General features: G+C 33.3%; 46 protein-coding genes (1 of these 46 running past the window's edge). 24 read left to right on the top strand and 22 right to left on the bottom strand.

What is annotated here, in order from left to right; all coding sequences use genetic code 11:
* Positions 1-302: 302 nt before the first annotated feature.
* The 4 genes from GKZ88_RS10610 to GKZ88_RS10595 are packed head-to-tail and all read left to right on the top strand — an operon-like array spanning position 303 to position 9,004.
* Positions 303-3,101 (top strand): glycosyl hydrolase, encoded by a 2,799-nt coding sequence (locus GKZ88_RS10610; RefSeq protein ID WP_155102351.1) that lies wholly within the window; start codon positions 303-305, stop codon positions 3,099-3,101.
* Positions 3,102-3,124: 23 nt separating this feature from the next.
* Positions 3,125-4,249, top strand: coding sequence for a glycoside hydrolase family 88 protein (locus GKZ88_RS10605; RefSeq protein WP_155102350.1), 1,125 nt, complete (start codon positions 3,125-3,127; stop codon positions 4,247-4,249).
* Entirely contained in the window at positions 4,249-7,215 is a 2,967-nt protein-coding gene (locus GKZ88_RS10600) for a sugar-binding domain-containing protein (RefSeq protein ID WP_155102349.1), read from the top strand. Before GKZ88_RS10605 ends, GKZ88_RS10600 begins: the two co-directional genes overlap by 1 nt.
* Positions 7,199-9,004 (top strand): alpha/beta hydrolase fold domain-containing protein, encoded by a 1,806-nt coding sequence (locus tag GKZ88_RS10595; RefSeq protein ID WP_155102348.1) that lies wholly within the window; start codon positions 7,199-7,201, stop codon positions 9,002-9,004. Before GKZ88_RS10600 ends, GKZ88_RS10595 begins: the two co-directional genes overlap by 17 nt.
* Positions 9,005-9,100: 96 nt before the next feature.
* Here GKZ88_RS10595 and GKZ88_RS10590 read toward each other — a convergent pair whose 3' ends face one another.
* The 9 genes from GKZ88_RS10590 to GKZ88_RS10550 form a co-directional block, all read right to left on the bottom strand.
* Positions 9,101-9,448, bottom strand: a complete 348-nt coding sequence (locus GKZ88_RS10590) for a hypothetical protein (RefSeq protein ID WP_155102347.1) — start codon at positions 9,446-9,448, stop codon at positions 9,101-9,103.
* Positions 9,449-9,871: 423 nt separating this feature from the next.
* Positions 9,872-10,786 carry a type IX secretion system membrane protein PorP/SprF gene (locus tag GKZ88_RS10585; RefSeq protein WP_155102346.1) on the bottom strand — a complete coding sequence of 305 codons (915 nt, stop codon included), beginning with the start codon at positions 10,784-10,786 and terminating at the stop codon, positions 9,872-9,874.
* A 475-nt stretch (positions 10,787-11,261) separates the two neighbouring features.
* The gene (locus GKZ88_RS10580; protein ID WP_155102345.1) at positions 11,262-12,005 is read right to left on the bottom strand and encodes a rhamnogalacturonan acetylesterase; all 744 of its coding nucleotides are present in this window, start codon (positions 12,003-12,005) and stop codon (positions 11,262-11,264) included.
* Between the two features lie 97 nt (positions 12,006-12,102).
* Entirely contained in the window at positions 12,103-13,452 is a 1,350-nt protein-coding gene (locus GKZ88_RS10575; RefSeq protein ID WP_155102344.1) for a glycoside hydrolase family 28 protein, read from the bottom strand.
* Between the two features lie 25 nt (positions 13,453-13,477).
* The gene (gene pelA / locus GKZ88_RS10570; protein WP_155102343.1) at positions 13,478-15,478 is read right to left on the bottom strand and encodes a pectate lyase; all 2,001 of its coding nucleotides are present in this window, start codon (positions 15,476-15,478) and stop codon (positions 13,478-13,480) included.
* A 7-nt stretch (positions 15,479-15,485) separates the two neighbouring features.
* Positions 15,486-17,084, bottom strand: a complete 1,599-nt coding sequence (locus GKZ88_RS10565; RefSeq protein WP_155102342.1) for a glycoside hydrolase 43 family protein — start codon at positions 17,082-17,084, stop codon at positions 15,486-15,488.
* A gap of 172 nt (positions 17,085-17,256) precedes the next feature.
* Positions 17,257-18,477 (bottom strand): glycoside hydrolase family 88 protein, encoded by a 1,221-nt coding sequence (locus tag GKZ88_RS10560; protein ID WP_155102341.1) that lies wholly within the window; start codon positions 18,475-18,477, stop codon positions 17,257-17,259.
* 38 nt (positions 18,478-18,515) lie between these two features.
* Positions 18,516-19,454 (bottom strand): alpha/beta hydrolase, encoded by a 939-nt coding sequence (locus GKZ88_RS10555; RefSeq protein ID WP_155102340.1) that lies wholly within the window; start codon positions 19,452-19,454, stop codon positions 18,516-18,518.
* A 212-nt stretch (positions 19,455-19,666) separates the two neighbouring features.
* Positions 19,667-21,106: a glycoside hydrolase family 28 protein gene (locus tag GKZ88_RS10550; protein WP_155102339.1), complete on the bottom strand. Its 1,440-nt coding sequence runs from the start codon at positions 21,104-21,106 to the stop codon at positions 19,667-19,669.
* 287 nt (positions 21,107-21,393) lie between these two features.
* Here GKZ88_RS10550 and GKZ88_RS10545 point away from each other — a divergent pair, with 287 nt between their 5' ends.
* Positions 21,394-22,422 carry a LacI family DNA-binding transcriptional regulator gene (locus GKZ88_RS10545; RefSeq protein ID WP_155102338.1) on the top strand — a complete coding sequence of 343 codons (1,029 nt, stop codon included), beginning with the start codon at positions 21,394-21,396 and terminating at the stop codon, positions 22,420-22,422.
* 213 nt (positions 22,423-22,635) lie between these two features.
* On the opposite strand, the gene GKZ88_RS10540 is transcribed toward GKZ88_RS10545, so the two are convergent.
* The 9 genes from GKZ88_RS10540 to GKZ88_RS10500 all read right to left on the bottom strand — a co-directional run bounded on the left by GKZ88_RS10540 (position 22,636) and on the right by GKZ88_RS10500 (position 33,942).
* The gene (locus tag GKZ88_RS10540) at positions 22,636-24,255 is read right to left on the bottom strand and encodes an altronate dehydratase family protein (protein ID WP_155102337.1); all 1,620 of its coding nucleotides are present in this window, start codon (positions 24,253-24,255) and stop codon (positions 22,636-22,638) included.
* Positions 24,256-24,273: 18 nt separating this feature from the next.
* Positions 24,274-25,722 (bottom strand): tagaturonate reductase, encoded by a 1,449-nt coding sequence (locus tag GKZ88_RS10535; protein ID WP_155102336.1) that lies wholly within the window; start codon positions 25,720-25,722, stop codon positions 24,274-24,276.
* A gap of 215 nt (positions 25,723-25,937) precedes the next feature.
* Positions 25,938-26,609 (bottom strand): bifunctional 4-hydroxy-2-oxoglutarate aldolase/2-dehydro-3-deoxy-phosphogluconate aldolase, encoded by a 672-nt coding sequence (locus GKZ88_RS10530; RefSeq protein ID WP_155102335.1) that lies wholly within the window; start codon positions 26,607-26,609, stop codon positions 25,938-25,940.
* Between the two features lie 8 nt (positions 26,610-26,617).
* Entirely contained in the window at positions 26,618-27,640 is a 1,023-nt protein-coding gene (locus GKZ88_RS10525) for a sugar kinase (protein ID WP_155102334.1), read from the bottom strand.
* A 177-nt stretch (positions 27,641-27,817) separates the two neighbouring features.
* Complete coding sequence (gene uxaC / locus GKZ88_RS10520; RefSeq protein WP_155102333.1) at positions 27,818-29,221, bottom strand: glucuronate isomerase; 1,404 nt, start codon at positions 29,219-29,221, stop codon at positions 27,818-27,820.
* A gap of 25 nt (positions 29,222-29,246) precedes the next feature.
* Complete coding sequence (locus GKZ88_RS10515; protein ID WP_155102332.1) at positions 29,247-30,038, bottom strand: gluconate 5-dehydrogenase; 792 nt, start codon at positions 30,036-30,038, stop codon at positions 29,247-29,249.
* Positions 30,039-30,043: 5 nt separating this feature from the next.
* On the bottom strand, positions 30,044-30,883 hold the full coding sequence (gene kduI / locus GKZ88_RS10510; protein WP_155102331.1) for a 5-dehydro-4-deoxy-D-glucuronate isomerase: 840 nt from the start codon (positions 30,881-30,883) through the stop codon (positions 30,044-30,046).
* Between the two features lie 100 nt (positions 30,884-30,983).
* Positions 30,984-32,300 (bottom strand): MFS transporter, encoded by a 1,317-nt coding sequence (locus tag GKZ88_RS10505; RefSeq protein WP_155102330.1) that lies wholly within the window; start codon positions 32,298-32,300, stop codon positions 30,984-30,986.
* Positions 32,301-32,346: 46 nt separating this feature from the next.
* The gene (locus GKZ88_RS10500) at positions 32,347-33,942 is read right to left on the bottom strand and encodes an MFS transporter (RefSeq protein ID WP_155102329.1); all 1,596 of its coding nucleotides are present in this window, start codon (positions 33,940-33,942) and stop codon (positions 32,347-32,349) included.
* Positions 33,943-34,317: 375 nt separating this feature from the next.
* Here GKZ88_RS10500 and GKZ88_RS10495 point away from each other — a divergent pair, with 375 nt between their 5' ends.
* The 7 genes from GKZ88_RS10495 to GKZ88_RS10465 all read left to right on the top strand — a co-directional run bounded on the left by GKZ88_RS10495 (position 34,318) and on the right by GKZ88_RS10465 (position 40,367).
* Positions 34,318-35,250 carry an alpha/beta hydrolase gene (locus tag GKZ88_RS10495; RefSeq protein WP_155102328.1) on the top strand — a complete coding sequence of 311 codons (933 nt, stop codon included), beginning with the start codon at positions 34,318-34,320 and terminating at the stop codon, positions 35,248-35,250.
* A 474-nt stretch (positions 35,251-35,724) separates the two neighbouring features.
* Positions 35,725-36,039, top strand: coding sequence for a hypothetical protein (locus GKZ88_RS10490; RefSeq protein ID WP_155102327.1), 315 nt, complete (start codon positions 35,725-35,727; stop codon positions 36,037-36,039).
* Between the two features lie 25 nt (positions 36,040-36,064).
* Positions 36,065-36,628: a 2'-5' RNA ligase family protein gene (locus GKZ88_RS10485; protein ID WP_155102326.1), complete on the top strand. Its 564-nt coding sequence runs from the start codon at positions 36,065-36,067 to the stop codon at positions 36,626-36,628.
* A gap of 94 nt (positions 36,629-36,722) precedes the next feature.
* The gene (locus tag GKZ88_RS10480; RefSeq protein WP_155102325.1) at positions 36,723-37,646 is read left to right on the top strand and encodes an AraC family transcriptional regulator; all 924 of its coding nucleotides are present in this window, start codon (positions 36,723-36,725) and stop codon (positions 37,644-37,646) included.
* 256 nt (positions 37,647-37,902) lie between these two features.
* Positions 37,903-38,625 (top strand): SDR family NAD(P)-dependent oxidoreductase, encoded by a 723-nt coding sequence (locus GKZ88_RS10475; RefSeq protein ID WP_155102324.1) that lies wholly within the window; start codon positions 37,903-37,905, stop codon positions 38,623-38,625.
* Between the two features lie 116 nt (positions 38,626-38,741).
* Positions 38,742-39,506 (top strand): SDR family oxidoreductase, encoded by a 765-nt coding sequence (locus GKZ88_RS10470; RefSeq protein WP_155102323.1) that lies wholly within the window; start codon positions 38,742-38,744, stop codon positions 39,504-39,506.
* A gap of 144 nt (positions 39,507-39,650) precedes the next feature.
* The gene (locus GKZ88_RS10465; RefSeq protein WP_155102322.1) at positions 39,651-40,367 is read left to right on the top strand and encodes a DUF4386 domain-containing protein; all 717 of its coding nucleotides are present in this window, start codon (positions 39,651-39,653) and stop codon (positions 40,365-40,367) included.
* A gap of 95 nt (positions 40,368-40,462) precedes the next feature.
* On the opposite strand, the gene GKZ88_RS10460 is transcribed toward GKZ88_RS10465, so the two are convergent.
* The 3 genes from GKZ88_RS10460 to GKZ88_RS10450 all read right to left on the bottom strand — a co-directional run bounded on the left by GKZ88_RS10460 (position 40,463) and on the right by GKZ88_RS10450 (position 42,774).
* Complete coding sequence (locus GKZ88_RS10460; RefSeq protein ID WP_230392498.1) at positions 40,463-40,867, bottom strand: hypothetical protein; 405 nt, start codon at positions 40,865-40,867, stop codon at positions 40,463-40,465.
* 171 nt (positions 40,868-41,038) lie between these two features.
* On the bottom strand, positions 41,039-41,737 hold the full coding sequence (locus GKZ88_RS10455; protein ID WP_155102320.1) for a LytTR family DNA-binding domain-containing protein: 699 nt from the start codon (positions 41,735-41,737) through the stop codon (positions 41,039-41,041).
* Positions 41,737-42,774, bottom strand: a complete 1,038-nt coding sequence (locus GKZ88_RS10450; protein ID WP_155102319.1) for a histidine kinase — start codon at positions 42,772-42,774, stop codon at positions 41,737-41,739. The genes GKZ88_RS10455 and GKZ88_RS10450 overlap by 1 nt, the downstream gene beginning before the upstream one ends.
* Positions 42,775-42,938: 164 nt before the next feature.
* Between GKZ88_RS10450 and GKZ88_RS10445 the strand changes: the two genes are divergently transcribed.
* The 6 genes from GKZ88_RS10445 to GKZ88_RS10420 all read left to right on the top strand — a co-directional run bounded on the left by GKZ88_RS10445 (position 42,939) and on the right by GKZ88_RS10420 (position 51,845).
* Complete coding sequence (locus GKZ88_RS10445) at positions 42,939-44,324, top strand: TolC family protein (RefSeq protein WP_155102318.1); 1,386 nt, start codon at positions 42,939-42,941, stop codon at positions 44,322-44,324.
* A gap of 12 nt (positions 44,325-44,336) precedes the next feature.
* Positions 44,337-47,627 (top strand): efflux RND transporter permease subunit, encoded by a 3,291-nt coding sequence (locus GKZ88_RS10440; RefSeq protein WP_155102317.1) that lies wholly within the window; start codon positions 44,337-44,339, stop codon positions 47,625-47,627.
* A 217-nt stretch (positions 47,628-47,844) separates the two neighbouring features.
* Positions 47,845-48,930 carry an efflux RND transporter periplasmic adaptor subunit gene (locus GKZ88_RS10435; RefSeq protein ID WP_155102316.1) on the top strand — a complete coding sequence of 362 codons (1,086 nt, stop codon included), beginning with the start codon at positions 47,845-47,847 and terminating at the stop codon, positions 48,928-48,930.
* Positions 48,931-49,311: 381 nt separating this feature from the next.
* Positions 49,312-50,550: a DUF6161 domain-containing protein gene (locus tag GKZ88_RS10430; RefSeq protein ID WP_155102315.1), complete on the top strand. Its 1,239-nt coding sequence runs from the start codon at positions 49,312-49,314 to the stop codon at positions 50,548-50,550.
* 39 nt (positions 50,551-50,589) lie between these two features.
* Positions 50,590-51,300 carry a hypothetical protein gene (locus GKZ88_RS10425; protein ID WP_155102314.1) on the top strand — a complete coding sequence of 237 codons (711 nt, stop codon included), beginning with the start codon at positions 50,590-50,592 and terminating at the stop codon, positions 51,298-51,300.
* Between the two features lie 134 nt (positions 51,301-51,434).
* Positions 51,435-51,845 (top strand): hypothetical protein, encoded by a 411-nt coding sequence (locus tag GKZ88_RS10420; RefSeq protein WP_155102313.1) that lies wholly within the window; start codon positions 51,435-51,437, stop codon positions 51,843-51,845.
* 170 nt (positions 51,846-52,015) lie between these two features.
* Here GKZ88_RS10420 and GKZ88_RS10415 read toward each other — a convergent pair whose 3' ends face one another.
* Positions 52,016-52,225, bottom strand: a complete 210-nt coding sequence (locus tag GKZ88_RS10415; protein ID WP_155102312.1) for a hypothetical protein — start codon at positions 52,223-52,225, stop codon at positions 52,016-52,018.
* Positions 52,226-52,646: 421 nt separating this feature from the next.
* Between GKZ88_RS10415 and GKZ88_RS10410 the strand changes: the two genes are divergently transcribed.
* The 6 genes from GKZ88_RS10410 to GKZ88_RS10385 all read left to right on the top strand — a co-directional run.
* A complete protein-coding gene (locus GKZ88_RS10410) occupies positions 52,647-53,300 on the top strand; it encodes a DUF4253 domain-containing protein (RefSeq protein WP_155102311.1) in 654 nt (217 codons plus the stop codon).
* 166 nt (positions 53,301-53,466) lie between these two features.
* Entirely contained in the window at positions 53,467-53,997 is a 531-nt protein-coding gene (locus GKZ88_RS10405; protein WP_155102310.1) for a DUF1877 family protein, read from the top strand.
* Positions 53,998-54,226: 229 nt separating this feature from the next.
* Positions 54,227-54,580 carry a hypothetical protein gene (locus tag GKZ88_RS10400; protein WP_155102309.1) on the top strand — a complete coding sequence of 118 codons (354 nt, stop codon included), beginning with the start codon at positions 54,227-54,229 and terminating at the stop codon, positions 54,578-54,580.
* Between the two features lie 61 nt (positions 54,581-54,641).
* Positions 54,642-55,145 carry a hypothetical protein gene (locus tag GKZ88_RS10395; protein WP_155102308.1) on the top strand — a complete coding sequence of 168 codons (504 nt, stop codon included), beginning with the start codon at positions 54,642-54,644 and terminating at the stop codon, positions 55,143-55,145.
* 61 nt (positions 55,146-55,206) lie between these two features.
* A complete protein-coding gene (locus GKZ88_RS10390) occupies positions 55,207-55,725 on the top strand; it encodes a PQQ-binding-like beta-propeller repeat protein (RefSeq protein ID WP_155102307.1) in 519 nt (172 codons plus the stop codon).
* A gap of 225 nt (positions 55,726-55,950) precedes the next feature.
* Positions 55,951-57,671 carry the 5' portion of an ELWxxDGT repeat protein gene (locus tag GKZ88_RS10385; protein WP_155102306.1) on the top strand. 1,255 nt of this gene lie beyond the right edge of the window, so the window shows 1,721 of its 2,976 coding nt (coding positions 1-1,721); the start codon lies at positions 55,951-55,953; its stop codon lies off the right edge, out of view.

The following is a 57,671-nucleotide window of genomic DNA, read 5'->3' as shown; positions in this document are numbered from 1 at the left end:
TTACAATGCTAAATAAGTGTAAAATCCACAAATAAATTATCTGAAATTTTCTTTATTATTTTTTTTGCATTTGATAGTAATCTGATAGTAAAAATGCGAATTGAGAAAAAAATACCACAAATTATTACTCATTTGACTTTTGATAAAATGATATAAAACAGGACGCTACAGGATAGCAATTAGAGTTTCTACTTATACTTTTACCTTATTACAACTAGTAAAAAGTTACTATTATATGTTTCTATACTTATATGAAGTAAGTAAATTAGTAACCGCTTTATAAAACTATTGAACCTTAACCAATGAAAATAACCAAATCAAACTGTCTTATCATCTTGTCCCTTTGCTGGATTCTAAATTCATCAGCTCAGGAAAAAAATTCGCCTTGGCCAAAATCTACTAATATAAATCAGCCATGGGCGCGCTGGTGGTGGATGGGAAGTGCAGTAGATAAACCAAACTTAAAAAGAAGCCTAACCGATTTTCATAATGCAGGAATTGGCGGTGTAGAAATTACTCCTATATATGGTGTCAAAGGCGAAGAAAATAATTTCATCGATTATCTTTCTCCAAAATGGATGGAAATGCTTGACTATACTATTCATGTTGCAGACAGTCTTCATATGCAGGTTGACATGGTTTTAGGAACAGGATGGCCTTACGGAGGATCTCATGTTACCGTACAAAATGCTGCAACAAAGCTCATCATTGAAAAGTATGACCTGAAAAAAGACGAAACAATTGACCGAAATATTGCTGTTGAAAATAAAAAAGAAAAAAATCCAGCAGAACTATTGTATGTAGTTGCCTATGGAAAAGATGGTTCATACATCAATTTAACAGATCAGCTAAAAAAGAATCAAACGAAAGTTAAAGACAAAGGTATTGACGGAAAATCGGTTTCAATTACAGATCAGACAGAACCAAATAAATTAAAATGGAAAGCAAAAAAAACAGATTATACGCTTTATGCTGTTTTTAGCGGAAAAACGGGACAACAAGTAAAAAGAGCGGCGCCCGGCGGAAGCGGTTTTACTTTAGACCATTATTCACAGGAAGCATTGGATGCTTATGTAGTTCCGTTTAACAATGCTTTTAAAGGACGCGAAGGAAAAATAAGAGCCATTTTTAATGACAGTTATGAAGTTTATGGCACTGATTTTACGCCTAAATTTTTCGAAGAATTTCAAAAACTGCGCGGTTATGACTTAAAAAAAGAACTGCCTTTATTATTGAATGAAACCGACGGCGAAATTGGCAACCGCATTAGAAGTGATTATCGACAAACTATTGGCGATTTATTACTGAATAAATTTGACAGGCCATGGACACAATGGGCGCACTCAAAAAGCTTTAAAACAAAACTTCAGGCGCATGGATCACCAGGAAATCTGATTGATTTATACGCTGCTGCAGATATTCCAGAATGTGAAACATTTGGTTCAATGCCATTTGATATTCCAGGATTCAGAAGAGAAAAAGAAGATATCCGCGAAGGCGATGCTGATCCGGTAATGCTGAAATTTTCATCATCGGCAGCGCATATTTCTGGAAAAAATCTAGTTTCATCTGAGACTTTTACATGGCTTCGCGAACATTTCAAAGCGGCTCTATCGCAATGCAAACCAGAAGCCGAGGATTTAATGCTGAGTGGTATCAATCATATTTTTCTTCACGGTTCGACGTATTCGCCAGACAGAGCTGCTTGGCCAGGATGGCAATTTTATGCTTCGGTAAATTTTAACGCTAATAACAGTATTTGGGAAGATGCTCCTTCTCTATTTTCTTATATCTCAAACTGTCAATCCATGTTGCAGCAAGGAAAATCAGATAATGAAATTCTGCTTTACTGGCCAATTTTTGATACTTGGGACAAATACCAAAAAGGAACTTTGTTTTTTGAATTCAAAATACATTCATTACAGGAATGGCTTCATCCAACTTCTTTCTATAATTCAACTAAAAGTTTAATGAATAAAGGCTATGGCGTAGATTTTATCTCTGATAATTTTATTGCTGAAGCCAAAGTTATTGACGGAAAAATTAATCTTTCGGGGACAACTTTCAAAGCATTGGTAATTCCGCCAACAAAGAAAATGCCTCTTGCTACTTTACAAAAGCTGATTGAATTGAAAAAAGCGGGAGCAAATATCATTTTCGAAAATCTTCCAGAATCTGTTCCAGGATTTAATGATTATAAAAAACAAGAGCTGGAGCTTCAAAATCTTTTAACTGCAAATAGCGAAATTGTAAAACCAGCTTCTGACATTTTTTCAACTTTAGAAAATGCGCAGATATACCCTGAAACGCTTGTAAATACAGGTTTAAAATTTATTAGAAGAAATATTGACGGCGAAAAAATATATTATTTGGTTAACCACACAACTAAAACTATTGATGATTTTATCCCAATTCAAGCCGGAAATAAAGAAGTTATAATCTTAAATCCATTAACGCGAGAATTTGGAAATGCAATTGTAAAAAAATCAGCCAACACAACATTGGTTAAAATTAAAATTGCTCCAGGGGAATCTTATTTTTTAAAGACTGAAAATACAGCTTCACAAAAAAAATGGAACTATTATGAACCAATTTCTGATGCAATTCCGCTAAAAGGAAATTGGAAAATTGACTTCGATAAAGGCGGACCGCAATTGCCTCCAAGCGCTACTATCACAAATCTAGAATCTTGGACAAAATTAGGACCAGAAGCCGAAGCATTTTCTGGATCAGCAACTTATACTTTAGAATTTAACAATCCAAATGCTAAAACGGAAAATTGGAGCTTAAACTTGGGCGATGTCCGCGAAAGCGCAAAAGTTTGGGTAAATGGTGAATTCATTGGTACAGCTTGGTCAGTTCCTTATCAATTAAACATCGGGAAATTAAAATCTGGAAAGAATATTTTAAAAATTCAGGTTACGAATCTTTCTGCAAACCGAATTCGCAACAAAGAATTAAAAGGCGAAGAATGGAAGATTTTTTATGAAATCAATATGGTAGACAAAGATTATAAAAAATTTGATGCCACAAAATGGGCTCCAATGCCATCTGGACTTTTAGGCCCAATTACAATCACGCCATTAAAACAGCAAAACTAACTATTAACTAAGGAATACAAAAAATGAAAAAATTATCTCTATTATTCTCAATATGCTTTTTGTATACGTATACAATAAACGCGCAACAGCCATTTGACAAAAAATTAGTTCTAAAACAAATGATTTTGGCCAATGATTATTTTATGCAAAAATGGCCAGAAACAGGCAAAACAATCATCACGAATAAAGAACGTCCGAGCAATATTTGGACGCGTGGTGTGTATTATGAAGGATTAATGGCGCTTCATGAAATTTTTCCAAAAGAAGCTTATTATGATTATGCATACTCATGGTCAGAATTTCATAAATGGGGTTTCAACGGAGGTAACACAACCCGTAATGCAGATAATTACTGCGCAGCGCAGACATACATTGATTTGTATAATTTAGAGCCAGATGCTAAGAAACTAAAAAATACAAAAGCAAACATCAATATGCTTTTAAATACGCCTCAATTAGACGATTGGTCTTGGATTGATGCTATTCAAATGGGAATGCCGGTTTTTGCAAAAATGGGAGTTTTAGAAAAAGACAATCGTTATTTCGAAAAAATGTATCAAATGTACATGTACTCAAGAAACAAACATGGCGATCACGGATTATTTAACCCAAAAGACGGTTTATGGTGGCGTGATGCCGATTTTGATCCACCTTACAAAGAGCCAAATGGGCAAGATTGCTATTGGAGCCGTGGAAATGGCTGGGTAATTGGCGCATTAGCAAAAGTATTGACCATAATTCCGGAAAACGCACCACACAGAGAGCAATATGTAAAAGATTTAAAAGCGATGGCAGCAGCTTTATTACCAATTCAGAGAGCTGACGGATTTTGGAATGTAAGTTTACATGATCCAACAAATTTTGGAGAAAAAGAAACCTCTGGAACTGCTTTATTCGTTTACGGAATGGCATACGGAGTCAACAGCGGTATTTTGAAAAAAGAAACTTATTTGCCTGTAATTCAAAAAGCTTGGGATGCGATGATAAAAGAAAGTCTGCACACTAATGGTGCTTTAGGTTTTTTACAATCAACAGGAAAAGAGCCTAAGGATGGTCAACCGCTTTCGTACGATAAATTTCCTGATTTTGAGGATTATGGTTTAGGTTGTTTTTTACTGGCAGGATCCGAAATTTATAAAATGAAATAATGAAAAAAACGCTCTTATTTCTTGTTTTAATTCTTTTTAAAACCTCGATATTTTCTCAGGAATTTAAGAGAGAAAAATACAACTTCAATTCAGACTGGAAACTAAAAACCGGAGACTCTAAAAATGCAGAGTCTCTTGGTTTTAATGATAATTCGTGGAAAAAAATTACGCTTCCGCACGCTTACAATCAGGAAGAAGCTTTTGAAAAAGATATCGAACAGCTTACAACCGGAATTGTCTGGTACAGAAAAAATTTTAAACTTCCAAAAGGAATCAAAGACCAAAAAATTTTCCTAGAATTTGAAGGAATCCGACAAGCTGGAATTATTTACATCAATGGGCAAAAGGTTGGAATGCATGAAAATGGCGTAATGGCTTTTGGCCTTGATATTTCAAATTTAATTAAGCCTTTTCCACAAGAAAATATTATTGCGTTGCGAATTGATAATGATTGGAAATACAAAGAACAGGCAACTGGAGCTCCTTACCAATGGAACAATACTAACTTTAATGCAAATTACGGCGGTATTCCAAAAAATGTCTTTTTGCATATTACCAGCAAGTTGTATCAGACACTTCCTCTCTATTCTAATTTAAAAACTACAGGAGTTTATATTTATCCTTCTAAAATTGATATTAAGTCCGAAAGTGCTTTTATTAATGCTGAAACAGAAGTTCGCAACGAATTTGATTCCGCAAAAACAGTTGAATACAATGTTATTGTGGAAGATTTAGAAGGAAAAAAAGTGGCTTCATTTTCAGGCGAAAAAACAACAATTTATCCGAATGAAAATAAAACTTTAAAAGCAAATTCACTCGTAAATAATTTACATTTTTGGAGTTGGGGATACGGTTATTTATACACTGTAAAAACCATTTTAAAAATTGATGGAAAAATTGTTGATGAAGTTTCAACTAAAACCGGTTTTAGAAAAACAGCTTTCGCCGAAGGTCAGTTTTGGCTTAATGACAGAGTATTGCAAGTAAAGGGTTACGCACAAAGAACCAGCAATGAATGGCCGGCAATTGGAATGTCAGTTCCTGCTTGGATGAGTGATTTCAGCAATAAATTAATTGTTGAAGGAAATGGAAATTTAGTTCGATGGATGCATGTTACGCCTTGGAAACAAGACATTGAATCCTGCGACAGGGTTGGATTATTACAAGCAATGCCAGCTGGCGACGCTGAAAAAGATGCACAAGGAGACACGTGGAAACAACGTGTAAATCTGATGCGTGATGCTATTATTTACAATAGAAATAATCCGAGTATTATTTTTTATGAAAGTGGCAACGAATCCATCAGCGAAGCGCACATGCACGAAATGAAAAGTTTGAGAGATACTTACGATCCTTTTGGCGGACGTGCGATTGGTTCTCGTGAAATGCTGGACAGCCAAGAAGCAGAATATGGAGGAGAAATGCTCTATATTAATAAAAGTGCCAAAAAACCATTATGGGCGACTGAATATTCAAGAGATGAAGGTATGCGCAAATATTGGGATGAGTTTTCGCCTCCCTTTCATAAAGAAGGCGACGGACCTTTATATCGAGGAAATCCTGCTTCTGATTACAATCATAATCAAGACCGTCACGCGATAGAAAATATTGTACGCTGGTACGATTATTACCGAGAAAGACCCGGAACTGGAAAAAGAGTAAATTCTGGCGGTGTAAATATTATTTTTTCTGATTCCAATACCCATCATCGAGGCGAATCGAATTACAGAACGAGCGGTGAAGTTGACGCAATGCGTATTCCGAAAGACGGTTACTGGGCACATCAGGTTATCTGGGACGGCTGGGTTGACATTGAAAAACAGCGAACAAATATTCTGGGGCATTGGAACTATACTGACACTGTTGTTAAAAATATCTACGTCGTTTCTACAGCACCAAAAGTTGAACTTTTTGTAAACGGAATTTCTCAAGGTTTTGGAAAACGAAGCAATGAATTTTTATTTACTTTCGAAAATATTACATGGAAATCAGGAACAATAAAAGCCATTGGTTATGATGAAAATGGAACTATTTTAAGCCAAGATGAAAAAGCAACTACGGGAGAACCATTTCAAATCAAACTAAAATTAAACACGCAGCCACAAGGAATGCTTGCCGATGGTGCCGATACTGCCTTAATTGAAGTTGAAGTACTTGATAAAAACGGAAATCGCTGTCCAATTAGTAACAATATGATTTCGTTTTCTTTAAGCGGTCCGGCAACTTGGCTAGGCGGTATTGCTCAAGGTCCAAAAAATTATATTCTTTCTAAAGAAATTCCGGTTGAAAATGGCATTAATCGCGTTTTGATTCAATCATTGGCGAAAGCCGGAAAAATAACTGTTTCTGCTCAATCAAATGGCTTAAAGTCGGCCGAATTATCTTTTGAAACTAAAACTGTAAATTCAGTAAATGGCCTCTCAGAGGAATTGCCAGGGAAAAATCTGCCTTCAAATTTAGAACGCGGGCCAACTCCAAAAACTCCGTCGTATACGCAAAAAAGAATTCCGGTAAACATCTTAAATGCCGTTTCTCCATCAAACAATAATGATACTTACAAAAGTTATGACGACAACGAATTAACGGAATGGAGGAATGATGGAAACATTACGACAGGATCTATAACTTACACGCTTTCAAAACCTTCAATTGTTAATGAAGCTGTTATAAAATTTACAGGCTGGAGAACTAAAATTTATCCAATCCGAATTTTAGCTGACGGAAAAGAAGTTTTTAAAGGAAATACAACGCAAAGTTTAGGTTATATAACTATTCCGCTGGAACCAATTTTAGCTGAAAAAATCACAATTGAATTAATTGGTGCCAATACCGAAAAAGATGGATTCTCTAAAATTGTTGAAGTAGATCCAACAAAAGAATTAGATTTATATAAAGATAAAACATCGGTTGATGCAGCCGGTCAATTACGCATTGTTGAAATAGAATTTTATGAAAAAATCAAATAATTTAAGCCGCCTGAAAGCTTCATTGCTTTTCATTTTTTTATCACTGACAATTCCGGCGCTTTCGCAGAAGAAAGAAATTCCGTTATGGGATAAAATTCCAGACGAAATTGTATCAAAAGAATATGCTGAAGAAGTAGATCATAAAAACGAACTTTCAGAAGGAGTTCGAAAAGTGACTTTGCCTACTCTTACAGCTTATTTTGCTAATCCTGAAAAATCAAACGGAACATCAGTTATTATTTGCCCTGGAGGCGGTTACGGAATGCTTGCCATCAATAAAGAAGGTTTTAAAGTTGCCGAATGGTTTAATAGTTTAGGAATAAATGCTTTTGTCTTGAAATACAGACTGCCAAGCGATTTGATCATGAAAAATAAAACCGTTGCGCCGCTTCAAGATGCGCAGGAAGCTGTTAGAGTTGTTAGAAGAAATGCAATAAAATGGAAACTGAATCCAAATAAAATTGGCATCATGGGCTTTTCAGCTGGAGGACACTTGGCTTCTACTCTATCTACACATTTTAATGATAAAGTTTATACTCCTTCTGACACGACCAGCGCCAAACCAAATTTTTCAATTTTAATTTATCCTGTAATTTCAATGCAGGAAGGCGTTACGCATCAAGGTTCTAAAGATAACTTATTAGGAAAAAATCCCGAAAGTGAATTAGCAGATAAATATTCGAACGAAAAACAAGTAACTGCTTCCACTCCAAAAACATTTTTAGTTCATGCAACTGATGACAAGGCAGTTCCAGTTGAAAATAGCATTAACTATTATTTAGCACTGAAAAAAGAAAAAGTTCTTGCAGAAATGCATTTATATGAAAACGGCGGTCACGGTTTTGGATTGGGTGTAAAAGGAACTAATGCATCTTGGCCAAAAGCTTGTGAAAAATGGCTTATCGCGAACAATTTTACCTTAAAACCTGACGGTTATGTATTTACCTATTTTAAAGGAAATGGCGAAGACGGATTGCATATGGCATACAGTGAAGATGGCTTTAAATGGACAGCTTTAAAAAACGATACTTCATTTTTAACGCCAGAAGTGGGAAAAGACAAATTGATGCGAGATCCATGCGTTATCAAAGGCGGAGATGGTCTGTATCATATGGTCTGGACGGTAAGCTGGACCGATAAAGGGATTGGGTATGCTTCTTCAAAAGATTTAATTCATTGGTCAAAACAAGAATTCATTCCCGTAATGGCTCATGAAGAAAAAGCCAGAAATACTTGGGCGCCAGAAATTACATACGACGAAAAATCAAAAAATTATATGATTTATTGGGCTTCGACAATTGAAGATAAGTTTTTAGAAACCAAATCAGAGGAAGAAAAAGGATATAACCATAGAATCTATTATACTACAACCAAAGATTTTAAAAAGTTTGCAAAAACAAAATTATTGTATGAACCAGGGTTTAATGTAATTGATGCCTCTATAATAAAACAAGAAGATCAATATGTTATGTATTTGAAAGATGAAACGCGTAATCCAGTTCAGAAAAATATTAAAGTTGCCTTCAGTAAAAACTTAACTGGTCCGTACAGTCAAGCAGGTAAAGCAATTACAGGCGATTATTGGGCTGAAGGACCAACAGCAATACAAATCGATAATAATTGGATTGTTTATTTTGATAAATACACACAAAAAAAATATGGTGCAGTAAAAGAAACTTCTAAAGGTTGGGAAGATATTTCAGAACAAGTTACTTTTCCAACAGGAACACGTCATGGAACAGTTATAAAAGTTTCTGCAGAAGAAATCAATACTTTAAAAAAAGAATAATATTCATTCATTTGAAAATTAAAAAGCAGGATATTGAGCAACTTATATCCTGCTTTAAAAAATGAATTAATATAGTCTTTTATGTTTTTTTTCAAATTACATTAAAAAAAACAGTCCTTTATAAAAGTTCTTAAATTGGCTTTGAAAAATAGAACTGTTAAAAAAGTTCTCTTCCTTATTTTGATCTTTAAATTTCGAATTACCTGTAAGATGTTGTTTTAGCTCGCTTATTATCTCAGGTCTTGTTTTTGCATTATCCAAAACAATTAAATTGCTAATTTCATCTAAAAAAGATAAACTGCTATATAATTGTTTATTGAACAGGCAAACCAAAACATTTCGCCCTTTTTTATCCATCTTTAAAAATTCTAGCAATTCATTTCTTTCATAAACAACAAATATCGAACGATCATATTTTTTGGAATCATTTTCATTCTTAAGCAAAAATGATTCTTCTGAAAAATCAAACTCGTTTTTGAATCTTCGTTTAAACATCTTTAAAAAAACACCTTTATTATCTCGATTTACTTGGAGTCAAGGTTCCAATACCAACCTGCGAATAAGCTGAAATAGATCCTAGAACAAGAAATAAAGGAAGTAATCTATTTTTCATAACTATAATTATTATGGATTTAATTATTTATAAGGTCTTAAAATTCAAATACCTAGATTTGAAAGTGCAAAGTTCCTTTGAAAATAGATTTATTTTTGCCAGTAAAAGTTTTAAAACTTATAGATTAGGGTATATATGGACCACTCAACATAAATCACTTAATATCAACAAATAAGACACTACAACACATAAGAAATTATCTTTTTCTTTTAAACTGGAAAACGCCTTATATGCCTTTAGAATAAATAAAAACGCTAAAAAAATCTTGGAGTTGTTAATCTAGATTTTGTTTTGATAAACAAATCAAATCGGAGAAAAATTTCATGGGATCCTCCATTGTAATTTCCAATGTCAGTAACATCATAATCGTAAGCATATCCTATGTTAAGACTTGGGCTGATTTGAAATCCTGCCATTCCGCTTACTACAGCATCCCATCTATATGCTATTCCGAGTGTCAATTTATCCATAAAAAGAAAACTCGCAGACACATCAACAGCCAACGGGGCACCACTTACTGCTTTAATCATTGTTGCAGGTTTAAATTGAATATTTTCATTCAATCTAAATACATATCCGCCTATAGCATAAAAATGCATCTTTTGAGAAGCTATGGATATCTTTACATCATCATAAAACTTAGTTTCTAAAATTTGAGGAATTGACAGGCCAAAGTACCAACTACTAGAATGAAAATATATTCCTGCTCCTATATTAGGAGAAACCTCACTCAAAACTCCCGTAAGATATGGATCATCTGGATCATAAACATTAAGCTTGTTAAAATCAACTTGCATAAAATCAATTGATCCACTGACTCCTAAAGACATTGTAATTGATTCTGAAAGCTCTATGGGGCGCGAATAACCAATTGTAAATGTGGTTTCTGAAGAAGGCCCAATCTGTTCATTAATAATTGACAGTCCCACTCCTTGTCCGTTTTGGGAAACGGGACTCTGAATAGAAAAATTTGCCGTTTCCGGTGCACCATCTAAACCTACCCATTGTGCTCTATAGAGACCGAATATACTTGGCACACCACGCGTTCCTATGTAACCAGGATTAATACTCATGGTGTTGTACATATATTGCGTATACTGCGATTGTTGCTGAGCAACGCAAAGGAAAAAACACATTGAAATCAAAAATAGAAGTATTGTTTGATTCATAATCGTCGTTTTGTATTTGTGTACAAAGTATCAAGTCTTTATCCATCAAGTCTCTTTAAGTAAATCCGAAACTTAATAGTGGCAAAACGAAAGTCTTCCTGCAATTGGGTTTGCACATACAATTTACTAGGACAATTATAAACAGTATTTTTCAGACCTTAAAAAACAATAATCAAACTGTCTTTGAAAGCACTTTAAATTCTTTCAAATTTTTATAAACAATAACAGATAGGAAAGTAAAGGCGATTAATAAAGAAAACAAGTATTTCAATTTATGTACTTAATTTCTGAAGATTCAAATTATCAGGCTGATAAAAATAGTATAGCCTATCGCTGACTTATATAGAACAGCTTATTACAAGCAGATAGAAACCACATAGCTTGTGGAGTTTTTTCTAATAGCTATCAAAATTACTGAAAATCAATAATTTATTTAAATAAATTATTGATTTTCATGAAAGAAAAAAACGAAATTTTATTTTATTCCCTTTTGAAGTACAGCAAGAGAAGAATCTTTTAAAATTTTAATCTGGGTAATTACTATTGTGGCAATTTTGGTCGCGCCTAATAAAGATAAATGTGTATCATCTTTTTTATCCTCTTTATAATAAGGAACTTCTCCCGCATTAAAATGCAAATGAAGAAGCTTTGATTTCTCTGGTCCATAAGACTGCTCAAGTAATTCTGTATAATATTCTAAATCTATGAAAGGCACATTATAATCCTTCGCTACTAATCGAGTCTCTAATGGATAATCACCGTGAGTAGGTACTAGAACCCCTTTTTCGTTAAAATTACGTCTCGCAATTGATGTCAATAAAATAGGTATAGCACCTTTTTCCCTGCTTTCGTTTACAAACTTAATTAAGTTGTATCGATAAGCGGTATGAGGATTCGTATAACGAGTAGAGTCCTCAATTTTTTCATCATTATGTCCAAATTCTATGAAGACATAATCTCCTTTTTTTAGCTTTTTATAAATAGAATCCCAGCGTTTTTCGTTGATGAAACTTTTAGTGCTTCTGCCATTTACTGCCTTGTTTACTACTGCAATATCATCTTTAAAAAAAGATTGCAAAACTTGAGCCCAGCCATGTTCTGGATTACGATCTGGATCTTTTTTATTTGCCATTGTTGAGTCACCTATACAATATAATGTTGCTTTTTGAGCAAAAGATACTGATGTGATCAAGAATGCTATAAGAAGATATTTTTTCATTTTTACTATTTTTAATTATTGTAAGTCTTTGCGAAGCAATCGACGCACTGCAGTACATCTCTACAAAAAATCTTAGAACCTTAGTACCTTTTAAAACTTATTTAGCCGCCGTTGGCACTGTTGCTTTTTTACCTATAAAAACATCTGTCATCAAAACATTTTCAGCGTTTTCGTTTGACAATGCATTTTTAGCGGATTTTATTTCAATTCTATTTAAGGATATATTTCTAATTTTTTTATTTGGAAATCCCTGAATTACAATACCGCTTTCAGATGCTTTATTACAAATGATGTCGGAAAAATGTATATTTGAAATATCCGATTGAAAACCGCTTCCCTCTCCATGATAATTGGCTGTGATGTAAAGACAATCTTCTACTTCATCCAACTGAATATTTCGAACAAAAATATTTTTAATAAAGCCTCCTCTATCTGCATTGGTTTTCAAATAAATACCTCTTTTTAAATAGCCAATAGTTTTACAATTTTCTACAAAAACATTTTGAACCCCAGCTGACATTTCACTTCCTATAACTACACCATGAAGTCCTTTAAAATTACAGTTCCTTATTACAATATTTTCACTTGGTGTTGCTGTATTGGCTCTTCCTTCATGATCTCTTCCTGCTTTTATAGCTACATTATCATCACCGTTATTAAAAGTCACATTTTCAATTAAAACATCTTTAGAATATTCTGGGTCAATACCATCATTGTTATAATTCAAGGATTTATAACTTATTCCGCGAATTGTAATGCTTTGTGATTTTAATAAATGCAGGCACCAAAATGGGGAATTCTCAATTCTAATATTTTCAACCAGCACATTTTTGCAATTAAAAAATTGAATCATTTGCGGACGTAAAAAATAGCCTTCACCAAACTTCCTGTCATTTAATACTACATTATTATGATTCATGTCACGGCTTCTGCTTTTGCCTGCTTCTTCTTTTGCTTTAAAACTTTTCCAAATATTATCTCCTGTACCATCAATAGTTCCTTCGCCAGTAATTGCAATATTTGAACAGTCATACGCATAAATAAGCGGACTATAATTATACAACATAGTACCTTCCCAGCTTGTTAAAACCATTGGAAGATAATCTTTCGGGTTGTCGCTAAATTTTATTTTTGCTCCCTTTTCTATTTTAAGATTTACATTGCTTATAAAATGAATTGGACCGTTTAATTTATAAATCCCTTTGGGTACGATAATCGTCCCTGCATTATTCTTTTTGCATAATGCCATCGCTTTATCAAACGCAGGTTTATTGTCTGAAATTGAATCTCCCTTTGCACCAAGTTTTATAACATTTATTTGATAGGCAGGAATAACTGGCAACTGAATTCTTTTGATAATTGAATCGACTTTTGCTGATGGAAATTCACCATTTTGAGCAAAAGAAAACGTAGAAATCAATAGAAATATTAAGTGTTTTAATTTCATCGCAATTACATTTTAAAACTAAAATTTATTTTGAATACCAATTTGACAAATCATCTTTCAAAATATTTTCCAACGTATATTTTTCAGCTTCTGTTTTATTTAACTGATGCGACCATACTACCCTTTGTGCAGGCTGAAATCCTTCGCCAGTACAATTATATTCGGCATAAAAAGCTTTTTTTTCTGCTTCAGGTTTTGACCAATTTTCCCAGCCTTCCGGTCTGATTTGTTTTCCTAGTTCACAATTTAGGAAAACGGTTTTAGCAAAAATACGCCAAGGTCTTCCTAAATAAACAGCATCAGCAGAAGCTTCAGCAGTTAATTTGCAATTCTTAAAAACAAAACCAAAAGGAGTTCCTTCAGGAGTTGAAGCTGCCGTTATATAAGAGTTTTTTATACTGTGGATTTCGCAGTTTTCAAACAAGGCAGTGGCGCTTCCAAAAATAAAATCAGTTGTACCTTCGATATAGCAATTTATAAAATACTGTTTAGCCTCTTTTCCTGAGAGATACAAAGTATCCTGATTTCCTAAAATCAGACAGTTTGAAATTTTCGCACGATTTGCAACAACAGACAACGCAATGCCTTGACCATTATCTCCAGACGCATTTTTTATGGTTAAATTTGATGCCGAAAAATCATCTCCTTCAACCAAAACAGTATACGTATAAAAAGTACTGTTTCGTCCTAAATTAATTTTCGAAAAATTATCATCAAAAGTAATAATCGTTTTCTCTTTACTTTCTCCTTGTAAAACTACATTTGTATTCCATTCTGGAATTCGGACTTTTTCATTGTAAATTCCGTTTTTCACTGCAATAGTTACTTTTTCATAAGGAAAAGCCGGACATGCATATACAGCATCTTGAATCTTTGTAAAATCGCCCGAGCCATCCTGTGCTACAGTAATTAGTGTTATATTTTTTTTATCAGAAGCAGAAACTTTTGTGCCGTTTTTAACCGCCCAAGCAGCGTATTTTTTTAGTACTTCTTTTGGTGCATCAGAATACCATGAATATCCATTTCGTCTTTCAGAACCAATTTGATCTAAAGATTTTTTCTTAATTCCGTCGCGGTCACAAAAGAAAGGTTCGTTAGTTTCCAAATCCATAAAACGTGCCCAAATTGGTCCTCCGTTTGTTACTGGAATCATCTTTTTATCTACAATTTTACCATTCTCATCTAGAATTCTTTTTTCTTCTAAATTGGTGATTTTCGTTTTTTCAAACCATTCCTCTGCACTTTTTACTGCCGTGATAATTTCTCTCGAAGGTTTTTCAATTGACATTAAAAGCAATACAATTTTAGTCGATTCGTAGCCACTTAATGAAGCAAGTTCAAAAGCTCGCGCATTTGCCGGAGCCAAAGTAAATTCATCATGCTGAGCGCACCATGCAGTTAAAACTCCTTTTTGTTTGTATTGTGTTTTTAAAATACAGTCTATTCCTTTATCAAAAGCTTTTTTAGCTTTTTGAACAATTTCTTTTGATGGTTTAATGCTGTAAAAATCAGTTTCTTCACTGATTTGCTTCATCACATTTAAAATGTTTACCATCGAATCATCATTGTAAGTAATGTGGGTATAATACCCTTTTTTCAGCGGATAAAACTGAGGCCAACCACCATTATTGTATTGTGCTTCTAATAAATAATTCAACCCTTTTAAAAACGATTCTTTATATCGATCATCTTTTACCTGCGCATACATTCTAGACATAAAAAGCATTTCCTGACATGTTGCACCATTATCAGTAGTAGTTTCTACAGCTGTTTTTTTAAGGGCAGTTAAATCTTTTTTTTGTTGTGCCGTTAATTCATCCTGCATGGCAATGTTCTTTGGCCACCCGCCAATATTTCTTTGATAAAGCAATACATTTTCCGCTATTTTTTTAGCTTCTTCTGTTCCAAACCAAGAATCATCGTGTTTACGAATTACATCCGGCCAGCTTTTATAATTACTTTGCGCATTCAAACCAAAACTTAATGCGAATAAAAGAAGTGCTATTGTTTTTCTAAATTGAATCATTTTCATCTTATTTAGTAATTCTAAACCAATCTACTGCAACGTTTCCAGAATCATTTGTAATTTTTTCGCTCAAGGCAAAAAGACCAACTTTGGCTCCAATCCATTTTCCTTCTTTTGAGACAAAATCGTTTCCTATAGCCTGATATTTTTTATCATCTAAACTGTAGTAAAAACTGCAAATTCCTCCTTTTTTAATTTTAACTCTTAAATAAATAGTATTGTTAGAAATTAAAACTGGACTTGTTTCAGTCTCTTCTACTTTTTTATCAAAAGTTCCCGTTTTTTGATTTAAATACAATTTACCATTATCATTTTTAAGATTCAAATAACTATAATCTAACCCCATAATGATTAAACCGGTTGTTTCACCATTTAATCTAGTGTTGAAAGTCATTTTTGCAGTTGCTGTAAATTCTTCAGCAGGGAATTTTTGCAACAACATATTTGGCGCTTCAAAAATTTTCTTGCTGTCTTTAATTGTTGGTAAGCAATACAAATTAAAATATCCTAAACTTGTTGGAAATCCCCAATTATTTTGAGCATTTGCCTGCCATTGCCATTGCAGTCCGAATTTTGGCGAATTAAACTCATCTGATTCTGCTGGAGCTTCAATTGAATATTTCTTGCCAACATTTGGTTTCTTAAATGTTGTTACGGGTTCACCAATTCCATTTTTATCAAAATCCTGTCCCATTACAGGCCAGTCGTTTTCCCATTTCATTGGCTGCAAATGAACGATTCTTCCGTATGCACCTTTATCTTGAAAATGTATAAACCAGTCTTCACCCGTTTGTGTCTGCACCCACGCACCTTGATGCGGACCGTTTACAGCTGTTTTTCCTTGTTCTAAAACTTTTTTCTTTTCATAGGGTCCAAAAACAGTTTTAGATCTTAAAACAGTTTGCCAGCCTGTTGAAACACCACCTGCAGGAGCAAAAATGTAATAAAAGTTATTTCTTTTGTAAAACTTTGGCCCTTCAATAGTTCCTTCGCCATCATGACCGTCAATTACCATTACTTCATCATTATTTGTCGCAGTTCCTTCGGTATTCATGCTACAGACTACGATCAAACTTTTAATTTTTGCACGACTCCCGGCAAAAGCATGAACTAAATAAACTTTACCGTCATCATCCCATAATGGACTTGGATCAATAAGTCCTGTTCCGGCTTTTACTAAAACAGGTTCTGACCAAGGACCTTCTGCTTTTTGAGCTTTTATCATATAGATTCCAAAATCTGGATCTGGATAATAAATGTAAAATTCATTATTATGGAAATTGATGCTCGGCGCCCAAACTCCGTTTCCGTGCTGTACTTTATCAAACGTTTCTGTCGGTGTTTGTTTGATAAGCGCATGACCAATAATTTTCCAGTTTACCAAATCTTTAGAATGCAAAATTGGTAATCCCGGAATACAGTTAAACGACGATGCTGTCATATAAAAATCATCTCCTACCCTTACAACATCAGGATCTGAATAATCAGCGTGTATGATTGGATTTGTATAAGTTCCGTCTCCATTGTCTGGTATCCAAACCTGCGAAAAATTTTGCTGTGCAGACAAGACCGATAATAAAAGAAAGAGGAATTTTATATTTTTCATTTTTAATACTATTTATTGCAACATCTTTTTTTATTCAAAAATTTCTTTTGAAACCGGATGCCCTAGCCCCGATAGAGCCGGTATCCTTTTTGTCCCGCGATAGCGGGGCAAAAAGATATAGGCGAAAGCGGGAAACAGCTCCTTAATTATAAAGGAACTGATTATTTTATATCTATCTGTTTAACTCTAAAGCAGCTAAAATAAATGGTCCAGTTGCCTTTGGGTCATTATCTTTCTTTTTCTCTTTTACGTAATATTCGTAAGAGCCATCTCTATATGGTGTTCCGCCCAAACCAGCAACTTGGCAAGCCTGAGTCAAAGTGATAGTGCCATCAGCATCAACTTTCATTAATTTTGTCGTTAATCCGTCGAATGCTTTGTTGGCGATTTTTTTAAATTTTGCTGGTAAATAACCTTTATTAGCACCTTTTGCAAAAGCATAAGCAAACATTGAAGATCCAGAAGCTTCTAAATAATTTCCTTCTTTATTTCCTTTGTCCGTAACTTGATACCATAACCCTGATTTGTCTTGAAATTTTGCGATACTTTCCGCTGCATTATTAAGATATCCAACTAGTTCTTTATGTTTTGGATGCTCTTTTGGAAAATAATCTAAAACATCAACAAGTGCCATAACGTACCATCCTAAAGCTCTTGACCAAAAGTTTGGAGAATTTCCTGTGTCTTTATTAGCCCAAGGCATTTGTTTGCTTTCATCCCAGCCGTGATATAATAATCCCGTTTTTGGATCTGTAGCGTGCAACTGAATTTGTTCGAATTGTTTTGCTACATCATCTAAACTTTTTCCGTTTTCAAAAGTAACAGTATATTGTGCGTAGAATGGTTCGCCCATGTATAGGCCATCTAACCACATTTGGTTTGGGTAAATATTTTTATGCCAAAATCCTCCGCCTTGCGTTCTAGGCTGTTCTGATAATTGTTTGCGCAACAACTGCATCGCTTTTAGATATTTTTCTTCTTTTGTTGTTTCATAAATATTAAAAAGCAAACGGCCAGAAACAACCATGTCGATATTGTATTTGTCTAATTCATATGATTTAATTGTTCCGTCATTTTGAACCAATGCATCAACGTAACCTTTCACGTAGACTGGATATCTTGGATCTGGATTTTTTTTATACAGTTCTTCAAAACCATGTAAAACTAAACCATGAACATAATCCCATTTTGGTGCTTTTGAATCATCAATCATATATGCTTCGGGATGGCGTTTCATCAAAGTCAAAGCCATTTTATCTGACCATTTTGAATTCTTTGAAATCACAATATCTTTAGCCGCTGTTTCCTGCGAAATTGCTTTAGAGCTTGTAAAAAGCATAAAACAAGCCATTGCTGCCGATGCTAAATATTTAAGTTTTCTATTGTTTTCCATTTTAAAATATATTTTAATTTTTGCTTTCATTCGTTTTATTATGATTTAAACATTTTGTCTAAAAATGGTATTGTATAATTCATCATTTCATCAAACCAAGGCTGAAAAAACCAAAATGAATGTGGAGAATCTTTAATCGTTTTTACTTCACTGTAAATTTTATTCTGATTTAGAATCGCAATCATATCGTCTCTTCCGGCATGAAATCTATCGAAACTGCTGTTTATAAAAAGAACTGGTGGCGTATTTTTATCGGTATGGCTTAAAGCGGAAGCATTTTTCCAGTTTTCAGGATTGTCTTCATAAGTTCCTTTTAACCAAAACGATGCCATTTCTCCTTCCTGTGATTCTGGATGTTTAAAAGCTAGTATTCCGTCTACATCAATAATGGCATTTACTTTTGAAGACGATTTGCTTTTAAAAACGGAATCTTCAAAAGCTGTATTGTCATTTGTTGTACCAATCAAAGCTGCCATTTGACCGCCAGAAGAACATCCTAAAACTGCAATTTTATTGGGATCTACATGGAATTTTTTCGCATTATCTTTTATGAACTTGATTGCATTTTTGACATCATAAACTGCTTCGGGATATTTTGCTTCTAACGATAATCTGTACTCAATGGGAAAACACGAATATCCTTTTGAAGCAATTTCCTGCGCCATAACTTGCATCTGACTTTTATTTCCAGATCTCCAGCCCCCGCCATGTATCATAATTAGAGCTGGATTTGTTTTTTTCTGATTATAAAAATAAGCATCAAAATGCAATGTTCTGTTTTCTATTTGATTGTAAACAAGATCATTAATCTGAGTAACATTTTTATCCTTTTTTTCAGTGGCAATTGTAATAAAAGGATACTTTTTAATCAATTTATTGTAAGTACTTTTAACCGTGTATGAAGTATCAATACTGTATTGGCTCCGAGCCGTTACAGCATTTAAAAGCAGTAATAAAAACAGTATCTTTTTTTTCATTTCTGACCTTCTAGTTTTTAGTTAAGAAAGGAGTTCGATACTTGATCAAACTCCTTTTTTAACAACTTCAAAAAACAACTTTCGAAAAAAAATTATCAAATCATTACTAACCAAGATTTTAGAAAAATAAAAAACAAAACTGTTTTTTTTATTTCATTTGATAATTATTGAAAGTTCACAAATTGGTTTGGTTAAAAGTATAGTTAAGTGGTTTAATTTTTAATTGATTCCATTTTCTTTCCGTTAATGTAGGTATTTATAAAATTTACACCTTTCACATTTTTCAGAGAATAAACGGAATCTACTTTTGCGATGGTAACATCTTTAAATGTTATATTTTCAATTGGAGATTCTTTATAGCCATCGGCTAAAATCCCAAATTTTCCGCCATTTTTAACTTTGACATTTTCAAGGCTGATATTCTTTATTGCTGGAATATAATTCCCAACCTGACTGCCATATATATCATAAAACATGGTTACTCTCAAAACACATTCTTTTACGGTTCCAACTTCAATATTTCTAACATAAATATCTTCAGTCGTTCCACCGCGTTTAGAGTTTGTTTTGATTCTGATGGCGCGCTCCAGTTCTGGGCTGTCCATCACACAATTTTCAACGTACACATTATTTACTCCTGCTGTAATTTCGCTTCCCATAACAACACCGCCATGGCCATCGATCATTTTACAGTTTTGAACAATGATATTTTTACTCGGAATACCAACACGTCTTCCGTCTGCATCTCTCCCTGATTTAATTGCAATACAATCATCACCTGTATTGAATGTGCAGTTTTTAATAATTACATTTTGAGAATATTCAGGATCACAGCCGTCATTATTTGGTCCGTGGCTATTTACTGTAACACCATCAATAATTACATTATTTGATTTTAACGGATGTAAAATCCAAAACGGTGCATTAATTACTGTAATATCTTTTACTAAAACTGTATTACATTCAAAGAACTCAATAAAGTTGGGACGTAAATAATGTCCTTCACCAAAAATACGTTCGGCAACCGGAATACCTTTTTCAGCCATTTCAACCAAATTATCGCGATTTAATGGATCATGTTGCGATGGTTGACCTTTTTTCCAGCCATATCTATTACTGCCACACCATGGCCACCAATTTGTTTTATTTCCCTGTCCGTTCAAAGTTCCTTTTCCAGTTATAGCAACATTCGTTTTGTTTTTTGCATAAATCAGTGGTGAATGATTCATTAATTCTGTTCCTTCCCATGAAGTGTGAATCAAAGGATAATCTTTAGAATTAGTACTGAAAAGAATTTCGGCCTGATCTTCTAAATGCAAATTCACATTACTTTCTAAATGGATTGGTCCCGTTAAATATTTTCCGTTTGGCACTACAACTTTACCGCCTCCATTTGCAGCACATTCTTTAATGGCTTTTTCAAAAGCCAGCGTGTTCATCGTTTTTCCGTCTGCTATGGCACCAAAATCATTTATATTATAAGTCTTATTTACAAAGCGAGTTTCAGGTATACTTTTTACAATTAATTCCATTTTTTTCCATGGATCTGTTTCAGAAACGCCTGAAACTTGTTTTCCGCATGATAGGAGAATCAAAGAAAACACTCCAATAAATGAAATTGATTTTAACGCTATACTCTTATTTGTAATCATTTACGCAGTAATTTATAATTTAAACTAGCAAATTGCCTTGTATTATGTAATCGATTACACGAAAGTATAAAATTTGTTTCTACAGAACAAATTTATTTAGAAATAATTTATATATTTAATTTTTATTTGCAATTATATTTACAGTTATGATAAAAAAACACATAATTTTTTATCATTGTAGCGTTGCAAACGTTTTAGTTATTAATTATGTAATCGATAACAAAAAATATTGAGATATATAAAAAAAATGTATTTTTGTCTTAAATTAATTCTGAAAACCTTTTTGAATGAGCGAAAAAATAACCATTTATGATATTGCAAAGAAACTGAATATCACTGCTGCCACTGTTTCCAGAGCTTTAAATAATAATCCTAAAATAAAAGAAAGCACAAGGGATCTGGTTATTAAAACCGCTGCATCAATGAACTATAAGCAAAATAAATTGGCGCTAGCATTAAAAAGCGGACGAAGCAATAATATAGGTGTCATTGTTCCTCGTATTGACAGCAATTTTTTCGCATCTGTTATCAGGGGAATTGAAGAAGAACTTCATCCACATGGTTATCAAGTCATTATTTGCCAAACTCATGAAAGCCCAAAAAGGGAAAATGAAAATCTTTATACCTTAATTGACGCCCAAGTTGATGGCATTATGATGTCGGTTACTGATGTTACTGATGAAAACGACGGTGCTTTTCATTATGTTCTTGAAAAAAACGTGCCATTAATCTTTTTTGACCGAAGCAAACATATTGACGGCGTAAGCTCTGTGACTATTAATGACTTTAAAGGAGGTTATGTAGCAACCAAACATTTGATAAATGAAGGATGCCGAGCAATTGCTCATTTTTCAGGAGATCAGTCTTTAGAGATTTTCAAAAACAGGTTTTTAGGCTATAAACAGGCATTATTAGACAACGGCATGACTTTTAAAGAAGAATATGTAATTCACACTAAAAGTAGTGTTGATGCCGGAAAAGAAGCAATTGATACTTTATTAGCGTTAGATACTCCTCCTGATGCTTTATTTTCTGCCAGTGATTTTGCCGCTTTAGGCGCTATTCAAGTACTTAAAGAAAGAAATATCAGTATTCCGAAAGAGTTTTGCGTTGCAGGCTTCAGTAATGAGCCTTTTACAAAATTCATGGAATTATCAATAACTTCTGTTGATCAGTCGCCTCTTGAAATGGGTAAAATGTCAGCCCGAGTTTTCTTAGAACAAGTAGATAAAACGGAGACCATCAAAATCGAAAAAAAGGTGGTTCTTGCTCCAGAATTGCATATTCGTAAGTCTTCTTCTAGAACAAATTTTTAATTTTATTTTTCACCATATAAGTTATATAAGCTCAATTTAGTTATAACTACAATTTACAAAAAAGCAGTTCTAAAAGAACTGCTTTTTTTTTTGCAAAGTATTTCTAAAAATGCACTTATATAACTTATATGGTAAAAAAAAGACGCACTGTTTGTGCGTCTCTACATATAAAACTTTGTCACCTTGTATCTTTGTAACTTTGAGCCTAAAAAACTATAAAGAAACTCCTCTTTTCCAAGGAATAAATACATCTTGTTTCAACTGGTCTGCTTTTGTTTCCACGTTTCCGCTCGCCAATTCTATAATGTAATCTACTATTTCTGCTCCAACCTCGGTAATAGTTTTTTCACCAGTAATCACCGTTCCGGCATTTACATCGATAATATCAGACATTCTATTAATTAATGCCGTGTTCGAAGAAATTTTTACAACGGGTGCAATCGGATTTCCCATCGGATTTCCTAAACCTGTGGTAAATAAAACAACTGTTGCGCCCGATCCAACCAATCCTGTGGTACATTCTGCGTCATTTCCTGGCGTATTTAAAAGATTTAATCCTGGTTTTGAAATATATTCTCCGTAATCTAAAACATCTACAACAGGTGAAGTTCCACCTTTTTTAGCTGCGCCAGCAGATTTCATTGCATCTGTAATTAATCCGTCTTTGATGTTTCCCGGAGATGGATTCATATCAAACCCTGAACCTGCATCTACAACTGATTTTTCAAAAGCTTTCATTAAAGTTAAAAACTTATCTGCTTTTTCTTCGTCCACACATCTATTCATCAATTCTTGCTCAACGCCACATAATTCTGGAAACTCTGCTAAAATTGTTTTCCCTCCCAAAGCTGCAAAAATATCTGAAACAATTCCTAATGCCGGATTGGCAGAAATTCCGGAAAATCCGTCAGAACCTCCACATTCTAAACCAATACTTAGCTTCGAAAGAGGAGCAGGTTTGCGTTCAATTTTGTTGGCTCTTTTAATGGCTTCATAAGAATCTTTAATCACCATTTGAAACATTTGATCAGTAGTTCCAATTTGTTGTTGCTCATAGATCAAAATTTCTTTATCACTATTCGGACTCATTTCTTTCAATGCCTTTTTAAAAATATCAACTTGCAAATTTTGGCAACCTAAACTTAAAACAGTTGCACCTGCAACATTTGGGTTGTTCACATATCCTGCAAGCAGTTTTGCCAACAATTCTGAATCTTGTCGAATCCCTCCACAACCACCTTGATGATTGATAAATTTTACTTCGACATTATCTAAAAGATTTTCATTTAAATTTTTACTCGAAACTTCTTCTACGCTTTTTTCTTCAATTAAAGAGCGCAACAAATTTTTATAAGAAACTTCTTTTTTGGGCATTAATTCGTTTTCAAAAATATCTTTCAGTTTTTCGATATTTTTGTTTTCGCAAAAAACCAATGGAAAAAACAACCAAACGTTTTTGGTTCCAACTTGTCCATCAGTACGGTGGTATCCGTTGAAAGTTTTGTCTTTCCAACGATCTACATTTGGTGGAGTCCAACCTAAATTTCCGTTTTTACCAAAAACTTTTTCGCTTTGATGTTTTACATTTTCAGTGGTAATTACTTCTCCTTTTTTTATAGGTTTTGCAGCTTTTCCAACCAAAACACCATACATTATAATATCATTACCAATTGAAAAATCTATCTCTGCGATTTTATGTTTTGCTTTAACATCAGTTGTTGGTGAGACAGTGGTTCCTTCAAACATAATTTGTTCGTTTTGTACCAAATCGGTTAAAGCGACAATTACGTTATCTGCTGGGTTGACTTTTATTAATTTTTTTTGAGTTGCCATAACTATTGTATGTAATTCTTAATTTAATTGTTTTTGGAAATTGATGAAACCTTGCTCCACGCCATTTGCATCAATTTCTTCTAAAGCTTTTGCAATTGAATCTGTTAGAGAAGGAATTTCAGTCAAATCTTCATCCCAGAAACTTTTATTTTGCAAAGTCAATCTCGCTATTTTATTATAATCATCTGACGTCCAAAGTCCATTAAAGAACGAAACAATATCTTCACTGTCTTGAACTGGCAAAGTTTCACCTTTCCAAGTTCCTTTATAAAAACGAATTAAAGCTGCGAAAGCAAAAGTTAAATGAGCCGGCAATTTATGATGAACATCAACATATCCTGTTAAACTTGGCAATACACGAACTTTAAATTTAGAAATTGAATTTAAAGCAATTGAAGACAATAAATGCTTGATAAATGGGTTTCTAAAACGGTCCAATATTTCTTCAGAAAAACTAGCCAATTCTGCTTTGTCCATATTCAAAGTTTCATTAATTTCATCAAAAACTGCTTTATTTACAAATTCACCTGTAAAGGCATTATCAACAGTTTCTTTTACAGTTTCGTTTCCGTAAAGCAATGAAAATGGTACCATTGCAGTATGCGCACCATTCAAAATTCTAACTTTACGTGTTCGGTACGGCTGCATATCAGCCACAATTTTCACATCTAAATCTGTTTTTTCAAACGGAAGTTTCGCTTTTAATTTGTCATCTCCTTCAATTACCCATAAAAAGAAACTTTCAGCACTTACAATCAAATCATCTTTGTAAAGAAGCTGACTGTTATATTCTTCAATTTGGTCTTTTGGATAACCCGGAACAATTCTATCTACCAAAGTATTGTGAAAAGAACAATCATTTGTAAGCCATGATTTGAATGCTGCTTCCAGATTCCAATCATCACTATATTTCAAAACAATTTCCTTTAAAGTATCTGAATTATAATTAATTAATTCACAAGGGATAATTGTTAGCGCCTTTGATTTATCACCATTAAAATGCTTAAATCTTTCATGCAAAAGTACAGTTAATTTTGCAGGAAAAGAAACTGGAGGCTGCATAGAAGGTCTGTCAGATTCGATGTATTCAATTCCGGCTTCAGTTGTATTAGAAATAATAAATTCTAATTCTTCTTCTTTGGCCAAAGCCAAAAATTCCTGAAAAGAAGCATAAGGATCAACTGCTTTTACAATATTTGTAATCAATTCTTTTTCCTGTATTTCCTCACCTTTTTTAACGCCTTTCATGAATAAAGTATACAGACCATCCTGATCATTAATCATGTTCACTAATCCTCTGTCAATAGGCTGTACAACTGCAATTCCAGCATTAAAATCTGCTTTTTTATTTAATTCCTGAAAAGCATATTCTACAAAAGCTCTCAAGAAATTTCCCTCTCCAAACTGCACTATTTTTATCGGAAGTCTATGTGAAAACTCCGTATTTGATCTGTTAATTTTTTCCATTATAAATTCATTTGAGCGTTATAAATAACCATCTTCAATACCTTATTCATTTTTTCTCGGCTCTATATTGTAAAAGAAACATTACACCTGAAAGAGTAAAATAAATCCTGCTGTGAGGAGTGACAAGATTTATTTTGCAAGCGTAATGTTCAATTACAACATCTAAAACTCTAAAAAAAACCGCATGCCAAATAAGGAACTGGTATGATTATTCCCTATTTATTTTTAATATTTTTAATGATCTCCAAAACTTGACTTACTTTAGTCTGTAAACCGTCAAAATCTTGTTTATTCAATATATCTTTTGAAATTAACTGTGAACCTAAACCAACGCAAGTTGCTCCGGCATTCAGCCATGAACTTAAACTTTCAACCGTTGGGTAAACACCTCCAGTTGGCATAATGTTTGTCCACGGACATGGCCCTTTTATTGCTTTGATGAACTCTGGCCCGTAAATATCAGCTGGAAATAGTTTTACAATTTCACAACCTAATTCTTCGGCTCTTGCAATTTCAGTAAGCGTTCCGCAGCCTGGTGACCACAATACTTTACGGCGATTACAAGCAATTGCAATATCTTCTCTAAAAACCGGCGTTACAATAAAATTTGCTCCTAAACTCATATAAAGTGACGCTGAAGCCGCATCAGTTATAGAACCAACTCCCAGCATCATTCCAGGCAATTCGGCCAAGGCATATTTATTCAGTTCGCCAAAAACTTCATGAGCAAAATCACCTCTGCTTGTAAATTCCATTAAACGCGAACCACCGTCATAACAAGCCTTTAAAACCTTTTTGCTTAATTCTATATCAGAATGAAAAAATAGCGGAACCATTCCGTTTTCTTTCATTTGCTGCGCTACCTCAATTCTTGAATATTTTGCCATTTTTATTTTTATCTTGATACTAATGCCGAACCATCGCCATCAATCATATTTTCAACTTCTTTCAATGTTACCAAGTTATAATCACCGGCAATCGTATGCTTTAAACAGCAGGCTGCAACGGCAAAATCCAAAGCTCTTTGATTATTATTTTGATATTGCAGTAAACCATAAATTAAACCACCCATAAAAGCATCTCCGCTTCCTACACGGTCAACTACAGGCGTTACTTCTTTAACTGCAGCGCTGTAAATTGCTTTACCGTCATATAAAATTCCACCAATTCTTTGGTGTGAAGCGCTGACAGAATAACGAAGTGTCGTTGCTACAACTTTTAAGCTCGGAATCAATTCGAACAATTTATCATATACCGCTGGAAGTGTTTTTTCGTCTTGATAATTCGGATTTACTTTAGGAATTCCTAACATAAAATAGGCCGTATCAATATCTCCCAAAATAACATTGCTGTATTTCAACATTTCTGGCATTACTTCACTTGGCGTTTTGCCATACTGCCACAATTTTGATCTGTAGTTTAAATCACAGGAAATCATAATTCCTTTTTTGTGAGCCACTTTAATTGCTTCTAAACAAGCTTCAGCAGCACTTTCAGAAATCGCTGGCGTTATACCGCTCCAATGAAACCATTCGGCACCATCTAAAACTTTATCCCAATCAATAGTTCCTTTTTGAATCGTTGCCATCGAACTGTGTGCACGATCGTACACTACGTTGCTTCCACGTGTTCCTGCACCAGTTTCAAGAAAATAAATTCCTAAACGTTCTCCTCCATAAACAATGTTTTTAGATTCAACATTCATTTTTCTGATTTCTTTTAATGCAGAAAAACCAATTTCGTTTTCTGGCAATCTTGTAACAAATTCTGCATTCACGCCATAATTCGCTAAAGAAACAGCTACATTAAATTCTCCACCTCCGTACGTAGCACCAAATGCTGTAGATTGCGAAAAACGTAAATGCCTTTCTGTAGATAGACGAAGCATAATTTCTCCAAATGAAACTACTCTACTCATTTTTTTTATTTTTAATTTTACCATTAAGGCATTAAGAAAATTAAGCTATCCTTTATGTTCTCTTTGCGTTTAAAGGTTAAGTTTATTAAGCGCACTCGCTTAATTATCTTTATTATTTAAGTAACTATTTATTAAACCAAAAACTTAATTTTCTTAATGCCTTAATGGTTAAAAAAATTAAAATTTGAAATATTCTTTAGCATTGTTGTATGAAATATCAGAAACTAATTTTCCGATCCATTCCATGTCATTTGGAAGCTCTCCGCGTTTTATTTCATCTCCAAGAAGATTACATAAAATACGCCTGAAATATTCGTGTCTTGGGAATGATAAAAAGCTTCTAGAATCTGTAAGCATTCCAACAAAACAGCTGATTAATCCCATATTTGAAAGCGCATTTAACTGCTTTGTCATTCCGTCTTTCTGATCTAAAAACCACCATCCTGAACCAAATTGTACTTTTCCGCGAACACTACCGTCATTGAAATTTCCAATCATAGTTGCCATTACTTCATTATCAGCAGGATTTAGATTGTAGATAATTGTTTTTGACAATTTATCTTTACTGTCTAAAGCATTTAAAAAGCTTGATAATTTTTGCGCCTGTGGATAATCTCCAATAGAATCCCATCCAGTATCAGGGCCTAAAATTCTGTGCATACGCGCATTGTTGTTTCTTAAAGCACCTAAGTGAAATTGTTGTACCCAACCAAATTCATGATACGTTTCAGATAAGAATAATAAAACGGCACTTTGGAATTTCAATGCTTCTTCTGGAGATAAAACTCCATTTTCTCTTTTCTTTTTGAAAATTGTACTTACTTCATTTTCAGTGAAATTTTCAAAATAAATTTGATCAAGCCCATGATCACTTAATTTACAGCCATTTGCATTAAAAAATTCAATTCTTTTTCTCAAAGCTGTACGTAAATCAGTATAAGTTTCGATTGTAACGCCAGATACTTCTCCCAAAGTATCTATATATGCATTATATCCGTCATTTGAAATTAAAATCGCTTTATCAGGTCTGAAAGCTGTACTCATTTTAGTTCCAATTGGATTTTGAGTCAGTTTTTTATGAAACTCCAAATTGTCAATTGGATCTTCGGTAGTACAAACCAATTCAGCATTTACTTTTTTAAGAAGATTTTGCGTGCTGTATGCTGGAGAATTTATTTTTTCAGACGTTTCGATATAAATTTTCTCAGCCGATTTTTCATTCAAAAGATCATAGATGTCAAAATAACGAGCCAATTCCAAATGCGTCCAATGATACAAAGGATTACGCATAGTGTACGGAACTGTTTTTCCCCAGTTTAAGAATTTATCTTTATCAGAACCATTTCCGGTTACAAACTGCTCGTTGATTCCTAATGTACGCATTGCGCGCCATTTGTAGTGATCACCGTTTATCCAAACCTGTGTGATATTGTCAAAAATTTTATCTTCGGCAATAAACTGTGGATTTAAGTGATTATGGTAATCAATAATTGGCTGATTTTTAGAATAATTATGATATAATTCTTCAGCAAATTTATTTTCTAATAAAAAATTATCGTTTATGAATGTATTCGCGCTCATGTCTTTCTTAAATAAAAATTGAGAATTAGTCTTCGTTTGATGGTTTCCCGATTGTAGCTAGAATACCGCCATCAACATACAAAATGTGACCGTTTACAAAATCACTTGCTTTTGAAGACAAAAATATCGCCGCTCCAGCTAAATCACTTGGATCACCCCATTTTGCTGCCGGAGTTCTGCTGATGATAAAATCATTAAAAGGATGTCCGTCAACTCTAATCGGTTTTGTTTGTTCTGTTGCAAAATAACCAGGACCAATTCCGTTGATCTGAACATTGTATTTAGCCCATTCTGTCGCCATATTTTTAGTCAGCATTTTCAAGCCTCCTTTTGCAGCAGCATATGCAGAAACTGTATTTCTTCCTAACTCACTCATCATCGAGCAAATATTGATAATCTTACCTTCTCTTCTTGCAATCATGCCTTTTGCAACATGTTTCGAAACAATAAACGGACTAACCAAATCAATATCAATTACTTCTCTAAAATCAGCAACTTCCATATCGATTAAAGGAATTCTTTTAATAATTCCGGCATTGTTGATTAAAATAGCGATTGGACCAACTTCGTTTTCTATCTTTTTAACTGCTTCTGCAACCTCTTTTTCTTCGGTTACATTAAATTTATATCCTACAGCATTTATTCCCTCACTCTTTAATTCATTTACAGCGTCATCAATTTTTTGCTGTGAAGAATTTCCGTTCACAACAATTGTCGCTCCCGCCTGACCTAATCCTTTTGCCATTGCCATTCCCAGTCCGTGTGTACTTCCTGTGATTAAAGCAACTTTTCCTTTTATATCAAATAAGTTTGTCATATTTCTTATCTTAAATCTGTGATTTTACAAACATCCATATCTCCATAATCTAAATTCTCACCTGCCATTCCCCAGATAAAAGTATAATTACTAGTTCCTGAACCAGAATGAATTGACCATGGCGGAGAAATAACTGCCTGATGATTGTTCATCCAGATATGTCTTGTTTCCTGCGGTTGTCCCATAAAGTGACAAACAGCCTGATTTTCTGGAATATCTAAATAGAAATACACTTCCATTCTGCGATCGTGAACGTGCGCTGGCATTGTATTCCAAACACTTCCTGTATTTAATTCTGTCATTCCCATCTGCAATTGGCAAGTTGTCACCACACTTCCAATAATCATTTGATTTACTGTACGGTGATTTGCCGTTTCCATTGCGCCTAAGTTTAATTTATTTGCTTCAGCCAAACTTACTTTTACTGTTGGATAAGTTGTATGAGCTGGTGCCGAATTGATATAAAACTTGGCTGGATTATTAGCATCAGTACTTTTGAAAATTACTTCTTTATTACCGCTTCCAATATACAAAGCATCTTTAAAACCTAACTCATAAGTTGTTCCTTCAACGACAACAGAACCGCTTCCTCCAACATTGATAATACCCAATTCTCTTCTTTCTAAAAAATATGGCGCTTTCAGCGGATCAATTGTTTCTAAAGTCAAATCACCTTTCACTGGAACTGCCGATCCAGCAATATATCTGTCGTAATGAGAATAAACTAATACCACTTCATCTTCCTGCATTAAATCGTCAATTAAGAATTCTTCTCTCAATTGTTGTGTGTCGTATTTTTTTACTGCTTCGGGGCTAGATGCGTATCTTGAACTATATTTTGTCATAATTTCTAAATTAATGTAATCGATTGCACAAATTTAATTTTTTATATTGAAATACCATAATTGAAACCAAAAAAATATTTCACTTACAGCTATTTTTTCTTTATAATTCTACTTTTTTCATTTTTGGAACCAATATATGCATGATCAGCCACGCTAGTAAATAAGAGCCTCCGCAAATGCAGAACATAATAAAGTATCCCGTTTCAATTTTACCAATTTTGGTATAATAAACGAACATGTTTTTTTGAACCACCAAAGTCAGTAATATACCGCCAAGCGCGCCAAACATCCCTCCCATTCCTGTAACAGAGGCTATGGCTTTTTTAGGAAACATATCTGAAACCGTAGTGAAGATATTGGCGCTCCAGGCTTGATGGGCAGAAACTGCCAAACCAATAACTAAAATCGCCCACCACATATTAATAGTCCCTAAATACTGTGAAAACAAAACCGGCAAAACTGCAAACGCATAGAGCAACATACTTGTTTTGCGAGCTTTATAAGCCGGCCAATTATTATTGATTAATTTCAGCGGAAGCCAGCCACCACCGATACTTCCTACGCTTCCAATCATATATACAAGCGCACAAGGCCAAATAATTTCTGTTGCTGCTAGTTTGTATTGTTTCATTAAAAAGTCTGGAAGCCAGAATAAATAAAACCACCAAACCGGATCTGTAAGCAATTTACCTATTGCAAAAGCCCATGTCTGACGAAATGATAACAATTTCATCCAAGAAACTTTTTCTCCTGCATCTTCATCTTTAACTTCAATCTGATCAGCAGTAATATACTCTAGTTCTGCCTGAGACAGACGCTTTTGTTTTTGTGGAACTTCATACAATAAAAACCATAATAAAAGCCAAATAAAACCAACAATACCCGTTAAAATAAACGCCCATTGCCAGCCATATTTTTCAGCAATATACGGAACTGTAAGCGGCACAATGATTGCCCCGATATTACTTCCTGAATTAAAAATCCCTGTCGCTAATGCTCTTTCTTTCTGCGGAAACCATTCGGCTGTTGCTTTTATCGCCGCAGGAAAATTCCCTGCTTCAGTAATTCCTAGAAAAACACGGGCAATTAAAAAACCTCCTGTCCCCGTTGCCAATGCATGACCAATTGCAGCTAAACTCCACAAACCGGTTGCAATAGCATATCCTAATTTTGTACCTAATTTATCAATAATTCCTCCAGCAACAAGCATTCCCAACGCATATGCAATTTTAAATGCAAGCTCAATATTCGAGTAATCAATAACTTCTTGTTCAGGTGTCCAATGAAAAGCTTCTGCTAAAAAAGGTCTAAGGTAACTTATTACATTTCTGTCTAAATAATTGACAGTCGTTGCAAAAAAAACTAAACTACAGATAGTCCAGCGGTATTTTCCTATTACTGCATTAGCTTGATTCATGGTTGGTTTTGGTTTAAGTTGGTTGGTTAGTCAATATAAATCTTTTTTAAAGATCTTTAATTGGGCTATATTTTGGAACCAATGATTTCATTACCAGCCAGCCTGCTAAATAACAAACCGCACAGATAGAAAAAATAATCATATAACCCGTATTTATTCCGTTTACAACATTTTGTCCTGCAGTTGTAAGTGACTTTAAAAACTCTTCTAAATTCCCTACTCCCCTCTCAGCCAGAAAAGCCTTTTCTGTTACTGCATTTTGAAGTTGTGGATATTTTTCCAATAATGGCTGACCATTTACGGTACTCCAATTTCTTTGTGTAAAATCAAATAATACGCCAGAGCCTTTGTTTATAATTGTTGAACCAATTCCTCCCGCTAATCCTCCGATACCTGTAATCGTTGCGATAGCTTTTTTCGGAAACATATCTCCTACTGTAGTAAAAATATTTGCCGACCAAGATTGATGCGCCGCACCAGCGATTCCGATAATGATAACCGGCACCCAATAACTAATATAACCTAAAGGCTGAGCAGCCAAAGCTAATAAAGGAAAAAAGGCAAAAATAAGCATCGCTCTCATTCTTCCTTCATACGGATTCATACCTTTTTTTTCTACAAAATAAGTCGGAAGCCACCCTCCAATAATTGACAACAATGTAATAGCGTAAAGAACAAACAACGGCCAAGCTGCCTGAGCAGAATCCATTCCGTAAACTGAACTTAAATATGCCGGAGTCCAGAATAAAAAGAACCACCAAACACCATCAGTCATAAATTTGCCAAATGCAAAAGCCCATGTCTGTTTATATTTAAAGCATTCTTTAAAAGATACTTTTGAAGACGTTTCTGCAACAAAACCTTCTAATTTACTTTCAGCAATATCATCTTGCTGAATATAAGCCAATTCTTCAGCAGATACATTTTTATGATTTTCTGGTTTATCATACATAAACATCCAGAAACCCATCCAGATAAATCCTAAAGCTCCAATGATAATAAAAGCCATTTCCCAGCCAAAAGCTTTAGCTATAAAAGGAATCGTAACTGGCGCCGCCAAAGCCCCAACAGTTGCACCAGCATTAAAAATACTAGTGGCAAAAGCCCTGTCTTTTTTTGGAAAATATTCTGCCGTAGTTTTAATCGCAGCAGGAAAGTTTCCCGCTTCTCCAACAGCCAGAACAAAACGTGCAAAAATGAATAAAGTAACACTTACATTAATTACCAAGGCAGTATCCTGAACGGTGCTAATTATTTCTTTTGACCCGTGAAATCCTACAAACCAATCTCCCGTAATTATTCCCGAAGTAGCAATACCACAAAAAGCATGAAGACAAGCTCCTATTGACCAAATTCCAATTGCCCAAAGAAACCCTTTTTTTGTATCTAACCAATCCACGAATCGACCAGCAAACAACAATGAAACAGCATAAAATATCGAAAACAATGCAGTTATATCCCCGTAATCACTATTTGTCCAGTGGAATTCTGGAGCAATGTAATCTTTCCATGTCAATGAAAGAACTTGACGGTCTAAATAATTGATTGTAGTTGCAAAAAAAAGCAATCCACAAATACTCCATCGATATTTCCCTATTGATTTGCTGCTTTGGCTGGTAGTAACTGAATCTTTTTGGCTCATGGTTATTGTAAAAATTTATGTTTTTTAGTTAGTTTGTTTTATCTCTCAATTCGAATTTAAAAGCACTAAAAAACAATGATTTAATACAAATAAAACAAATTAATGTAATCGATTGCACAAATATAGTTTATAATCTTTATAATCCAAATAAATTATATAAAAAATTATTTTATCCAATTAAATAAACAAATAGAATAAAAAAAATACCACAATATTACATATTAAACAATATATTTGTTAAATATCAAAGTGCTAAATTCATCCGTTTAAAGTACAAAAATTGTCCTCACGCATAAATAACCATCCACAAGTATTTTATATTATTTCTCTCTTACTATAAACGATATCAAACCATTACATTATAAATCAAAAAAAATGAAAGCCATTTTTTATCCAAAATCACTCATTGTTCTCGTTTTGTTTACATTAACCAATAACCAACTGCAGGCGCAAAACCAAACAATTCCTTTATGGAGCAAAATTCCAAATGAAATTATTTCTGCAGATTATAACGAAAAGCAAACCATAAAAGATGGAGTTCTTCAAAGCACAAGTTTTGTTACAATTCCAACTTTAAGCATTTTTATTCCGAAAAATGTTAAACCAAATCAGACCGCTGTAATTATTTTTCCTGGCGGTGGTTATTCGCATCTTTCTATGGACAAAGAAGGAACAAAAGTGGCAAACTGGCTGAATACTTTAGGAATTACAGCCTTTGTTTTAAAATATCGCCTGCCAAGCGATTTCATCATGAAAAACAAAAATATTGGTCCGTTGCAAGATGCTCAGGAAGCAATGCGTTATGTGCGTGAAAATGCTGCAAAGTGGAATATCGACAGCAATAAAATTGGTACAATCGGATTTTCGGCTGGAGGTCATTTGGCTTCAACTTTGGCCACACATTATGATGATAAAACATATGAATCTGCATCAAAAACCAGTGCTCGTCCTGATTTTTCACTTTTAATTTATCCTGTTATTTCAATGGAAAATGACATTACTCACAAAGGATCTCAGACCAGTTTATTAGGAAACAATCCATCACCGACTTTGATTGATTCTTTTTCTAATGATAAAAAAGTTACCCCTCAGACTCCTCCAACTTTTTTAGTACATGCAACAGATGATATTGCAGTTTTGCCTGAAAACAGCATCAATTATTATTTGGCGCTCAAAAAAAACGGAGTTACATCAGAGTTACATTTATATGAAAATGGAGGACACGGTTTTGGTTTAGGCGTAAAAGACACAAGCAAAAACTGGACAAAAGACTGCGAAGAATGGCTTAAAAGTCATGGATATTATTAATAAAAAAAAGGGCTTTTAGATTGGCTAACGTGTAACCGAATCTAAAAACCCGTAAAAATTTTGACTTATTGTATTTATCTTGCAAATTTATACAATGTACCCACGATCAATGAATATGTCAAACTTCTAAAACTTGTTTCTCCAAAAACTAGTAATAATTCATAGAAATATTTTAAGGATGATTAAAAAAGGCAAAAACATCTTAAATCTCTATTTCTATGAGACAAATTTACCTTGCTGTTAAAAGAAAACATTACGGTTTTCCACATTGCAGCAAAATATTTTTATCGTTTTTAAAATTTGTCAACTATAAATTCATATAACTATCTGATTACAAGCAAGTAGAAAGAAAAAAATTAAAAAAAAGAAAATTCAATAAAAAAAAATTTAACTTTCCCTTTACATTATTTCTTATTCTAGATTAAGTCAAAATCAATTATATACTGATAAATTTGCTTTGAAAAATGAAATTTTATGAAAACTCTTGAATTCTTATTACTCGGAAAAAATGAAGCAATTCTAGCCATTTTGCTTCGATTGGTAAATACTGATGAAAACTGGAACGCTGTTGCTTTCAACAACGAAAAAGAAGCTCAGGAATATTTTAAAAACAACAAAATTGACATTGTACTTTTAAGTTCCGGCATTGAAGATCACGTTGAAAAAGAATTTACCTCTTTCTGTTTAAAACAACAGCCAGAAGTTGAAGTAATTGAGCATTTTGGAGGCGGAAGCGGTTTATTAAAATCTGAAATTATGCATCGGCTGTATTTAAAAGGAAAGCTTTAAATTTGTGTAATTCAAAGCCCCGAAAATGGAAAAAACGTATTCAGTTGTAATTCATCCTTCCGATAATGGAATTGATTCTATCAAAATAATGAAGGATTATCTAAAAAGTAAAATTGGCTGGTTTAATAGCTGTAATTCAGTAGCACATATTACAATTTGCGAATTCACAATCGAAGAATTACAACTTAATATTTATACGCAAAAACTTCTAAAAACCTGCGATGCTTTTACTCCTTTTCAAGTAAATTTAAATCATTTTTCAAGCTTTGAAAACAGTGGTGCTTTTTTTATTGCCCCAACCGAAGATTCCAAAAACAATCTTAAACCTATCATGAAAAAAATTCATGAAACTTTGAAATCTTTAAAACTTAAAAAAAGCGACGAACCGCATTTATCTATTGGAAGAAGATTAACTCCAGAAAATCTTAAAATAGCTTCTGAACTTTTCACCACAATCGACATTGGTTTTTTATGCAGCGAAATTGTTTTGCGAGAATTTGATCCAATTAAAAAGCAGTTTTTCGTAATTGATACTTTTCCCTTTGGAAATAACCCACAACCAGAATTGATTCAGGGAAGTCTTTTTTAACCGCAAAGTTCAGCAACTTGAAACTTGAAACCTGAAACAAAAAAAACAAATCTTTCATTTTTTCGTATATTTGAATTTTACAATTCATAACAATATGAAATCTCTAGATTCATTTTATCAAGATATTACCGAAGGTTCCACAGTTGATCCAAATTCATTATTGCCAAATGACATTAAAAAAGAAATTGGGCATTTTAATGTTTTTGACATTAAAGAGCTTCTTGAACGCCTTCAGGGAAAATCGGTTATGCCTTATGATCGCAGGGCTTATTATAAAATAAGTTTGATTAAAGGGAACAACCGCGCTGAATATGCCGATAAAATAATCGAAATCGAAAAACAGGGTTTATTATTTGCTACACCAAAAATACCATACAATTATCTCCCACAAGACACTAATCAGTCAGGACAGTTTTGTGTTTTTACGAGCGAATTTTTATCCAAAAGCAAAAGCGGTATCGATCTTGACGAACTTCCTATTTTCGCCTCAGACGGTTATCCTATTTTTCAGCTTTCAGATGAAGAAGTTTCAGAAGTTGAATTGATTTTCAATAAAATACAAAAAGAAATTAACTCGGATTATGTTTATAAATACGATTTGATTCGGAATTATGTTGCAGAGCTGATTCACTTTGGACAAAAATTACAGCCTATAACAGCGCTTTATTCTAAACATAATTCGGCAGCACGGGTTTCCTCTTTATTTGCGGAATTATTAGAAAGACAATTCCCAATTGAATCACCAAATCAGCGTTTAGAACTACGAACGGCAAAAGATTTTGCTTCGAGATTATCTGTTCATGTCAATCATTTAAATAAAGTTTTAAAGGAAAACACCGGGAAAACTACAACAGAATTAATTAGTTCTAGATTAACCAATGAAGCCAAAATCCTTTTAAAACAAACGGATTGGAACATTTCTGAAATTGCTTTTTCTTTAGGTTTCGAAGAATTGGCGCATTTTTCCAATTTCTTTAAAAAACAGACTACGTTTACGCCATTGGCTTTTAGGAGTTAGTTGTTTCAGGTTTCCTTACATTAGTTGTCGTAGAGCTTGTCCTCCTGAGCGAAGTCGAAGGATCTCATGCTAAATACATACAGAAACGTTTTACAGTGCGTGTCCTTCGACTTCGCTCAGGATGACATAAAATGAGAATTGGAATTTGGAATTTACTATTTCTGATTTGAATTTCGCAAACATCGATTTGATATTTACAATTCCCCAGAGCTGCTTCACTCCTACCTTTGTCTTATCAATTTAAAAGATCGAAAAGATGAATTTATCAAACAACAAAATTTTAATAACTGGCGGCGCAAGCGGTATCGGACTTGGACTTGCCGAACGATTTATTCAGGAAAACAATACCGTTATTATTTGCGGACGAAGAGAATCAGTTTTAAATGAAGTAAAAACAAAATTTCCATCTGTAATTACAAAAGTTTGTGATTTATCAGATGAAAAAGAACGCGTTTCGCTTTATGAATGGATCTCTGAAAATCATCCTGATTTAAATGTTCTGATTAACAACGCAGGAATTCAGAAATGGGTTTCAGTAACAGATGCTGATTTCTACGAAAGTATTAAATCTGAACTTGCAACAAATATCGAGGCACCACTTCATTTAACTTCATTATTTATTCAGTTGAAATCATTGACAACCGTAATGAATGTAACTTCTGGACTGGCATTTTCGCCTTTTGCAAAAGTCCCAGTTTACTCGGCTACTAAGGCATTTTTCCGTTCGTTTACACTTTCACTTCGTCATTTATTAAAGGCGAAAAATATCGAAGTAATCGAAATAATTCCGCCTGCCTTAAATACTGATTTAGGCGGCGTTGGACTTCATGATGCACATCCAAGTGTGAGCAGTTTTATTGAATCTATTTTTGAGCAGTTAAAAAATGGAAAACAGGAACTTACTTTTGGAACCAGCGAAACAAGATTAAATGCAAGTGCTGAAGATTTGAGAAATCATTTTAATGCAATGCATAATTAATTATGAATTGTGAATGGTTAATTGTTAATTAAAAAGACAAAAAAATCAAATCTCATAATTAACAACTCACAATCAATAATCAACAATTAACAATCAACAATTAACAATTAAAATACATGGCAGTAAATACAAAAATAGCTCTGGTTACTGGAGGAAGCAGAGGTTTAGGAAAAAACATGGCAATCGCAATTGCTAAAAAAGGAATCGACGTAATCATCACGTACAACAGTAAAAAAGAAGAAGCCGATTCAGTAGTTAAAGAAATCGAAAGTTTAGGGCAAAGAGCAGCTTCACTTCAATTGAATGTCGCAGATTCAGGAACTTTTGATGCTTTTTTTGAAAATATCTCAGAAGTTTTAAAAAATACTTTCAAAACAGATAAATTCGATTTTTTGGTAAACAATGCAGGAATTGGAATTCACAATTCATTCATTGGAACAACCGAAGCTGAATTTGATCAGCTAACCAATATTCAATTTAAAGGTCCGTTTTTCTTGACGCAAAAAGCATTAAATGTAATGAATGACGGTGGCGGAATCGTAAATATTTCAACTGGTTTAGCGAGATTTTCTTTTCCTGGTTACGCTGCTTACGCCTCTATGAAAGGCGCGATTGAAACGCTAACCAAATACCAGGCAAAGGAATTGGGTGCACGAAAAATCAGAGCAAATGTTGTGGCGCCGGGTGCAATCGAAACTGATTTTGGAGGAGGCGTTGTTCGTGACAATGAGCAAATGAATCAACAGATTGCTTCTGTGACAGCATTAGGAAGAGTTGGTCTGCCAGATGATATTGGCGGTGTCGTTGCTTTTTTATGTACCGAAGATGCACGCTGGGTAAACGCACAGCGTATTGAAGCTTCTGGCGGAATGAATTTGTAATTTCAACATATCATAACGTATAATAAACCCGACAGCTTTTAAAAACCTGTCGGGTTTCTCGTTAAATATCAAATAATTCAGCTAATTTTCGTTGATTGGTAACAATTTAATTAGACAAACGTCTTATCTAAAACCAACCAAAATATGAAACCAAAAAATTTTGAAACTTCGCCTCAATTTTATGCGAGAATAGCCGGATTGTTATATTTAGCAATTATTTTAACCGGATTGTTTGCTGAAGCTTTTGTCAGAAATAAATTGTTCGTTTCTGGAGATGCCACTGCAACTGCAAACAACATCATCCATTCTGATTTTTTATGGAGATTGGGCATCAGCGCCGATTTGATTATGCAAATTTGCGATCTTCCAGTAATGATTATTCTCTATTATCTTTTCAAACCGGTAAGCAAAAAATTGGCACTGCTCAATTTGTCTTTTAATTTGATTCAGACTGCTGTTTTAGTAGCAAACAAATTAAATCTTCTTGCTGCTTTATTCTTCTTAGGGGATGGCGAATATTTAAAATCTTTCAGTCCAGATCAATTGCATACGCTTGCTTATCTTTCAATAAAATTGCATGGTTATGGATTTGGAGTTGGTTTGATCTTCTTTGGATTTGTGTGTCTGATTGAAGGATACTTAATTTATAAATCAGGTTATTTTCCAAAAGTTTTGGGAGTTTTAATGGCAATCGCTGGTGTTTGTTATTTAGCAAACAGTTTTGCTTCAATCCTAGCTCCAGAATTATCTAGTTTTGCATTATTATTTCCGTGCATTATTGCAGAATTTGGACTTACACTTTATCTTATTTTAAAAGGCGTAAACCTTACAATCTGGAAAGAAAAAGTGGCAGTTTCATAACAAAAGAAATATATCAAAAAAACAAAACCCGATAAGCGTTAAAACTTATCGGGTTTGTCATTTTAAATATAATTGAATTAGTAAGCAAACATATTTTAATTTTTTTCGATTATGACATTAAAATCACCATCTTTATCAAAAACAACATCATAAAATCTGGAATCTTTAGTAACTCCAACTTCATAAGTTGTTTTGTTTTTATCATCAACAACAACCGCTATTTCTTTAATAGCTTTTGGCGAATAATTCTTTTTTAAATAGGCCTGTGCATTTAAAGGCAGTTTACTTAATGGAATTTGAAGTTCGAACGCTTTCAAAACTCCAGAATTATTATAAATCGCAACCGCTTTTGTGTTTTTATCTTTGTTGAATTTCGCTTCATAACGAATTTCATCATCATCATCACCAACATATTCTTCAGACCAAACCGCAGTTTTTCCGGGATATTCTTTCTCAAAAGTAAATTGCACCTTTTCTAGAGGCGTTATTACTTTCTTCATATTTGTGCCTTCTTGTGCAAAAAGAAAACCTTGGCATAAAAAAAGAACAATCAGCAAAAGATTTCTCATAATTCCTCATTTACAAATTAATACGCTTAAAATATCGTATTAAAATTACTACTTTAAAATTAAGATTAAATGAAGTCTGTTTAAAATATTATCAACAATTTCTTATCTTTTTAATCGGTCTGATAATTCTCTTTTGTACGTAATTCCAATAGGCAGTTTTTCATGTTTAACAACCACAAAATCCTTTTCAATTTCTTCAATTTTATCTAAAGCCACTATATACGATTTATGAATGCGCATAAAGTTTTTTTCTGGAAGACATTTTTCTAATTCAGTTGTTGTTATCGAAGCCAAATACGTTCGTTTTATCGTATGCATTTTAACATAATTTCCAAAACTCTGCGCAAATAAAAGCTGATCCAATTCTATGTCAATAAAATAACCGTCAACCTTTACGCTTATTGAATTTATAACAACTTCTTCTTCCTTAATTTTTACCGTTTCTGTTGAAAAAAAGCGATCAATAGCTTTTAAAAATCTAGGGAAATAAATAGGCTTCAGCAAATAATCAATGACACCGTAATCATAACTTTCTAAAGCAAATTCAGAATATGCTGTCGTTAAAATTGTTTTAGGATGATTTGGAATAATTTTCAACAATTCCATTCCTGAAATCTCGGGCATATTGATATCCAAAAACATTAAATCAACATGATTTTCACGCAGATAATCCATCGCTTCAATTCCGTTATAACCTTGAAAAACCAATTCCAACTGCGGATTCTGTTTGATATAATTCGCTAAAACATAATGCGCCGCCGGTTCATCATCAACAATTATACATTTTTTTGGCTCTTTCATTATAAAAACTTTTTCAGCTGCAGTTTCAAATCAATTATATACGTTTTTTTATCATCTTGAATATCTAATTTATAGTCTTTTCCATAAATTAAATCCAGTCTTTCGATGGTGTTTTTTAAACCAATTTTAGTCGAAACAACATCTGTTTTTTTAGTCGGAATTGAATTGACAACATGCAGATGCAGTAAACCATTTTCGACGGTAATAAAGATTCTCACAAAACACTTTTCGATGGCACAAGTTCCGTGTTTAAAGGCATTTTCAATAAATGCAATTAAAAGCATCGGTGAAACTTTATACGCGTTTTCGTTGTCGATTTTGCAATCATAAGTAATATCACAGCGATAGCCAACACGCTCTTTTTCGAGCTGTACATAACTGTTTATAAACGCTAATTCATCTTCTAAAGTTACGCATTGTTTGTTATTGCTTTCAAGCTGATAACGCATTAATTGCGAAACTTTCATAATCAAATCTGGAGTTCGGTCAGGAAACTCTAAACTAATTCCGTAAAGCGTATTAAAAGTATTAAATAAAAAATGCGGATTCAATTGACCTTTCAGTGAATTCAGCTGCATTTGGTTGAATAACAAAGTTTCGTCTGTATGTTTTCTGTGAATTCTGTAAAATTTGAAAACAATAATTGGACTTAAAATACAAACCAAAGTTCCTAAAACACTGGCCAATTGGTAAATATAACTACGTTGATGCGAGTTTTGATACAAACGGCAATTGCTGAACACATCGAGCATCATAATCTCGTACAAAATGACCGAAAATACAAAAACACCAAAGAGAGTCAGAAAAATATACGTTACCGGGCGTTGGGTTTTGAATAATATTGGAAGAAGAAAAAAGCGATTAAACTGCGCATGCATGTACAAAATGAAATAGAAAAAAATCCCCATTAATATGGAAGTAACTGAACTGAAAAGCATCCAGTCATTTTTTAACGTATAAATTGTAAATGAAAAAAGAACAACAGCGATTTCCTGCCACCACTTGTTATCCAATAAATTATCAAATTTTTTATTCATTTTTAAAACTTAAATAGTTCACAAAGTACGGACAAAAATTTAATTATTTTTTCCAAAAAATGACAAATTCAATTGGTCATTTATTAGTGCAGTACATCACTAAACCTGAGTTTTATCAGTGCAAGAGAAATAAATTTGCACTTTAATTTCACACTTTGAGTTTTATGTATTTCAAAAAAATTACTTTATTATTTTTCTTGATTTTAGCCTCAAATGGTTATTCACAAACCTTGTCTTTAAAAGAAGCAATAAAAACGGGTCTTGAAAACTATGGTTCGATCAAAGCAAAAAACAATTACGCCAGTGCCTCAAAAGAGACATTAAAACAATCTCGACGTGATTACCTTCCTAATCTTAATTTATCTGCTCAGCAGGATTATGGAACTATTAATGGCCAAAACGGTGCATTATATGGATTTAATGGTTTAGGAACTGCTTCTTCCGGACCTGCATTGCCAAACCAAAACTGGAATTCTGCTTTTGGTGCTTTATATTTAGTGAACATGAACTGGGACTTTTTTACTTTCGGAAAAACTCAGGAAAAAATCAATTTAGCAAAAGTTGATGTTCAAGCAAAAGAAAAAGATTTACAACAGGAAAAATTCCAACAGGAAATTAAAATTTCGGCCGCTTATTTAAATTTATTGGCAAGCCAAAGGTTACTGATTTCACAGCAAAAGAATTTAAGCCGTGCAGAAGTTTTCAAAAAGACAGCTGTTGCCCGAGTTAAAAACGGATTATTGGCTGGAGTAGATTCGACCTTGGCAACTGCTGAAGTTTCAAAAGCAAAAATCGCGCTGAATCTTGCCCGAAATTTTGTTAAAGAACAAAACAACAAATTGGTTGATTTGATGGGCGTTGCGCCTCAGGATTTTATTGCAGATACTTTGTTTGTCAATCAAATTCCAAAAGAGGTTTTAAGATCAACCGCTTCAACTGACAGTCTGCATCCTTTATTGCAATATTATAAAACGAAGATTGATTACAGCAATCAGCAGGTTAAATTATACAAACGTTTTTATTACCCAACCATGAGCGCTTTTGGTGTTTTACAAACCAGAGCTTCAGGTTTTGAAACCGGTTACGCAGTGGATCAGTCTAATTTTAGCAGAAATTACTGGGATGGCGTTAATCCTGATCGTTCAAATTATTTGGTTGGAGTTGGAATTACTTGGAATTTAACGACACCTTTTAGAGCAAACAAACAAGTAACGTCTCAGAAATTTGTTTCACAAGGTTTGCAGGAAGAATACAATCAAGCCAGCAGAGAATTGCAGTCACAACTTGTTTTTGCAGAAGATAAAATAAAAATCACTTTGGAAAATTATGCCGAAGCACCAATTCAGGTCAATGCTGCACAGCGTGCTTACATCCAAAAATCAACTTTATACAAAAACGGCTTAACCGATTTGACCGATTTAACCCAAACAATGTTTACACTAAATCGCGCCGAAATTGACCGAGATATTGTCAACAACAATGTGTGGCAGTCGTTTTTACTGAAAGTTGCTGCAACGGGCAATTTTGACTTATTTATAAATGAATTTTAATTATAGAGCCTAATGAATTTAATACGATTTGCACTCCGCAAACCCATCTCCATATTAGTATTGGTTGCGGGTCTATTTTTCTTCGGAATTGGTGCCATCAAAGACATCAAGGTAGATATTCTGCCAAAAATGAATTTGCCGGTTATCTATATTGCGCATCCTTTTGGAGGTTACACGCCAGACCAGATGGAAGCTTATTTTGCTAAGACTTATGTTAATATTCTGCCTTTTGCCAATGGTGTAAAATCGGTAGAGACCAAAAATATTCAGGGGTTAATGATCATGAAATTAACCTATTATGAAAACACAAACATGGCGCAAGCGGCAGCCGAATTAAGTTCACTTTCGAACAGGATTCAGGCGGCTTTCCCTCCGGGAACACAGCCTCCGTTTATCATTCGTTTTGATGCTTCTTCTCTTCCAATTGGACAATTGGTTTTGAGCAGTAAAATACGTTCGAATAATGAATTACAGGATTTGGCCAACGTTTATGTTCGTGCTTCTTTTACTTCGATTCCAGGTTTATTATCGCCAGCGCCTTTTGGCGGAAGCCCAAGAACAATTGAGGTTAACGTTGATCCAGATTTATTGCGTTCGCATAATATGACGCCAGATCAAATTGTTGAAGCAATCCGCATCAACAACCAGACTGCACCTTCAGGAAACGTGAGAATGGGTGATAAAAATTATATCACGCCAACAAATAATACCATTAAAGAAGTTAAGGATTTTGAAAATATTCCGTTATTCAAAGGAAGTGTTCAAAACTTGAAATTAGGCGATGTGGCAACCGTAAAAGATGGTGCCGATATTACGCAAGGTTACGCTTTAGTAAACGGAAAACGTTCGGTTTATATCAGTATCGCAAAAGCCGGAGATGCTTCGACTTGGGATGTGGTTCAGAAACTAAAAGCCGAATTGCCAAAAATTCAAAGCACATTACCTGAAGATGTAAAATTATCATACGAATTTGACCAGTCAGTTTATGTAATCAACTCGGTTAAAAGTTTAATTACTGAGGGAATTATTGGTGCGGTTTTAACGGGATTAATGGTTTTATTATTCCTTGGAGATAGACGCGCGGCTTTGATCGTAATTATGACGATTCCTATTTCGATTATTTCTGGCGTTTTATTCCTGAAATTATTTGGACAAACGATCAACCTGATGTCTTTATCTGGATTGGCTTTAGCAATTGGAATTTTAGTGGATGAAAGTACCGTAACAATCGAAAATATTCACCAGCATCTCGACATGGGAAAACCAAAAGCACTCGCCATTTGGGATGCCTGTCAGGAAATTGCATTGCCAAAATTATTGATCTTGCTTTGTATTTTGGCCGTATTTGCTCCGGCATTTACAATGGTTGGTATTCCGGGAGCGTTGTTTTTGCCTTTGGCTTTAGCAATTGGTTTTTCAATGGTTATTTCCTTTTTATTATCTCAGACATTTGTTCCTGTAATGGCAAACTGGTTAATGAAAGGACATGAAAAACACGAACATACTCCTGAAATTACGGACGATGAAGCCGAATTCAATGCCTGCGGATTAACACCAGAATCTGAAAAAGACTTGATCATTCAGAAAAAAGGTTACATTGAAAAATTAGATACCGATGAAAACGGAAAAATAAGTCCTTTTGAGCGATTCAAAGTTCGTTTCATGAGAACTTTAGACCGATTGTTTGTACACAAGAAAATTACAAGTATTACCTATTTAATTTCTGCAACAGTTTTGGCTGTAGTCTTAATTAGTTTTATTGGAAAAGATGTTTTCCCAAAGGTAAATTCAAGTCAGTTTCAATTACGACTTCGTGCTATTGATGGAACGCGTTTAGAAAGAACAGAAGAACAAGCCGTTATCGTTTTAAAAGAATTGAAAAAAATGGTTGGCAATGAACATATCGGAATTACATCTGTATATGTAGGTCAGCACCCGTCATTATTCTCAATTAACCCTATTTACTTGTTCATGGCAGGTTCTCATGAAGCGGTATTTCAGGTGAGTTTGAAAGATTATCATGCAGATATGGACGAGTTTAAAGACGAATTTAGAAACCGACTAAAAAAACTGCTTCCAAATACAAAAGTTTCTTTTGAACCAATTGAATTGACCGATAAAGTTTTAAGCCAAGGTTCTCCTACTCCAATCGAAGTTCGAATTGCAGGAAAAGACAAAAAACGAAATGAATTATACGCCAATCAAATTGTAGAAAAACTGAAAAAAATCGCTTATTTCAGAGACGTCCAAATTGGTCAGCCAATTCATTATCCAGCGATGAATATTGATATTGACAGAACACGTGCGGCTGAATTAGGCGTTGATATGAACGATATTTCACGTTCGCTTGTCGCTTCAACTTCATCTTCAAGATATACAGAGAAAAATACTTGGGTCGATGAAAGAGCAGGATTATCATACAACGTTCAGGTTCAGGTACCGCTGAATCAAATGAAAAGCAAAACGGATATTGGAGAAATTCCAGTATTAAAAAACTCGCTTCGTCCTGTTTTAAGCGACGTTGCAAAAATTACACCTGGCTTTGTAAGCGGTGAAAATGACAATTTAGGGGCAATGCCATACATTACTGTTACAGCAAACATCCATCAAACCGATTTGGGGACCGCTTCGAAAGATGTTGCTGCAACAATCAATTCATTGGGTGAATTACCTAGGGGGTTATTCATTACACCAATTGGTTTAAGTAAGGTATTGGAGGAAACATTAAGCAGTTTGCAAGTTGGGTTATTGGTTGCCATTTTTGTAATCTTCTTAATGTTAGCCGCTAATTTCCAATCGTTCAAAGTTTCGCTGGTTATTTTAACAACTGTTCCAGCGGTAGTTTTAGGAGCCCTATTAATGCTGTTATTGACTGGTTCAACATTGAATTTACAGTCGTACATGGGAATCATCATGTCGGTTGGGGTTTCAATTGCGAATGCCGTTTTACTGGTTACCAATGCCGAACAATTGCGAAAACGAAATGGAAATGCATTAGAATCGGCACGTGAAGCTGCTGCACTGCGTCTTCGTCCAATTATCATGACATCGGTTGCGATGATTGCCGGAATGTTGCCAATGGCAATTGGTCACGGCGAAGGAGGCGATCAGGTTTCTCCGTTAGGAAGGGCGGTTATTGGCGGACTTTTATTTTCTACTTTTGCCGTATTATTAATCCTTCCGCAGATATTTGCGTGGGCACAAGAAAAAACAACAACACAATCTGTTTCTTTAGATCCTGAAGACGAAGAAAGCATCCATTATATCTCATCAATAAGTAAGTCAAAAGTTGGAAAGTCATAAAGTTGAAAGTCACATCGTCGTGTAACTAAAAATTAAACACATAGAAACATAGAATTTTATGTCAAAAAAGAGAGAAGAAGAAACAAGTTTCCACACATAGTAAACTATGTGCATTTAAATTAGTGAAACGCCTTTTTTAAAGCTTCAAAAACTATGTTCCTATGTGTTAACATTACACTCAACGGTTAAAAACATATTTATTATATAAAACCAAAAAATGAAAAATAAAATACAATATAGCGCGCTGTTTTTTGCAGCACTATTTTTCCTTAACAGCTGTAATTCAAAAAAAGAAGAAGTTGTTACGGCAGAAATCGAACCTAAAACAGAAACTTTTCTTTTAACTAAAGAAAAACTGACAACTGAATTGCGTTTACCAGCTGAATTAACTGGTTTCCAGCAAGTAGATTTATATGCAAAAGTGAGCAGTTTTGTAAAAGAATTAAAAGTTGATATTGGTTCTAAAGTGAAAAAAGGACAGCTTTTGATTGTTTTAGAAGCACCTGAAATCAGCTCACAATTGGCTGCAGCCGAATCGAGATTAAAATCGATGGAAGCCATTTATGCTACCAGCAAAAGTACGTACAACCGTTTGTATGAAACGAGCAAAGTGGAAGGAACAATTTCTAAAAATGATTTAGAAATGGCAAGCGGTAAAAAGAATTCTGATTACGCACAATATCAAGCCGCAATTGCAGCACATAAAGAAGTTTCGATTATAAGAGGTTATCTTGAAATCCGTGCTCCTTTTGACGGTGTTGTAGCCGCTAGAAATGTGAATTTAGGAACATTTGTAGGTCCTGCAGGAAAAGGTTCTGATTTGCCTTTATTAACGATTCAAGAGCAGACAAAATTACGTTTAGCGGTTTCTGTTCCTGAATTGTACACAGGATATTTACACAATGGCGACGAAATGAGTTTCAATGTAAAATCATTGCCAGATACTTTTAAAGCGACGATTACAAGAATGTCAGGTGCATTGGATTTAAAACTTCGTTCTGAGCGTGTTGAAATGGACATACACAACGCAAAAGCAAATTTATTACCTGGAATGGTTGCCGAAGTTTTATTACCACTTAACGCAAAAGAAAGCACTTTTGTGGTTCCGAAATCGGCTGTAGTAAATGCTGCGGAAGGAATTTTTGTAATTAAAGTAGTAAACCACAAAGCAACAAGAGTTGATGTGAAAAAAGGAAGAGAAATCGACGATAAAATTGAAATTTTCGGTGATTTGACTCCAAACGATAAACTGGTAAAAATTGCCAGCGAAGAAACTAAGGAAGGCGATATCATAAACGAATAACCTGCGTTTAGTCTTCTTTTTAGTAGATTACCCAAAAACTGTACGCATTTATTAATGCGGCATTTTAAAATTTGATTTGGTTTTAAAATGCAATCAAAATTTGCCTAAAGGGTGGTACTTTTTATAAGTGCCACCCTTTTTTTGTGGTGAAAAAAATATGAGTATTCCTTTATAATTTTTTATTTTAGATGTATGAAGCTTCAATCTTCATTCAAGTTGTTTTTATTTATTTTTTTTTGTCAAAACATAAAATCAAAATTATTAATTTGGTAGAAATCGAGTAAAAGTACTTAGCCTTTTAGATTAATAAATGGATATTTTTGATATCACTAATATAAATACTATACAACTAACCTCTCTTACCAAAAACAAATACTGATTATGACTATTCAAGAAATAAATAAATTTCTAAAATCTGATGCAGCAGTTGAAATTAAAGATTCTCATTTTATTTTAAGGTTTCCTATTTCAAATTTTGAAAATAGTTATAACATATCTACATTATACAGATATGCAAAAGATCAGGTAGAAAAATGGGATGCCTATGAGGCATTGCCCTCAGATTTATTAAAAAGCAAAAATTATTTTGCTACAATTCAAACGAGGATTGAACAACTAATTGAAGCTGTACAGAATGGCAATACATCACATTCATACATTACAGAATTACAATCCTCAATTAATACCTATGGTTATGAGAAAATGATTCCTGCTGATTCAAGTGAAGCTTATTTTCTAATCTCCGTATTTAAAGAATCTGCAAAACTTTTTGATGCTGCCTATTCTTGTCTTGCTGGAAGAGTTAATCAAGCATCATTTTCAAATAAGGAATATTTTAAAGGTATTATAATGGCAATATTATTTGAAATTAGGGAAAGTTCATCAATTAACCGCTCATCACATGACCGAAGTTCTTTTAATTCTTTAAAAACCAGAGTAGAGAAATATGTTTCAGATTCTGATAAAGAACTAAAAGAATTATTTGAAATTGCAGAAAACAAAATAGATTCGTTTGTTAAAACATCTGATCAAATAAAAAAAGATAATCAAGAAAAACTAAATAAATGGTTTGGTTTGAATCAAACAACTGCCAAAACTTTTTCTGAACAAGTAAATGAAGAAAGAAAAAATATTGAGCAAACTTATAAAGAACTTTTACAATTACAAGCACCTGCTCAGCATTGGAAAGAAACTTCACAAAAATTATTAGATGAAGGACATATGTTTATGCGGGGATTATTTGCATTGATATTAATAGGCGGTTTTTCACTATATATGCTTCTATGGAAAACACCAGAGAGCATGTTAGCAAGTTTTTTTAGTGATGATAAAACTGCGGCTATTCGTTGGTCTATTGTTTTTGTAACATTTATTTCCTTAATATTTTTTGGCATTCAATCCTTGCGTAAAGCTATGTTTTCGAGTTTTCATTTAGCAAGAGATGCACAAGAAAGGGAAAAACTAACCATGTATTATCTTTCATTAATTAAAGAAGGTGCAATCATAGATGATGATAAAAAACTGATTCTACAATCTCTTTTTAGCAGAGCAGATTCAGGTTTATTAAAAGAAGATAGCAGCCCAACTATGCCAGGAATAATTGATAAAATTAAAGGATAAATAATATCAAGTACATTCTATGAATCAAACTAAACAATAATGAAAATTAAAACAACTTGCATGAAATGTACTTTTGAAGATGGGCGTGAAACTGAACCTATAAGTCTTCAAATTACGAACAATAATTTATATATTTTTGAATGTCCTTATGGTCATAAAAATGCCTTGTATCAACAACAACAAAAATTCGAATTATTATATGAGTCTGCAGTTCATGCAATAAATGATGGTTATTTAAGAGAAGCTGTTTCCTCAATTGCAGCAAGTTTAGAAAGATTCTATGAATTCTTTATAAAAATTATCTGCACTAAAAATGAAATTAATGAAGATATTTTTGATCAAACATGGAATTTACTTTCAAAGCAATCTGAGAGACAACTAGGCGCTTTCATTTTTTTATACTCTCAGGAATTTAAAAGACCTCCTATATTACTAAGCAATAGTCAAAGTGAATTTAGAAATAATGTTATTCATAAGGGCTATTTTCCAACTTATGAAAAAACAATAGAATTTGGTCAAAAAGTGCTAGATTTTATAGTTGAAATTGTAGGAATATTAAAAGTCAAATACCCTGAATACATATCGAGTATTATCATGCTACACAATCTTAAACTTCATCTTGAAGCAATTAAAATAACTGATCAGCCAATAGGATTATCAAGTTCTACTATTATAGGATTAAGTACAGATTATGACAATAATAAACCAATAATATTAGAAGAATATCTAAACTACAAAAAAAATAGGTAAAATAATATTCAAAAATTGCAAACTATAAATCAAAAACCGTGCTCCACAAAGTCTCCACGCTGGCGCGAGCGTCTCGCTCGTGAACGCAATGATTTAAATTATATATTTGTTTTTAATACCGTAAATACCAATAAATGATCCGAATCGAATTCGAAGAACCAAACAAAGAAATCTGTAGTTGTTGCAACAATGAAATCATCAAATTAACTAGATTTGTTTTTAAAGATGAGGATGCATTTGCCATTTACTATTTAAAATTCACTATGGGACATGAAGACAAATATGCAATCGGAATAATTAGTATTGGAGATTGGGGAACAGATCAACCCAAAAATAGATTTGCATTTCCTTTTAGAATTTGGACTAGTGATAATAATTATCAGGTTGGTTTAATGGATAAAGAGGAATCAGAGTGGAAACATGAAATACTTGGAAATATTTTAGATAGAAAAGATGCATTAGAACATCCTTGGATTAAGGAAGTATTTCACATCACAGATCATATTGTTGATGAGGATAAAATATTAATTGAATATTTTAATTAACCTTGCTCCGCAAAGTCTCCCAACTTTGCGTTTTTTTTATCATTTAAAAATTCAAAACGAAATAAAAGCCTCCCGTTTACTAACACAAGGAATAGTAATATCAAAAAAAATCCATTTTTATTTTTGTAAAAATGGATTTTTAAAATAATTATTATTAGAGAATATTTTATTTAATTTTTGAAATTTTGTATTCGTTTTGAATACAAATTATTACCAAAAATAATGGCTCCTATTACAAATGGAACAAAATGAGAAATTTGCCAAAAAAGATCTATTCCTTCTTTTAATCCCTCGTTTAAAGTTTCGAATATTCCCAAACCAATAAAGAATAAGCAAATCACAAATAAACCGAATTGAATTTTATAATTTATTTTAATCATAGGTTTTAGTTTGTTTTAAAATTAATTAATTTTCTATATACGTGTTTTATAAAAATTTTATCTGAGTAACTGTAGTTACTCAGATAAAATTTCAAATAAATTCTGCATTTTTTCAAAAAATTGTCTTTTCATAAAAAATATAATTACTTGTAAAATTTCTTCAGGTCTGCCGTATGTGGATATTAAAAGTAAGAAAATTATTTCAATATCATAACAATGCATTATGTTTTTTCATAAATAAAATCTTATTTTTTGTTTTTTTTTAGTGCTCCGTATAGTCTTCTGACTTGCGCTTTTACTATTTTTTAAATAAAACCAACTTGTATTATTTGTAAGAAATTTTAAATATATTTGAAATCAAAGTCCGTCCCTTAAACTCTAATTCAAATCATTAAAAATTATCCAAAACCAATTCTTCAAAATGAAACAAAAACTACTACTTGCTGCAATAGGAATCTCTTTATTATTTGGCTGCAGCCAAAAAAACAATTTGACCTCTTCTGAAACTGAATTAGTAAAAAAAATAAACTTTAACGCAGATTTAATTTCAGAACTAAAAGAACTTACTAAAAGTGATTTTAAACAACTGCCCGCAATTGATGGAGAAACAGGAGAAATGTACACGGATAAGTTTTATGATGGGATTTATACCGAGGCTACCGAAGATCAAGCTGTAGAATATGTAAAAAAGCTTAAAAATAAATTTAGAGAAAGCGGTTATTTGATTTTTGAATTTGAAAGTAATGATGATAAAAAAGGAGTTGCTGTAATTAAAGGTACAAATGATCTAGATATTCTTAGATACAGAAGAACTGACGGAATAAACTATGATGTAGACAATACAGCTCTAGTTGAAAAAATTTCTGAATGGAAAACTAAATACGGCCTAATAGTAATTGGCTGCAGCAGAGATTGGGTTCATATTGAATTTGACAAATTACCCTCTGATTTGGATGCTTTTTCAAAAGAAGTGTATGCTTTTTGTCCTGATTCTGTTGACCAAGGTGTTGGCTCTCTAAGCAATCTAAAAGCAGCAATTAAAGAAATGAATGGATTATGGTTGTGGTGGGATTAAGGGCTATTACTAATTTTTCATAAAGTAATTTTAGCACCTGCCTCAAAGCTTTCTTAATAATCAAATACTAAAAACAGATGCTTTCAGCATTTTTAATTCCATATATATAATTCAAAAACTTATATTCTTTTTAAGCCAAAAACATTATAAATAACAACCCAAATCTATGAGCCAAAGTGTGAATCTCTATCAAATAAGTAAAGAAAATTTCGAAGCATTTTCTATTCATTATGAATCTTTTAATTTAGATTTCAATGAAAATAATTCTTCAATATTTGATCAAAATTTTGAGGGATTAATTTACCTTTTCTTAGCTTATTATGATCAACAAATGCCAGAATCTTTAGAAAAGCTTTTCTATCCTCAGGATTTTATTGGTGAAGAAGTTGATTTCAACAATATTGATTTTGACAATATCGAAGATTTTCCAGAATCAACTTCTACCTATTATCTAAATCCAACAGCCATAAAAGAGGTCAATACAGCTTTGAATACAATTGAAAACAATAAAATTTTAGATTTTTACAATGCTTCTGATTTTAATTCTAATGATATTTATCCTGGCGTTTGGCATAATGACGAAAGAGAAGACCAAGCATTTAATAAAAGACATTTAGAAGAAGGCCTGCAATTATTAAAAGAAACCATTTCGCAGGCACACAGCAACGAAAACTATATTTTGTTCTTTACTGATTAAATTTACATTAACGAAATATCTAAATTGTATTCACGAGCGAGACGTTCGCGCCAGCTCGGGTAAGTGTTACATTGGTAAAAAAAAATAAGAATTAAAAAAATAAATTAAAATGGGACATTTTGTACGATCTCGGCTAACGACAAAAGATAAGCTAACCAATATCCCTCGTGATATTATCCACTTTATAAAGAACGATTATATTCACTTCCCTCTACAAATTTCTTACACAATGGAAGATGTTAGAAATGAATTTGGAAAATATGAAAGTATCGAAGAACTAATTGAAGACAAATCTAATTTATTAGAAGAAACTTTAGAAATTATTAAATTGGTGGAAAGATTGAAAATTGAGAATTTTCTAATCGAATTTCTTGAAGATGTTGGTGATCATTACCCTCTTTCTGAATTTATGCAATTTGTAATAGCAAACAAAAAAATAGTAAAAGAAAGCATTCTAAGCAACGTCGATGAAGAAGGAAATCTTTATTGCGAGTCCTTTCTCGGATTTGATTACCAACTTGATGAAGCACCGTTTACATCCTATGAAAGTGCAAAAAGAAAATACCTTAAACTGACAGAATAAATAGATGACTGTCGCTCCGCAAAATCTCCTAAAAACATTTTCAAACCAATAAAACTCAACCATGAAAAAAACATTAATCACATTCATTATTACATTATTTGTTACAATCAGCATGAATTCACAAACAAAATTTGATTTACCAGAAAATATAGAACTAAAGAGAGATTCTGATTATGCTAAATATGAAAATGATATTGTCAGCGCTGCAAAATGGCTGGAAGAAACTGATTTAAACACAGAAACAGACAAAAGAAAACAAGTTGATGCTTTTATAATCAAATGGGTATCCGGAACTCCAAATATCACTGTCGAAATGAATAGTTGTTTAATGAAACTGTATGGTAAAAACAATGAATTATTGGCTTTGTATATGGCTAGCTATTCGGCGTATTTTATACAAAATGCAACTGCCGATAAAACTGCTGCGGTTAAAGCCGGAATAGTCTCTATGATAAATGTCTATAAAAAAGGAATTTCTATTACAAAAAGTAAAGAAATGGAGAAAGCAATCGAGGCGTATGATCAAAATAAATTCGACGAATATATTGCAAAAAACTTTGGATAACCTTTGTTGGTGCGAGCATTTTATTTATGATTATCAAAGATTAATACTATTTTAATATCCCATGAAATATCTCGGTTTTGCAGTTATTCTTATTTGCTTACATACACTTTTTAGCTGTCAAAATAATAAATACGATTATGATCCTTCCGAACCTTATCCGGAATTAATAGTTGGTGAACGATGGGATGATAAATACGACAATCGGGGTTTGCAAAATGGTATCGTTAAAGGCCATTTTCTGTATGTCAATACCATTAATATTTCGAAAGGAAAAGAATATCTGTATTGTTTAAATCTTGTAACCAAAAAGGTAGCATGGAAAAATGAAGTTGACTTTTTTGCTTCACAGCCTGTTTGTATTAGTCCTAGTCAGATCTTTTATGTGAGTTATGTTGGCAACATTTATTCCTTTTCATTAGATGGCAAAAAAATGTGGTCCACTAAACCCCGAATTGATTTTACGGCATACAAACTTAATCCTGCGAATAACAACTTAGTGCTTATTGATACCAGACATGAAGTTTTTGAATTTGATAAAAATTCTGGAAAAATAGTAAAGCATTATGTTATAATAGAATGAAATAACATATTTACTTTCATAAGCCTTCACCTTTGCTCAGGGTGACAATTGGATTCTTAAAAAACTAAGTCAACTAAAATTTTGGAGAAATTTAAAATTGTTGAATCTGGATTTAAGTTTCAATTTAGTTCTTAATTTTATTTATATATTCGCCCAGAAAAATAAAATTCTTACAAAACTATTAATTAGTTAAACAACAAAAAATTACCAAAATAAAAAACCTGAATGAAATATAAAATTACTCTACTTCTTTTTTTAGCTGTTTTTACATTTGCAAATGCTCAAACTATAGATGCAACTTTAGTCGAATTAAATTTTCGTGAAGGTAGCGACCCTCAAAAATTAACGCCTTTCAAATCTGGATTCTTTTTTACTGCAACAGATGGTTACTTTAAAAAGTTTGGCCGCGAATTATGGTATTCAAATGGTACAGCAAAAGGTACATCAATGATTAAAGACATTAGACCTGGACAATCTTCTTCGAACCCAAGTTCTTTAGCTGTTGTTGAAAATCTCCTTTACTTTACAGCTTATGATGAGCATGGTACCGAATTATGGAAAAGTGATGGAACTGAAGCTGGGACATCATTAGTTAAAGATATAAAGCCAAATAATACGGATGAATATAACGGGCCGACAGAATTAATTGGCTGGAATGGAAAATTATACTTTAATGCGAGTAATGAACTCAATGGTTCTGAACTCTGGACAAGTGACGGAACTGAAGCTGGAACTTATATGGTAAAAGACATAAATCCAAAAGGAAACGGCAGTCCTAGTAATTTATTCATTTTTAATAATGCTTTGTATTTTATAGCAGATGATGGGGTAAATGGGTTTGAACTTTGGAAAAGTGATGGTACAGAATCTGGAACTAAGATGGTTAAAAATATTAGTCCAAATAGCTCTGGACTTACTTTTGGAAATCAATTTTTGATCATGAATAACAGTTTTTATTTTTTCGCAAATAATTCGTTTAATAATTATGAGCTATGGAAAAGTGATGGAACTGAATCAGGAACTCAAATGGTCAAAGATATCAATGCAAATAATAATTCCATCACCTATGTCTTAAAAGGAGTTGCCCTAGATAATTTGATAATTTTTGAAGTTAATGATGGTATTAATGGATCTGAAATATGGAAAAGTGATGGTACAGAATCTGGAACATTGATGGTCAAAAACATCAATAATACAGCGACAAGCAGTATAAGTTATGATAATAAATTCGTAGTGCTTAATAATGAAGCTTATTTTATAGCAGATGACAATGTAAATGGAGCTGAAATATGGAAAACTAATGGGACAGCAAGTGGTACAATTTTATTAAAAGACATTAGTGAAGGACCATCATCAGTATGGATAGAAAAAATTCATGTGGATAAAGCAAATAACAAACTTTTATTTTATTCCACAAGTACTAATTACCCAGAAAAGAAACTTTGGGTAAGTGACGGTACATCAGCTGGTACATTCAAATTATCAGATGTTCAGGCAAGCAATATCTCAGGAATAGAACAAAGCTTTGTTTCTATTAATAATAAGACTTACTTCACAGGTCAAACTGAAAAGGAAGGTAATGAACTATGGAGTACCGATGGTACAATATCCGGAACAACGTTTTTTGCCGATTTAAATTATTCAAACAGTAGTAGTGCTTCTAAATTTACTAATGTAGATGGAAATCTTTTTTTTAGTGCAAACGGGAAAGAATCCGGAAATCAATTGTTTAAAAGCGATGGTACTGTTTTGGGCACTAAAATGATTAAAGATATAAATCCAGGCTATAATGGCATGGACAATTTATCTGAAATGAAAGCAATAAACGGTACTTTATTTTTTAGTGGAGTTGATGCCGCTCATGGATATGAATTGTGGAAAAGCGACGGAACTGAAAATGGAACCATTATGGTTAAAGACATAAATCCTGGCAACAAAAGCAGTTT

The sequence above is a fragment of the Flavobacterium sp. LC2016-01 genome, from assembly GCF_009711135.1.
In the GTDB taxonomy this organism is placed as follows: domain Bacteria; phylum Bacteroidota; class Bacteroidia; order Flavobacteriales; family Flavobacteriaceae; genus Flavobacterium.
The sequence above is the reverse complement of the archived record's forward strand: the minus strand, read 5'-3'. Positions and strand labels throughout refer to the sequence as shown.

Bases quoted from the DNA above. Each gene is read 5' to 3' on its own strand.
- GKZ88_RS10610 (WP_155102351.1), top strand. From the start codon at position 303: ATGAAAATAACCAAATCAAACTGTCTTATCATCTTGTCCCTTTGCTGG.
- GKZ88_RS10605 (WP_155102350.1), top strand. From the start codon at position 3,125: ATGAAAAAATTATCTCTATTATTCTCAATATGCTTTTTGTATACGTAT.
- GKZ88_RS10600 (WP_155102349.1), top strand. From the start codon at position 4,249: ATGAAAAAAACGCTCTTATTTCTTGTTTTAATTCTTTTTAAAACCTCG.
- GKZ88_RS10595 (WP_155102348.1), top strand. From the start codon at position 7,199: ATGAAAAAATCAAATAATTTAAGCCGCCTGAAAGCTTCATTGCTTTTC.
- GKZ88_RS10585 (WP_155102346.1), bottom strand. From the start codon at position 10,786: ATGAATCAAACAATACTTCTATTTTTGATTTCAATGTGTTTTTTCCTT.
- GKZ88_RS10580 (WP_155102345.1), bottom strand. From the start codon at position 12,005: ATGAAAAAATATCTTCTTATAGCATTCTTGATCACATCAGTATCTTTT.
- GKZ88_RS10575 (WP_155102344.1), bottom strand. From the start codon at position 13,452: ATGAAATTAAAACACTTAATATTTCTATTGATTTCTACGTTTTCTTTT.
- pelA (WP_155102343.1), bottom strand. From the start codon at position 15,478: ATGATTCAATTTAGAAAAACAATAGCACTTCTTTTATTCGCATTAAGT.
- GKZ88_RS10565 (WP_155102342.1), bottom strand. From the start codon at position 17,084: ATGAAAAATATAAAATTCCTCTTTCTTTTATTATCGGTCTTGTCTGCA.
- GKZ88_RS10560 (WP_155102341.1), bottom strand. From the start codon at position 18,477: ATGGAAAACAATAGAAAACTTAAATATTTAGCATCGGCAGCAATGGCT.
- GKZ88_RS10555 (WP_155102340.1), bottom strand. From the start codon at position 19,454: ATGAAAAAAAAGATACTGTTTTTATTACTGCTTTTAAATGCTGTAACG.
- GKZ88_RS10550 (WP_155102339.1), bottom strand. From the start codon at position 21,106: ATGATTACAAATAAGAGTATAGCGTTAAAATCAATTTCATTTATTGGA.
- GKZ88_RS10545 (WP_155102338.1), top strand. From the start codon at position 21,394: ATGAGCGAAAAAATAACCATTTATGATATTGCAAAGAAACTGAATATC.
- GKZ88_RS10540 (WP_155102337.1), bottom strand. From the start codon at position 24,255: ATGGCAACTCAAAAAAAATTAATAAAAGTCAACCCAGCAGATAACGTA.
- GKZ88_RS10535 (WP_155102336.1), bottom strand. From the start codon at position 25,722: ATGGAAAAAATTAACAGATCAAATACGGAGTTTTCACATAGACTTCCG.
- GKZ88_RS10530 (WP_155102335.1), bottom strand. From the start codon at position 26,609: ATGGCAAAATATTCAAGAATTGAGGTAGCGCAGCAAATGAAAGAAAAC.
- GKZ88_RS10525 (WP_155102334.1), bottom strand. From the start codon at position 27,640: ATGAGTAGAGTAGTTTCATTTGGAGAAATTATGCTTCGTCTATCTACA.
- uxaC (WP_155102333.1), bottom strand. From the start codon at position 29,221: ATGAGCGCGAATACATTCATAAACGATAATTTTTTATTAGAAAATAAA.
- GKZ88_RS10515 (WP_155102332.1), bottom strand. From the start codon at position 30,038: ATGACAAACTTATTTGATATAAAAGGAAAAGTTGCTTTAATCACAGGA.
- kduI (WP_155102331.1), bottom strand. From the start codon at position 30,883: ATGACAAAATATAGTTCAAGATACGCATCTAGCCCCGAAGCAGTAAAA.
- GKZ88_RS10505 (WP_155102330.1), bottom strand. From the start codon at position 32,300: ATGAATCAAGCTAATGCAGTAATAGGAAAATACCGCTGGACTATCTGT.
- GKZ88_RS10500 (WP_155102329.1), bottom strand. From the start codon at position 33,942: ATGAGCCAAAAAGATTCAGTTACTACCAGCCAAAGCAGCAAATCAATA.
- GKZ88_RS10495 (WP_155102328.1), top strand. From the start codon at position 34,318: ATGAAAGCCATTTTTTATCCAAAATCACTCATTGTTCTCGTTTTGTTT.
- GKZ88_RS10490 (WP_155102327.1), top strand. From the start codon at position 35,725: ATGAAAACTCTTGAATTCTTATTACTCGGAAAAAATGAAGCAATTCTA.
- GKZ88_RS10485 (WP_155102326.1), top strand. From the start codon at position 36,065: ATGGAAAAAACGTATTCAGTTGTAATTCATCCTTCCGATAATGGAATT.
- GKZ88_RS10480 (WP_155102325.1), top strand. From the start codon at position 36,723: ATGAAATCTCTAGATTCATTTTATCAAGATATTACCGAAGGTTCCACA.
- GKZ88_RS10475 (WP_155102324.1), top strand. From the start codon at position 37,903: ATGAATTTATCAAACAACAAAATTTTAATAACTGGCGGCGCAAGCGGT.
- GKZ88_RS10470 (WP_155102323.1), top strand. From the start codon at position 38,742: ATGGCAGTAAATACAAAAATAGCTCTGGTTACTGGAGGAAGCAGAGGT.
- GKZ88_RS10465 (WP_155102322.1), top strand. From the start codon at position 39,651: ATGAAACCAAAAAATTTTGAAACTTCGCCTCAATTTTATGCGAGAATA.
- GKZ88_RS10460 (WP_230392498.1), bottom strand. From the start codon at position 40,867: ATGAAGAAAGTAATAACGCCTCTAGAAAAGGTGCAATTTACTTTTGAG.
- GKZ88_RS10455 (WP_155102320.1), bottom strand. From the start codon at position 41,737: ATGAAAGAGCCAAAAAAATGTATAATTGTTGATGATGAACCGGCGGCG.
- GKZ88_RS10450 (WP_155102319.1), bottom strand. From the start codon at position 42,774: ATGAATAAAAAATTTGATAATTTATTGGATAACAAGTGGTGGCAGGAA.
- GKZ88_RS10445 (WP_155102318.1), top strand. From the start codon at position 42,939: ATGTATTTCAAAAAAATTACTTTATTATTTTTCTTGATTTTAGCCTCA.
- GKZ88_RS10440 (WP_155102317.1), top strand. From the start codon at position 44,337: ATGAATTTAATACGATTTGCACTCCGCAAACCCATCTCCATATTAGTA.
- GKZ88_RS10435 (WP_155102316.1), top strand. From the start codon at position 47,845: ATGAAAAATAAAATACAATATAGCGCGCTGTTTTTTGCAGCACTATTT.
- GKZ88_RS10430 (WP_155102315.1), top strand. From the start codon at position 49,312: ATGACTATTCAAGAAATAAATAAATTTCTAAAATCTGATGCAGCAGTT.
- GKZ88_RS10425 (WP_155102314.1), top strand. From the start codon at position 50,590: ATGAAAATTAAAACAACTTGCATGAAATGTACTTTTGAAGATGGGCGT.
- GKZ88_RS10420 (WP_155102313.1), top strand. From the start codon at position 51,435: ATGATCCGAATCGAATTCGAAGAACCAAACAAAGAAATCTGTAGTTGT.
- GKZ88_RS10415 (WP_155102312.1), bottom strand. From the start codon at position 52,225: ATGATTAAAATAAATTATAAAATTCAATTCGGTTTATTTGTGATTTGC.
- GKZ88_RS10410 (WP_155102311.1), top strand. From the start codon at position 52,647: ATGAAACAAAAACTACTACTTGCTGCAATAGGAATCTCTTTATTATTT.
- GKZ88_RS10405 (WP_155102310.1), top strand. From the start codon at position 53,467: ATGAGCCAAAGTGTGAATCTCTATCAAATAAGTAAAGAAAATTTCGAA.
- GKZ88_RS10400 (WP_155102309.1), top strand. From the start codon at position 54,227: ATGGAAGATGTTAGAAATGAATTTGGAAAATATGAAAGTATCGAAGAA.
- GKZ88_RS10395 (WP_155102308.1), top strand. From the start codon at position 54,642: ATGAAAAAAACATTAATCACATTCATTATTACATTATTTGTTACAATC.
- GKZ88_RS10390 (WP_155102307.1), top strand. From the start codon at position 55,207: ATGAAATATCTCGGTTTTGCAGTTATTCTTATTTGCTTACATACACTT.